At 71.2% G+C, this 54,084-nt stretch carries 59 protein-coding genes and 2 tRNA genes; 42 read left to right on the top strand and 19 right to left on the bottom strand.

Annotated features, from left to right (window positions below):
- Window positions 1-62 precede the first annotated feature (62 nt).
- Window positions 63-1,016, bottom strand: coding sequence for an HpcH/HpaI aldolase/citrate lyase family protein (locus HAV40_RS35020; protein WP_166388581.1), 954 nt, complete (start codon window positions 1,014-1,016; stop codon window positions 63-65).
- 101 nt (window positions 1,017-1,117) lie between these two features.
- Between HAV40_RS35020 and HAV40_RS35015 the strand changes: the two genes are divergently transcribed.
- Window positions 1,118-1,930 carry an SDR family NAD(P)-dependent oxidoreductase gene (locus HAV40_RS35015; RefSeq protein ID WP_166388580.1) on the top strand — a complete coding sequence of 271 codons (813 nt, stop codon included), beginning with the start codon at window positions 1,118-1,120 and terminating at the stop codon, window positions 1,928-1,930.
- A gap of 74 nt (window positions 1,931-2,004) precedes the next feature.
- Here the strand turns inward: HAV40_RS35015 and HAV40_RS35010 are convergent, their stop codons facing one another.
- The 3 genes from HAV40_RS35010 to HAV40_RS35000 are packed head-to-tail and all read right to left on the bottom strand — an operon-like array spanning window position 2,005 to window position 3,502.
- A complete protein-coding gene (locus HAV40_RS35010; RefSeq protein WP_166388579.1) occupies window positions 2,005-2,511 on the bottom strand; it encodes a DUF4190 domain-containing protein in 507 nt (168 codons plus the stop codon).
- Window positions 2,512-2,523: 12 nt separating this feature from the next.
- Complete coding sequence (locus tag HAV40_RS35005) at window positions 2,524-3,036, bottom strand: DUF4190 domain-containing protein (protein WP_166388578.1); 513 nt, start codon at window positions 3,034-3,036, stop codon at window positions 2,524-2,526.
- A gap of 25 nt (window positions 3,037-3,061) precedes the next feature.
- Complete coding sequence (locus HAV40_RS35000; RefSeq protein WP_166388577.1) at window positions 3,062-3,502, bottom strand: DUF4190 domain-containing protein; 441 nt, start codon at window positions 3,500-3,502, stop codon at window positions 3,062-3,064.
- Between the two features lie 155 nt (window positions 3,503-3,657).
- Here HAV40_RS35000 and HAV40_RS34995 point away from each other — a divergent pair, with 155 nt between their 5' ends.
- On the top strand, window positions 3,658-4,857 hold the full coding sequence (locus HAV40_RS34995; RefSeq protein WP_166388576.1) for an acyl-CoA dehydrogenase family protein: 1,200 nt from the start codon (window positions 3,658-3,660) through the stop codon (window positions 4,855-4,857).
- Between the two features lie 27 nt (window positions 4,858-4,884).
- Here the strand turns inward: HAV40_RS34995 and HAV40_RS34990 are convergent, their stop codons facing one another.
- A complete protein-coding gene (locus tag HAV40_RS34990) occupies window positions 4,885-5,568 on the bottom strand; it encodes a hypothetical protein (RefSeq protein WP_166388575.1) in 684 nt (227 codons plus the stop codon).
- Between the two features lie 79 nt (window positions 5,569-5,647).
- Here HAV40_RS34990 and HAV40_RS34985 point away from each other — a divergent pair, with 79 nt between their 5' ends.
- A complete protein-coding gene (locus HAV40_RS34985; protein ID WP_203672048.1) occupies window positions 5,648-6,055 on the top strand; it encodes a hypothetical protein in 408 nt (135 codons plus the stop codon).
- The gene (locus HAV40_RS34980; RefSeq protein ID WP_166388573.1) at window positions 6,052-6,375 is read left to right on the top strand and encodes a DUF3817 domain-containing protein; all 324 of its coding nucleotides are present in this window, start codon (window positions 6,052-6,054) and stop codon (window positions 6,373-6,375) included. Before HAV40_RS34985 ends, HAV40_RS34980 begins: the two co-directional genes overlap by 4 nt.
- Here the strand turns inward: HAV40_RS34980 and HAV40_RS34975 are convergent.
- Together HAV40_RS34975 and HAV40_RS34970 are read right to left on the bottom strand one after the other, a co-directional pair.
- On the bottom strand, window positions 6,362-8,410 hold the full coding sequence (locus HAV40_RS34975) for an intein-containing Rv2578c family radical SAM protein (protein ID WP_203672047.1): 2,049 nt from the start codon (window positions 8,408-8,410) through the stop codon (window positions 6,362-6,364). The two genes, HAV40_RS34980 and HAV40_RS34975, sit on opposite strands and share 14 nt — an antisense overlap.
- Before the next feature lie 35 nt (window positions 8,411-8,445).
- Complete coding sequence (locus tag HAV40_RS34970) at window positions 8,446-8,802, bottom strand: thioredoxin family protein (RefSeq protein WP_120317972.1); 357 nt, start codon at window positions 8,800-8,802, stop codon at window positions 8,446-8,448.
- A gap of 150 nt (window positions 8,803-8,952) precedes the next feature.
- On the opposite strand from HAV40_RS34970, the gene HAV40_RS34965 reads away from it, so the two are divergent.
- On the top strand, window positions 8,953-9,327 hold the full coding sequence (locus HAV40_RS34965) for a thiol-disulfide oxidoreductase DCC family protein (RefSeq protein ID WP_166388572.1): 375 nt from the start codon (window positions 8,953-8,955) through the stop codon (window positions 9,325-9,327).
- A gap of 129 nt (window positions 9,328-9,456) precedes the next feature.
- Here the strand turns inward: HAV40_RS34965 and HAV40_RS34960 are convergent, their stop codons facing one another.
- Entirely contained in the window at window positions 9,457-9,924 is a 468-nt protein-coding gene (locus HAV40_RS34960; RefSeq protein ID WP_166388571.1) for a MaoC family dehydratase, read from the bottom strand.
- A 217-nt stretch (window positions 9,925-10,141) separates the two neighbouring features.
- Between HAV40_RS34960 and HAV40_RS34955 the strand changes: the two genes are divergently transcribed.
- The 10 genes from HAV40_RS34955 (at window position 10,142) to HAV40_RS34910 (ending at window position 18,083) form a co-directional block, all read left to right on the top strand.
- Complete coding sequence (locus HAV40_RS34955; RefSeq protein WP_166388570.1) at window positions 10,142-10,675, top strand: hypothetical protein; 534 nt, start codon at window positions 10,142-10,144, stop codon at window positions 10,673-10,675.
- A gap of 194 nt (window positions 10,676-10,869) precedes the next feature.
- The gene (locus HAV40_RS34950) at window positions 10,870-11,478 is read left to right on the top strand and encodes a TrmH family RNA methyltransferase (protein ID WP_166388593.1); all 609 of its coding nucleotides are present in this window, start codon (window positions 10,870-10,872) and stop codon (window positions 11,476-11,478) included.
- 39 nt (window positions 11,479-11,517) lie between these two features.
- Window positions 11,518-12,198 carry a DUF6758 family protein gene (locus HAV40_RS34945; protein ID WP_322790473.1) on the top strand — a complete coding sequence of 227 codons (681 nt, stop codon included), beginning with the start codon at window positions 11,518-11,520 and terminating at the stop codon, window positions 12,196-12,198.
- Between the two features lie 157 nt (window positions 12,199-12,355).
- The gene (locus tag HAV40_RS34940; RefSeq protein ID WP_166388569.1) at window positions 12,356-12,514 is read left to right on the top strand and encodes a hypothetical protein; all 159 of its coding nucleotides are present in this window, start codon (window positions 12,356-12,358) and stop codon (window positions 12,512-12,514) included.
- A gap of 5 nt (window positions 12,515-12,519) precedes the next feature.
- A complete protein-coding gene (locus HAV40_RS34935; protein WP_166388568.1) occupies window positions 12,520-13,416 on the top strand; it encodes a PH domain-containing protein in 897 nt (298 codons plus the stop codon).
- Between the two features lie 254 nt (window positions 13,417-13,670).
- Window positions 13,671-14,357, top strand: coding sequence for a SigE family RNA polymerase sigma factor (locus HAV40_RS34930; RefSeq protein ID WP_166388567.1), 687 nt, complete (start codon window positions 13,671-13,673; stop codon window positions 14,355-14,357).
- Window positions 14,358-14,359: 2 nt separating this feature from the next.
- On the top strand, window positions 14,360-15,565 hold the full coding sequence (locus HAV40_RS34925; protein ID WP_166388566.1) for a hypothetical protein: 1,206 nt from the start codon (window positions 14,360-14,362) through the stop codon (window positions 15,563-15,565).
- The gene (locus tag HAV40_RS34920) at window positions 15,562-16,428 is read left to right on the top strand and encodes a PHP domain-containing protein (RefSeq protein ID WP_166388565.1); all 867 of its coding nucleotides are present in this window, start codon (window positions 15,562-15,564) and stop codon (window positions 16,426-16,428) included. The genes HAV40_RS34925 and HAV40_RS34920 overlap by 4 nt, the downstream gene beginning before the upstream one ends.
- Window positions 16,429-16,455: 27 nt before the next feature.
- A complete protein-coding gene (locus HAV40_RS34915; RefSeq protein ID WP_166388564.1) occupies window positions 16,456-17,073 on the top strand; it encodes a MarC family protein in 618 nt (205 codons plus the stop codon).
- Window positions 17,074-17,270: 197 nt separating this feature from the next.
- On the top strand, window positions 17,271-18,083 hold the full coding sequence (locus HAV40_RS34910) for a RecB family exonuclease (RefSeq protein WP_166388591.1): 813 nt from the start codon (window positions 17,271-17,273) through the stop codon (window positions 18,081-18,083).
- Window position 18,084: 1 nt separating this feature from the next.
- Here the strand turns inward: HAV40_RS34910 and HAV40_RS34905 are convergent, their stop codons facing one another.
- Window positions 18,085-18,540, bottom strand: a complete 456-nt coding sequence (locus HAV40_RS34905; protein WP_409365016.1) for a Fur family transcriptional regulator — start codon at window positions 18,538-18,540, stop codon at window positions 18,085-18,087.
- Window positions 18,541-18,688: 148 nt separating this feature from the next.
- Here HAV40_RS34905 and HAV40_RS34900 point away from each other — a divergent pair, with 148 nt between their 5' ends.
- Window positions 18,689-19,174, top strand: coding sequence for a DUF2231 domain-containing protein (locus HAV40_RS34900; protein WP_166388562.1), 486 nt, complete (start codon window positions 18,689-18,691; stop codon window positions 19,172-19,174).
- 3 nt (window positions 19,175-19,177) lie between these two features.
- On the opposite strand, the gene HAV40_RS34895 is transcribed toward HAV40_RS34900, so the two are convergent.
- On the bottom strand, window positions 19,178-19,468 hold the full coding sequence (locus tag HAV40_RS34895) for a hypothetical protein (RefSeq protein WP_166388561.1): 291 nt from the start codon (window positions 19,466-19,468) through the stop codon (window positions 19,178-19,180).
- 20 nt (window positions 19,469-19,488) lie between these two features.
- Here HAV40_RS34895 and HAV40_RS34890 point away from each other — a divergent pair, with 20 nt between their 5' ends.
- A complete protein-coding gene (locus HAV40_RS34890; RefSeq protein ID WP_166388560.1) occupies window positions 19,489-19,662 on the top strand; it encodes a hypothetical protein in 174 nt (57 codons plus the stop codon).
- A 73-nt stretch (window positions 19,663-19,735) separates the two neighbouring features.
- Here HAV40_RS34890 and HAV40_RS34885 read toward each other — a convergent pair whose 3' ends face one another.
- The gene (locus HAV40_RS34885; RefSeq protein WP_166388559.1) at window positions 19,736-20,065 is read right to left on the bottom strand and encodes an FmdB family zinc ribbon protein; all 330 of its coding nucleotides are present in this window, start codon (window positions 20,063-20,065) and stop codon (window positions 19,736-19,738) included.
- A 104-nt stretch (window positions 20,066-20,169) separates the two neighbouring features.
- Complete coding sequence (locus HAV40_RS34880; RefSeq protein ID WP_239086997.1) at window positions 20,170-20,757, bottom strand: 5-formyltetrahydrofolate cyclo-ligase; 588 nt, start codon at window positions 20,755-20,757, stop codon at window positions 20,170-20,172.
- A gap of 151 nt (window positions 20,758-20,908) precedes the next feature.
- On the opposite strand from HAV40_RS34880, the gene HAV40_RS34875 reads away from it, so the two are divergent.
- The 6 genes from HAV40_RS34875 (at window position 20,909) to HAV40_RS34850 (ending at window position 27,660) form a co-directional block, all read left to right on the top strand.
- Window positions 20,909-23,500 (top strand): GGDEF domain-containing protein, encoded by a 2,592-nt coding sequence (locus HAV40_RS34875; protein WP_239086996.1) that lies wholly within the window; start codon window positions 20,909-20,911, stop codon window positions 23,498-23,500.
- 9 nt (window positions 23,501-23,509) lie between these two features.
- Window positions 23,510-24,460: a UTP--glucose-1-phosphate uridylyltransferase gene (locus tag HAV40_RS34870; protein WP_166388558.1), complete on the top strand. Its 951-nt coding sequence runs from the start codon at window positions 23,510-23,512 to the stop codon at window positions 24,458-24,460.
- A 1-nt stretch (window position 24,461) separates the two neighbouring features.
- Entirely contained in the window at window positions 24,462-25,766 is a 1,305-nt protein-coding gene (locus HAV40_RS34865; protein WP_166388557.1) for a molybdopterin molybdotransferase MoeA, read from the top strand.
- A gap of 28 nt (window positions 25,767-25,794) precedes the next feature.
- Window positions 25,795-26,418, top strand: a complete 624-nt coding sequence (locus HAV40_RS34860) for a GNAT family N-acetyltransferase (protein ID WP_166388556.1) — start codon at window positions 25,795-25,797, stop codon at window positions 26,416-26,418.
- Window positions 26,419-26,615: 197 nt separating this feature from the next.
- Window positions 26,616-27,416: a divisome protein SepX/GlpR gene (sepX, locus tag HAV40_RS34855; RefSeq protein WP_166388588.1), complete on the top strand. Its 801-nt coding sequence runs from the start codon at window positions 26,616-26,618 to the stop codon at window positions 27,414-27,416.
- 167 nt (window positions 27,417-27,583) lie between these two features.
- Window positions 27,584-27,660, top strand: a tRNA-Ala gene (locus HAV40_RS34850).
- 108 nt (window positions 27,661-27,768) lie between these two features.
- Here HAV40_RS34850 and HAV40_RS34845 read toward each other — a convergent pair.
- Window positions 27,769-29,295 carry a dolichyl-phosphate-mannose--protein mannosyltransferase gene (locus tag HAV40_RS34845; protein WP_239086995.1) on the bottom strand — a complete coding sequence of 509 codons (1,527 nt, stop codon included), beginning with the start codon at window positions 29,293-29,295 and terminating at the stop codon, window positions 27,769-27,771.
- A gap of 84 nt (window positions 29,296-29,379) precedes the next feature.
- Between HAV40_RS34845 and rsmI the strand changes: the two genes are divergently transcribed.
- Complete coding sequence (rsmI, locus tag HAV40_RS34840) at window positions 29,380-30,210, top strand: 16S rRNA (cytidine(1402)-2'-O)-methyltransferase (protein WP_166388555.1); 831 nt, start codon at window positions 29,380-29,382, stop codon at window positions 30,208-30,210.
- Window positions 30,211-30,350: 140 nt separating this feature from the next.
- Here the strand turns inward: rsmI and HAV40_RS34835 are convergent, their stop codons facing one another.
- Window positions 30,351-31,853 (bottom strand): hypothetical protein, encoded by a 1,503-nt coding sequence (locus HAV40_RS34835; RefSeq protein ID WP_166388554.1) that lies wholly within the window; start codon window positions 31,851-31,853, stop codon window positions 30,351-30,353.
- Window positions 31,854-31,977: 124 nt separating this feature from the next.
- Between HAV40_RS34835 and metG the strand changes: the two genes are divergently transcribed.
- Window positions 31,978-33,753, top strand: a complete 1,776-nt coding sequence (metG, locus tag HAV40_RS34830; RefSeq protein WP_166388553.1) for a methionine--tRNA ligase — start codon at window positions 31,978-31,980, stop codon at window positions 33,751-33,753.
- Here the strand turns inward: metG and HAV40_RS34825 are convergent.
- Window positions 33,750-34,982, bottom strand: a complete 1,233-nt coding sequence (locus HAV40_RS34825) for a hypothetical protein (protein WP_239086994.1) — start codon at window positions 34,980-34,982, stop codon at window positions 33,750-33,752. The genes metG and HAV40_RS34825 overlap by 4 nt on opposite strands.
- Before the next feature lie 152 nt (window positions 34,983-35,134).
- Between HAV40_RS34825 and HAV40_RS34820 the strand changes: the two genes are divergently transcribed.
- Window positions 35,135-35,989, top strand: a complete 855-nt coding sequence (locus tag HAV40_RS34820; protein ID WP_166388552.1) for a TatD family hydrolase — start codon at window positions 35,135-35,137, stop codon at window positions 35,987-35,989.
- A 66-nt stretch (window positions 35,990-36,055) separates the two neighbouring features.
- Here the strand turns inward: HAV40_RS34820 and HAV40_RS34815 are convergent, their stop codons facing one another.
- On the bottom strand, window positions 36,056-36,409 hold the full coding sequence (locus HAV40_RS34815; protein WP_166388551.1) for a DUF805 domain-containing protein: 354 nt from the start codon (window positions 36,407-36,409) through the stop codon (window positions 36,056-36,058).
- Window positions 36,410-36,620: 211 nt separating this feature from the next.
- Between HAV40_RS34815 and HAV40_RS34810 the strand changes: the two genes are divergently transcribed.
- The 6 genes from HAV40_RS34810 to HAV40_RS34785 all read left to right on the top strand — a co-directional run bounded on the left by HAV40_RS34810 (window position 36,621) and on the right by HAV40_RS34785 (window position 42,911).
- Window positions 36,621-37,961 carry a cytochrome P450 gene (locus tag HAV40_RS34810; protein WP_166388550.1) on the top strand — a complete coding sequence of 447 codons (1,341 nt, stop codon included), beginning with the start codon at window positions 36,621-36,623 and terminating at the stop codon, window positions 37,959-37,961.
- Window positions 37,962-37,970: 9 nt separating this feature from the next.
- Complete coding sequence (rsmA, locus tag HAV40_RS34805) at window positions 37,971-38,828, top strand: 16S rRNA (adenine(1518)-N(6)/adenine(1519)-N(6))-dimethyltransferase RsmA (RefSeq protein WP_239086993.1); 858 nt, start codon at window positions 37,971-37,973, stop codon at window positions 38,826-38,828.
- Window positions 38,829-39,059: 231 nt separating this feature from the next.
- The gene (locus HAV40_RS34800) at window positions 39,060-40,016 is read left to right on the top strand and encodes a 4-(cytidine 5'-diphospho)-2-C-methyl-D-erythritol kinase (protein ID WP_166388549.1); all 957 of its coding nucleotides are present in this window, start codon (window positions 39,060-39,062) and stop codon (window positions 40,014-40,016) included.
- 7 nt (window positions 40,017-40,023) lie between these two features.
- Complete coding sequence (locus HAV40_RS34795; protein ID WP_166388548.1) at window positions 40,024-41,826, top strand: ABC-F family ATP-binding cassette domain-containing protein; 1,803 nt, start codon at window positions 40,024-40,026, stop codon at window positions 41,824-41,826.
- A gap of 75 nt (window positions 41,827-41,901) precedes the next feature.
- Window positions 41,902-42,366, top strand: a complete 465-nt coding sequence (locus HAV40_RS34790; RefSeq protein ID WP_166388547.1) for a DUF4383 domain-containing protein — start codon at window positions 41,902-41,904, stop codon at window positions 42,364-42,366.
- A 50-nt stretch (window positions 42,367-42,416) separates the two neighbouring features.
- Window positions 42,417-42,911, top strand: a complete 495-nt coding sequence (locus HAV40_RS34785) for a DUF4383 domain-containing protein (protein ID WP_166388546.1) — start codon at window positions 42,417-42,419, stop codon at window positions 42,909-42,911.
- Between the two features lie 3 nt (window positions 42,912-42,914).
- On the opposite strand, the gene HAV40_RS34780 is transcribed toward HAV40_RS34785, so the two are convergent.
- Together HAV40_RS34780 and HAV40_RS34775 are read right to left on the bottom strand one after the other, a co-directional pair.
- The gene (locus tag HAV40_RS34780) at window positions 42,915-43,520 is read right to left on the bottom strand and encodes a TetR/AcrR family transcriptional regulator (RefSeq protein ID WP_239087006.1); all 606 of its coding nucleotides are present in this window, start codon (window positions 43,518-43,520) and stop codon (window positions 42,915-42,917) included.
- Window positions 43,521-43,648: 128 nt separating this feature from the next.
- Window positions 43,649-44,635: an acyl-CoA desaturase gene (locus tag HAV40_RS34775; protein WP_166388544.1), complete on the bottom strand. Its 987-nt coding sequence runs from the start codon at window positions 44,633-44,635 to the stop codon at window positions 43,649-43,651.
- A gap of 133 nt (window positions 44,636-44,768) precedes the next feature.
- On the opposite strand from HAV40_RS34775, the gene HAV40_RS34770 reads away from it, so the two are divergent.
- The 3 genes from HAV40_RS34770 to glmU all read left to right on the top strand — a co-directional run bounded on the left by HAV40_RS34770 (window position 44,769) and on the right by glmU (window position 47,028).
- Window positions 44,769-45,479: a helix-turn-helix domain-containing protein gene (locus tag HAV40_RS34770; protein ID WP_166388543.1), complete on the top strand. Its 711-nt coding sequence runs from the start codon at window positions 44,769-44,771 to the stop codon at window positions 45,477-45,479.
- A 14-nt stretch (window positions 45,480-45,493) separates the two neighbouring features.
- Window positions 45,494-45,565 (top strand) — tRNA-Gln (locus HAV40_RS34765).
- A gap of 32 nt (window positions 45,566-45,597) precedes the next feature.
- A complete protein-coding gene (gene glmU, locus HAV40_RS34760; RefSeq protein WP_308441074.1) occupies window positions 45,598-47,028 on the top strand; it encodes a bifunctional UDP-N-acetylglucosamine diphosphorylase/glucosamine-1-phosphate N-acetyltransferase GlmU in 1,431 nt (476 codons plus the stop codon).
- Between the two features lie 59 nt (window positions 47,029-47,087).
- On the opposite strand, the gene HAV40_RS34755 is transcribed toward glmU, so the two are convergent.
- Window positions 47,088-47,327 (bottom strand): LuxR C-terminal-related transcriptional regulator, encoded by a 240-nt coding sequence (locus HAV40_RS34755; RefSeq protein ID WP_166388542.1) that lies wholly within the window; start codon window positions 47,325-47,327, stop codon window positions 47,088-47,090.
- Window positions 47,328-47,554: 227 nt separating this feature from the next.
- Between HAV40_RS34755 and HAV40_RS34750 the strand changes: the two genes are divergently transcribed.
- The 7 genes from HAV40_RS34750 to HAV40_RS34720 all read left to right on the top strand — a co-directional run.
- Complete coding sequence (locus tag HAV40_RS34750; RefSeq protein ID WP_166388541.1) at window positions 47,555-48,535, top strand: ribose-phosphate diphosphokinase; 981 nt, start codon at window positions 47,555-47,557, stop codon at window positions 48,533-48,535.
- A gap of 402 nt (window positions 48,536-48,937) precedes the next feature.
- Window positions 48,938-49,576, top strand: a complete 639-nt coding sequence (locus tag HAV40_RS34745) for a 50S ribosomal protein L25/general stress protein Ctc (RefSeq protein ID WP_166388540.1) — start codon at window positions 48,938-48,940, stop codon at window positions 49,574-49,576.
- Window positions 49,577-49,646: 70 nt separating this feature from the next.
- On the top strand, window positions 49,647-50,243 hold the full coding sequence (gene pth, locus HAV40_RS34740; protein WP_166388583.1) for an aminoacyl-tRNA hydrolase: 597 nt from the start codon (window positions 49,647-49,649) through the stop codon (window positions 50,241-50,243).
- A gap of 121 nt (window positions 50,244-50,364) precedes the next feature.
- A complete protein-coding gene (locus HAV40_RS34735; protein WP_166388539.1) occupies window positions 50,365-52,008 on the top strand; it encodes a sugar transferase in 1,644 nt (547 codons plus the stop codon).
- A gap of 8 nt (window positions 52,009-52,016) precedes the next feature.
- The gene (locus tag HAV40_RS34730; protein ID WP_166388582.1) at window positions 52,017-52,787 is read left to right on the top strand and encodes a 3'(2'),5'-bisphosphate nucleotidase CysQ; all 771 of its coding nucleotides are present in this window, start codon (window positions 52,017-52,019) and stop codon (window positions 52,785-52,787) included.
- A 61-nt stretch (window positions 52,788-52,848) separates the two neighbouring features.
- Window positions 52,849-53,775, top strand: a complete 927-nt coding sequence (gene cysD / locus HAV40_RS34725; protein ID WP_166388538.1) for a sulfate adenylyltransferase subunit CysD — start codon at window positions 52,849-52,851, stop codon at window positions 53,773-53,775.
- Window positions 53,775-54,084: GTP-binding protein (locus HAV40_RS34720; protein ID WP_240935375.1), on the top strand; the 310-nt coding region annotated here is incomplete at its 3' end. The genes cysD and HAV40_RS34720, both read left to right, overlap by 1 nt.

Below are 54,084 nucleotides of genomic sequence, written 5' to 3'. Positions count from 1 at the left end.
GCCCGGCCCGCCAGGGGCGGGGCGGGGGTGGCGGGGGCGGGGCGGGGGTGGGGAGTGGGTGGTCAGGCGGGAGGGGTGAAGGAGGTGGTGCGGGTCATTGCGGCGGCGCGGCCTTTGGCGGAGATGACGAGGGCCATCTTGCGGGAGGCTTCGTCGATCATCTCGTCGCCGAGCATGACGGCGCCGAGGCGGCCGCCCTGCTCGGAGGTGTAGTAGTCGTAGGCGTCGAGGATCAGTTCGGCGTGGTCGTAGTCGGACTGGGCCGGGGAGTAGACCTCGTTGGCGGCGTCTAACTGGCCGGGGTGCAGGACCCACTTGCCGTCGAAGCCGAGCGCGGCCGAGCGCCGGGCCACCTCGGTGAAGCCGTCCACGTCCTTGATCTGCAGGTACGGGCCGTCGATGGCCTGCTTGTCGTGCATGCGGGCGGCCATCAGGATGCGCATCAGGATGTAGTGGTACGGGTCGCCCGGGTAGCCGGGGATGAGCGAGCCGACGACCAGGGACTTCATGTTGATCGAGGCCATGAAGTCGGCGGGGCCGAAGATGATGGTCTCCACGCGCGGTGACGCGGCGGCGATGGCGTCCACGTTGACCAGTCCGGCGGCGTTCTCGATCTGGGCCTCGATGCCGATCGCGCCGACCGGCAGGCCGAGCGACTTCTCCAGCTGGGTCAGCGTCAGGTCCAGCCACTCCACGTGCGACGCGCTCTGCACCTTGGGCAGCATGATGGCGTCCAGGTTGGCGCCCGCGCCCTCGACGATCGCGATGACGTCGGTGTACGTCCACGGCGTGGTCAGGTCGTTGACCCGTACCACGCGGGTCTTGCCGGCCCAGTCGCCCTCGTTGAGCGCGGCCACGATGTTCTTGCGGGCCTCAGGCTTGGCCAGCGGTGCCACCGCGTCCTCCAGGTCCAGGAAGACCTGGTCGGCCGGCAGGCCCTGGGCCTTGCCGAGCATCTTGACGCTGGAACCCGGCACGGCCAGGCACGACCTGCGGGAACGCCCGAGAGCGGCCATCGATACTCCTTAGGCTTCGCTGCCTGCCCATGACTTCGTCACGGGGTGTTCAGTAGTTGACGCCACGGTAACCTCACTCCCGTCGAGAGGAGAACGGGACTGTGGAAGATCTCACGCGGCATGCGGTGATCACCGGTGCCACGTCCGGCATCGGGCAGGCGGGCGCTGTCGCGCTGGTACGCCAGGGCTGGCAGGTCACTCTGGTCGGGCGCGATCCGGGACGGCTGGACGCGGCGCTGGGCACGGTGCGCGCCGCGGCGGCGGGACCCGAGCCGATCGGCCTGCTGGCCGATTTCGCGCAGCTGTCGCAGGTGCGCGACCTGGCCGCCAAGCTCTCCGGGCAGCGCGTCGACGTACTGGCCAACAACGCGGGCCTGGTCGCCAACCGGCGCACCACCACCGTGGACGGTCACGAGCTGACCATCCAGACCAACCACCTGGCCCCGTTCCTGCTGTCGCACCTGCTGCGCGACCAGCTCGCACCGGGCGCCCGCATCGTCAACACGGCGTCGATGGCGCACTCGTTCGGCACCCTCGACCCGGACAACCTGGACCGGCGCGGCGGCATCTACAGCGCCTGGCTGGCGTACGGCGGCTCGAAGCGCGCCAACATCCTGTTCGCGGCAGAGGCCGCCCGGCGCTGGCCGGAGCTGCTCAGCTTCTCGTTCCACCCGGGCGTGGTGCGGACCCGTTTCGGCACGCCCGCCGCCCGGCTGTTCTACAAGATCGGGCCTGGCATCGCGACCCCGGAGCAGGGTGCCGACCAGCTCGTCTGGCTGTCCACCGCGGACCCGGCGGAGCTGCAGAACGGCGCGTACTACGTGCTGCGCAAGCCGACCCGCCCGCACCCCGGCGCGCGTGACCCGCAGTTCGCCGCGCGCCTGTGGGACGCGAGCGCCGCCGCGGTCGCCTGACCCGCACCCCGCCCCGAACGAGCCGAGGCTCCGTCCCGCTGATCGCGGGACGGAGCCTCGTCCGGGGTACGGCGTCAGTAGCTGCTCGAACCGCCCGCGCCCAGCACGGCCAGGAACGGCAGGCCGAAGGCGCAGAGGCAGCCGATCACACCGAGGCCGGTGATGATCCAGCCGACGATGATCGCCGCCTTCGCCAGCCCCTCGCCGTCCTCGCCGCTCTGGCGGATCTGCTTCATCGCGGAGTGCCCCAGGATCGCGCCGATCGGGGCGGTGATCCAGGTGAGCAGGCCGACCAGGGAAAGGATCAGCGCGACCAGGGCCATGCTGTTCTGCGGCCGGGCCGGCGGGTAACCGCCGTAGGGCTGCTGACCGTAGGGCGGCTGGCCGTACTGCAGCTGCGGTGCGGCGGCGTACGGGTCGGCGGCCTTGTACGGGTCGCTGTACGGCTGTGCCGACTGCGGCGCGACCGGCGGCACGCTCGTCGGCGGCGGCGCGTACGGGTTGGCCGCCGGCGGCGGCGCGTAGGGGTCGGGCTGGCCCTGGTAGGGGTCCTGGCCGGACGGCGGAGGCGGGTAGGTCATGGCTTCTCCCAGCTAGTCCCAGTCGCTGCTGCTGCTGCCGTTCTGGATCTCGTCCCAGAAGGTCGGGTCGTTGGCGATGATGATGACCACGATCACGATCCCGATGACGGTCAGCGCGACGGCGGACCATCCCGTGATGATGCCGGTGATGGCCAGACCCTTGCCCTCCTGCTGGCGCTCCCGGATCTGCTTCTGGCTGACGTGACCGAGGATCGCGCCGATCAGGCCGGGCAGCGCGCCGATGCCGTAGCACCAGCACATCAGCACGCCCACGATGCCGAGCACCATCGACGCGATCGCCATGCCGTTGGTGCCCTGGGTGGCGGGGCCCGCCGCGTACGGCATCGGGGGCACGACGTACGCCCCCGGCGGCGGCGCGGCGTACGGGGCCGCGCTGACCGGCGGTGCCGCATACGGGTCGGCGCTGACCGGCTGCGGGGCGTACGGGTTCGGGGTGGGTGGCGCGGCGTACGGATCGGGTTGCTGGTTGAACGGATCCGGGCTCGCGGGCGGCGGATATGTCATGAAGGGCTCCTGACTCGACGGTTCGCTAGAAGGAGCCGAAGCCGCCGTTGAGGTTCAGCGCCAGCCCGGCGATGCCGTTCAGGATGCCGAGACCCACGCCGACGTAGCCGCAGATGACGCCGGTCAGGGCCTGCGACCGGTTGGACTGACCCAGCTGGGCGATCTGCTTCATGCTGATGTGGCCCATGATCGCGGCAGCCGCGCCGACCGCGACGCCGAGCAGCGCGCAGCACGCGGACGGGATGGAGATGATGCCGACGATCATCGCGGCAAGGGCCAGGCCGTTGGTCTGCTTCACCGGTGCGCCGCCCCAGGGCTGGGCGTAGGGCTGCTGCAGGCCGGGCTGCTCGCCGTACGGCTGCGCGGGGGGCTGCGGCTGGCCGTACGGGTTCGGCTGCTGCGGCTGCTGGGCGTAGGGGTCCGGCTGCTGGCCGTAGGGGTCCTGGCCGGGCGGGGTGTAGCTCATGGGGTGCCTTGTCTCTCGGTTGAGGGTTCAGCGCACGTTAGCGAACCCGGTGAACCTTTTCACAGTGACGGTGCTGTCAAGCGCCTTGGATGGGACTGGGGCCCGGCTCATACTCAGCTCACCTGAAGGTTCGTTCAGTCCCGGGAGGCTGACAGATGGCTCGTCTCGCCCGCACTCCAGGCTTGTCCGACGTGCAGACCGCGATCCTCGAGACGGTGCGCGAGTTCGCCGACAAGGAGATCATCCCCCGTGCGCAGCGGCTGGAGCACGCCGACGAGTACCCCGAGGAGATCCTCGCGGGGATGAAGGAGATGGGCCTGTTCGGCCTGACCATCGGCGAGGAGTACGGCGGGCTCGGCGAGTCCCTGCTGACCTACGCCCTGGTCGTGGAGGAGCTGTCGCGCGGCTGGATGTCGGTGTCCGGCATCGTCAACACCCACTTCATCGTGGCCTACCTGATCGGCCAGCACGGCTCCGAGGAGCAGAAGCAGCGCCTGCTGCCCCGGATGGCCACCGGCGAGGTGCGCGGCGCGTTCAGCATGTCCGAGCCGAACACCGGTTCCGACGTCGCCGCGATCACCTCGAAGGCGGTCCGTGACGGTGACGCGTACGTGCTGAACGGCCAGAAGATGTGGCTGACCAACGGCGCGTACTCGTCCGTCGTGGCGACCCTGGTGAAGACCGACCAGGGCGCGGACAGCGTCTACGGCAACATGACCACGTTCCTGCTGGAGAAGGAGCCGGGCTTCGGCGAGACCGCGCCCGGCCTGACCATCCCCGGCAAGATCGAGAAGATGGGCTACAAGGGCGTCGAGACCACCGAGATGGTGCTCAACGGCCACCGGGTGCCCGCGTCGGCGATCCTCGGCGGCGCGGACAAGGCCGGTCGCGGCTTCTACCAGATGATGGACGGCATCGAGGTCGGCCGGGTCAACGTGGCCGCCCGCGCCTGCGGCATCTCGATCCGCGCGTTCGAGCTGGCCGTGGCGTACGCCCAGCAGCGCGCCACGTTCGGCAAGCCGATCGCCCAGCACCAGGCCATCGCGTTCAAGCTGGCCGAGATGGGCACCAAGATCGAGGCCTCGCACGCGCTGATGGTCAACGCCGCCCGGCTCAAGGACTCCGGCGAGCGCAACGACGTCGAGGCGGGTATGGCCAAGCTGCTGGCCAGCGAGTACTGCCACGAGATCGTCACCGAGTCGTTCCGCATCCACGGCGGCTACGGCTTCTCCAAGGAGTACGAGATCGAGCGCCTGATGCGTGAGGCGCCGTTCCTGCTCATCGGCGAGGGCACCAGCGAGATCCAGAAGACGATCATCTCGCGCGGCCTGCTCAAGGAGTACCGCGCCCGCTGAGGTGCGGGGTCGCGGCACCGGCCTGGCTCAGCTCGACCGCAGCTCCGGCGGGGCCTCGTCGAGGTGGGCCAGGTCGCCGCGGCGCTCCGGGTGGTCGTAGTAGTACTGCAGGACGGCGGCCACGTCGCCGTCGCGCATCCGGTAGTCCGCGCCGCGCAACCGCACGGTGCCGTCGGCGGTCTCCAGGCGTACGCCCGCCCCGCTGTTCAGCCGCGCCGAGCGCACCTGCGACCAGGGCACGTGCCGCCGGTGTACGCGCACGCCGCTCGCGTTGAGCACGACCTGCCGGGAGTGGCCGTGCGCCGGGCGCACCACCACCCAGAGCAGCCCGAGCGCGAGCAGTGTCCAGCCGATCGCCAGCCAGAGTTCGCGCGTGCTGTCCAGCCGCGCCCAGCGGGCGATGATCGGCAGCTGCACGGCGAACCACAGCGCGGTCAGCACGCGGTCCGACACCGGAGTGAGCACCAGACCCGGTTCACCGTCGGCGGCACCCTGCCGCCAGCGCCCGTTCGGGTGACGCATCAGGTGGAAGGAGCGCGCGATGGCGGCCCCGGCGCCCAGCACGATCAGCCAGACGGTGTCGGCCTCGTCGGCGGACATCGGGTGGATGGGCGTGGTGCGCCCGTACCACCACGCGCCCGCGATGAGCAGCAGCCCGGCCACGGTGAGCACGATGGCGCGGGCACGCGGGGTCGTCGGCACGGCGTTCACCCGCAAAGGCTACGAGACCGCTTCACCTCCACCAACGGCGCGGCCGGTGTCGATTCGGGGTGCAGGTAGTCTGGCTGCCGTGCGACGACTGCTCACCCCCGGCTGGCTGGCCGGTCATGCGCTGGCCCTGCTGGCCGTCGTCACATGTCTGGCCCTCGGCTGGTGGCAGGCGGGCCGTGCCGCCGAGGGAAACACTTTGAGCTGGGCGTACACCTTCGAGTGGCCGATCTTCGCGATCTTCGTGGTGGTGATCTGGGTCCGCGAGATGCGGCTCACCCTCCGCAAGGGCCGTGCCGAGTCCCCGGCTCCGGCCGTTGACCCGGTGGACCGGCCCCGGCCGGTCATCACGCGGCGGGTGAGTCAGCCCACTGCCGCGGACGAGGATTCCGGCGATCCGCAGCTGGCCGAGTACAACCGATACCTGGCCTGGCTGAACGAGAACCCCGATGCACGCCCCAGCGACTATCCCGCTAAGGAGTATCGATGAACGGCGCACTCACCCGGTACCGCATCATCGCCTGGATCGTGGGCGTGCTGCTGCTCGCGCTGACCCTAGTCGCCATGCCGATGAAGTACTTCGGCGACAACAACCTCGGCGTGATGATCATCGCCCCGGTGCACGGCTGGCTGTACGTGGTCTACCTGGCCGCCGTCGCCGACCTGGCCCGCCGGGTGCAGTGGCCGGTCACCCGCATCCTGCTGGTGGCGCTGGCCGGGACCATCCCGTTCCTGTCGTTCATCATGGAGCGGCGCGTGGTCGGCTGGCTCAGCGGCGCCGACCGGCAGCCCTCGTTCACAGAAGCGTGAGCTGGACGCCCGCCGCCTCCGAGGCGGCGGGCGGTTCCGTCTCCTCCCCGGTCAGCACCAGGTCCCGAGGCGTGTCCCGGGCCGACAGCCCGTGCCGTCGGCAGGCCCGGCGCACCTTCGCGGTCACCAGGCGCTGGTAGTCGGCGCTCACGTAGGCCCGCTTGCCGGGGTAGAGCCGCTCGTAGAACGGCACCAGCTCGGGACGGTTCGCGGCGAGCCAGCCCAGATACCACTCCCGCGCGCCGGGCCGCAGGTGCAGCACCAGCGGCGTGATGCTGGCGGCACCCGCCGCGACCAGCGCCCCGACCGTCGCGTCGAGCTGCTCCTCACTGTCGGACAGTCCGGGCAGGATCGGTGCCATCAGCACCCCGACCCGCACCCCCGCGTCGGTCATCCGGCGCACCGCGTCCAGCCGCCGCGACGGGCTCGGCGTGCCCGACTCGACCGAGCGCCACAGCGCCTCGTCGAGAAAACCGATGGAGAACGCCACCGACACCCGGGCCCGCTGCGCCGCCCGCTGCAGCAACGGCAGGTCGCGCAGGATCAGGGTGCCCTTGGTGAGGATGGAGAACGGGTTCGACCAGTCCGACAGCGCCCCGATGATGCCCGGCATGAGCTGGTAGCGGCCCTCGGCGCGCTGGTAGCAGTCGACGTTGGTGCCCATCGCGATCGGCTTGCCGTCCCAGCGGGGCGAGGCCAGCTCGCGGCGCAGCAGCTCGGGGGCGTTCACCTTCACCACGATCTTCGAGTCGAAGTCGTGTCCGGTGTCCAGGTCCAGGTAGCTGTGCGTGTTGCGGGCGAAGCAGTTGTGGCTGACCACGCCGTTGGCGATGAAGTCGCCGGTGCCGGTGGTGATGTCCCACAGCGGCAGCTCCAGGCCCAGCGGCTCGATCGAGGTCACGTGCAGCGGCACGGCGCCCTTGATGGCGACCCCCTGCACCGTGCGTCGCTTCGTCACCGCCGGGTCGGTCAGGTGGAAGAAGCGCAGCTTCTCCGGCAGCCCGCCGAGCAGGCGCAGGCTGAGCAGCCCGATCGGGTCGCGCCGGTCCTCGACCACGAAGTCGAACCCGAATCCGCGCAGCGCCGCCCTGGTCGGCTCGACCAGCTCCGGGTCGGTGTGCACGACGCGCCACAGCCCCTGGGTGTGGCTGCCCTCGGCATCGAAGACCCCGGCCAGGAAGCCCTTGTCCCACTCCGCGTCGCGTTCCTCCGGCCGCTGCAGCAGCACGCCGATCAGATCGAGATCACGCCGGGCGTACGTGCGCAGCCCCGTGCGCTGGCCCAGCGGCGTGTACTCGGCGGTGTGCACGCCCGACTCGCGCAGGTAGCCGATCGTGCGGCTGAGCAGCTGCGGCTCGGCCGACGCCAGCCGGAACCGGGGCACGGTGCCGTACGGGTCGCGGTAGCCGGTGTCCGGCTCCGGGCGCAGCACGGCGTGCAGGTAACCGCGCCGGTACTCCGGGGACTCCTTGGGCTGCTCGGCGAAGCGGCCGGTGCCCATCAGCTTGTTGCCGGTCGTCAGATGCGGCCGCTGCTCCGGTCCCGACCGGGTCCCGGTGACGTGCTTCCAGCCCCGGTCGGTCAGGAACCGGTGGTCGCCGCTGGCCACCAGCTCGGTGCCGTCGCGCAGGGTCACCCGGTAGGCGGGCTTCACCGTGGACCACTTGTCGCGCACGTGCGTCACCGCGTAGCGCCGGTACGAGCCCTCGCGGACGGTGCCGATGATCGCGTCGCCGACGCGCAGTTGGGAGATCGGGGTGGTGCGCCCGTCGGCCATCAGCACGGGAGTGTCTCCGGCCAGGCAGTACGAGCAGGCGTGGGTGCAGCCGCGATAAGGGTTGATCGTGTACTCGAACGGCACGCCGCGCGGCTCGCCCGCCACCTTGTTGATCAGTGACTTGGCGCGTACCTCGTAGAACGTCATCCCGGCGAAGCCGGGGGTGTCGAACGTACGCACGACCGCGCCGGGCAGCTGCTGCTGCACCGGCGCGGTCGCGTCCGGCGGGGTGCTGTCGGTCAGATGGGTCCAGCGCACCCCGCTATTGAAACATATGTTCGAACGATCGAACGTCAGGCGGCGGTCGCGTCCGCCTTCACCTGCTCCATGTCGAGCTCGCGCACCTTCTGGAGCAGGTCCAGGAAGGCGGCCTCGGGCAGCGCGCCCGGCTGCGAGTACACGATCACGCCGTCGCGGATGGCCATGATCGTGGGGATCGACTGGATGTTGAAGTGCATGGCGAGTTCCTGCTGCGCCTCGGTGTCGACCTTGCCGAAGGTGACGTCCGGGTTCGCCTCGGCGGCCCGCTCGTAGACCGGCGCGAAACGGACACACGGGCCACACCAGCTCGCCCAGAAGTCGACGAACGTGATGCCGTCGCCGCTCGTCTTCTCGCCGAAGTTTTCGGTGGTGAACTCCACGGTGCCCATCGTCGTGCTCCTCATTTCATAGAGTGACCAGCGTCCATCTAAACCACTGCGCCATCCTGTGCATTCCCGTCCTGTCCACGGTACCGACGGTGAGGTGACACACAGGGCATCCCGCCGAACAGCGGGCGAGTTGCGCGCGACGATGTAGAGGTGACCGCCACCTTCGTCTACGACGGCGACTGCGCCTTCTGTACGCGGTGCGTCGAGTTCATCCGCCGCCGGATCCCGACCGACGCCGCCATCGTGCCCTGGCACCGCGCCGACCTGCCCGCCCTCGGCCTGACCCGGGAGCAGTGCCTGGCGGCGGTGCAGTACGTGGAGCCCGGCCGTCCCGCGCTGGCCGGCCCGGACGCGATCGCCGCGCTCCTGCGCGCGAGCCGCTCAGCCTGGCGTCCGCTGGGCGCCGCCCTCGACCTGCCTGGCGTCGGCCTCGCCTCCTGGCCGGTGTACCGCTGGGTCGCCCGCCACCGCCACCAGCTCCCCGGCGGCACCGCCGCCTGCGCCGTACCCCCACCTCGTCCTTGACCCGCGACGCTGGCCGGCGCTCCGCACCCGCCTTTGAATAGACGCTGGCCTATTACATCGAATTTGATCTACAAATACTCGATGTAATAGGCCAGCGTCTATGAAAATGGGTCTCCGGGGACCGCGGGGTCACTCGGGGGCGGTTTCGGGGCGTTTGGGGACCATGACCTTGCGCTTGAAGATGCAGACCATGGTGCCGTCCTGGTTGTAGCCCCGGGTCTCGACGCTGACCACGCCGCGGTCGGGCTTGGAGCCGGACTCGCGCTTGTCGAGGACCGTGGTCTCGCCGTAGATGGTGTCGCCGTGGAAGGTCGGCGCGACGTGGCGCAGGCTCTCGACCTCCAGGTTGGCGATGGCCTTGCCGCTGACGTCGGGCACCGACATGCCCAGCAGCAGTGAGTAGATGTAGTTGCCGACCACCACGTTGCGCTTGAACTCGGTCTGCGTCGCCGCGTAGTGGGCGTCCAGGTGCAGCGGGTGGTGGTTCATCGTCAGCAGGCAGAAGAGGTGGTCGTCGTACTCGGTGACCGTCTTGCCGGGCCAGTGCTTGTAGATCGCCCCGACCTCGAACTCCTCGAAGTAGCGCCCGAACTGCATGGTCCGTCTCCCGCCCCTGGATGCGGCGAACGGCGGGGCCTGCCCGGCACCCGCCGCCCGCCCTGGTGAAAAGGATTCTGCACGGCCGTTACCGGTGAGTACATAGACCGTGCCGAGAACTACATCACAGACAACGGGTCCCCGGTCCGGGGGTGATTGACACGCTTGGCGGCAAGCGTCCGCGCTTGCGGCATATGCTGACCTCAGGAGGGTCGCCATGCCGAGTAATTCCGCAGCGGATCACCTGATCTCGCGCCAGCTGTACCGGCGGGAGATCGCCCCACTGACCTTCGAGCCGCACGAGTGGGAGCTGCTGACCCGGCTGCCCGCCCGTGTCATGATCGCCGCCACCTCCGCCGAACCCGACAGCGACCGCCGTACGGTCGACGAGGGCCTGGCCGGCATCAACGCCATCGCCGCCGGAGCCGACGTCGACTCCGAGCTGGTGAAAGCCATCGTCGGCGCGATCTACGCCGAGGCCGAGCCCGATCCGCCCGCCGCCGAGCAGTTCCGCGACCCGCACGCCGCCATCACCGAGGTGCTGGTGAGCTGCCGCGCCGCGGCCATCGTGCTCGATTCGCGGGCCACGCCCGCCGACGGGCAGGCCTACCGCCGCTGGCTGAAGGCGATCGCGGACCAGGTCTGCGGCGCGTCCCGGTCCGGCGGCCTGCTGGGCATCGGCGGGGTCACCCGCAGCCCGGCCGAGCAGCGCTTCCTGGCCGACCTGCTGGACGCGCTGCGCAACGTGTGACCAGCTAAAGTCCTTCACTTGTGACCATCGAACGCGACGCTGACGCCGCCGCACCGCCGCACGACCGGCGACCCGGCGGCGTCCGTGTGCCCGCCGAGCGCACCGGCCGCGATGCCCCGCCGTCGGACCGGGCCGTCGCCGACGGGGCGGTCTCCGACGGCTTCGGCACGGGCGGCCCGGCCGCCGACGACGAGCTGACGGTCGGCGTGGGGCCGTGGGCGGGGCCGTGGCCGTCCGGCGACCACTACGACCCGGAACTGCTGGCCGCCGGGGACCGGCGCAACGTGGTGGACCGGTACCGCTACTGGCGGCACGCGGCGATCGTCGCCGACCTGGACACCCGGCGGCACGACTTCCACGTCGCGATCGAGAACTGGCAGCACGACTTCAACATCGGCACGGTGGTACGCACCGCGAACGCCTTCCTGGCCGCCGAGGTGCACATCGTGGGCCGCCGTCGCTGGAACCGCCGCGGGGCCATGGTCACCGACCGCTACCAGCACGTACGCCACCACGACGCGATCGAGCCCTTCGCCGCCTGGGCGCACGGGGCGGGGCTGGCCGTCATCGGCATCGACAACCTGCCCGGCAGCCTCCCCCTGGAGACGACCACCCTGCCGCGGCACTGCGTGCTCCTGTTCGGCCAGGAGGGCCCGGGGCTGTCCGAGGCGGCGCGGGCGGCCTGCGACCGGATGTACTCGATCGCCCAGTACGGCTCGACCCGGTCGGTCAACGCCGGGGTGGCCTCGGCGGTCGCCATGCACGCCTGGATTCGCGCGTACGCCGGGCCGCCCCCCGCCTGAGCCACAGGCTGATCTTGGTGAGTGGCTTGACGTGCTCCGATGGCGGGGCGGACAGTTGTCCTCATGGGGCTCGCGGTGTCATGTCCGCGGTGCGGTGGCGATCTGCGGCCGCCCGGTCTTGCACACTCCGGCTGGGTCTGCGAGCGCGACGGACCGGTGCCGCCGCTGCACACCGCCCGCCATGTCAACCATGACGTCCTGGCCTGCGCGACCAAGCGCGCGGCCGAGTCCGGGGTGCCGCTGTGGTGCCTCTGGCCGCTGCCGACCGGCTGGACCGTCACGGGCGTGGCGTGGGCGGGCGACGACCGCTTCGGCGTGTCGGCCACCGCGCTGGCGTGCAGCGGCCCGACGCCGTTCAGCGACGGCCCGGCCGACGTCGTGCTGGTCGCCGAGGAGCCGGGGACGGGGCTCGGCGCGCACTACGCCGGGCTGTCCGGCCCGGACCCCGGCCCGGCGCTGCTGGACCGCGAGGGCGGGCACGGCGCGCACGCGAAGGTGAAGGCCGACGGGCATCCGACTCCACTGTGGGCGGTGGCCACGCCCGACGACCGCAGCGCGTACGCGGGGGAGGCTCGGGGCCGCTGGCTGTACGCCGTGACCTGGCCCGCACAGGCCGGCTACCTGCTGTCCGAGGACGTCGTGCTGCAGGACCTGAGCGACTGGCTGCCGCCGGAACTGGTGTTCGGCGCGCTGTCGCCGCGGCTGCGTCCCACGCGTTGAGTCGACTTCCTTACTTTCCTCATCGGACGCTGCTCAGGGACCATGGCACGGATATGCGCTAATGATTCTCGGCAGGCACCGTTACTGATACGCTGAGTCTCGCCACGGCCACCTAATGTCGAGTGGACACAGGCCAGGCGGAGGGGGATAGCCCGACATGATCAAGAAGATCCTCACGTGGGGCGGCATCGCCTTTTTGATCTTCTTTGTGGCGTTCCGGCCCGATTCTGCGGCGAACGTCGTGAAGACACTGGGTGGCACCGTCATGGACATCGCCCAGGGTTTCGGTGACTTCTTCGGCAGCCTGGTCGCTTAGCTCACATGATCGGCGGTCTGGGGCCGGACGAGCCAAGCGAAGAGCGCACTCCGGGCCCTGACGGCCCGGAGTGGTCCGGTCGCCGTGAGCGCGACACGGAGCCGATCCCGCGAACGCGTGCGGAGGCCCAGCCACCGGCTGAGGACGAGCACATCGATCCGGGCGACCACGCACACTTCATCGGCATGGCCACCGTGGGGGCCAACGCCGGTGCCGCCTCGGGCGGCGCCGGAGGCAGACCCCCCGGTGACGCCTCGACGGCGCCGCTGGGTGACGAGCTTCCGAACTTCAGCGAAGAGGAACTCGCCGGACTGCGCTTCGACGCGTCCGGGGTGCCGCTGGGCCCGCGCCGGGTGCTCCCGCTCGAGGACGAGCCGAGCTCCATGGTCGCGCGCTACCTGTTCCCCACCGAGCGTTACCGCGGGGAGTGGAAGCGGCACTGGGTCCACCTGACCAACCCGCTGCTGATCGGCGTCTTCGCCACCTTCGCGCTGGGCTACCTGTCCGGCTTCCTGGCGAAGCAGGACGTCGCGGGCATGTGGGTGGTGGCGGTGGTGATCTGGGCGCTGGTGATGAGCTGGGTCGCCTGGGTGGTCGCCGACTGGTACTTCGACCGCTTCATCCTGACCAACAAGCGACTGATGCTCGTCAACGGGCTCATCACTCGCAAGGTGGCGATGATGCCACTGCTGAAGGTCACCGACATGAAGTACGAGCAGTCCCCGCTGGGCCGCATGCTCAACTACGGCACGTTCGTGCTGGAATCCGCGGGCCAGGACCAGGCGCTCAGCAAGGTCGACCACATGCCCAACCCGAACGAGCTCTACCTGCGCATCGTCGAGGAGATGTACGAGCCCGCGGCCGTCGAGGCGCGGCTCGGGCGCGAAGCGGAAGAGGATTAGCGGGCACTATTCGGTCTGGGCCGAAAGGGCCGATCGGTGGACAGGAAAGTTCACTGCCAGATCTAGATCCGCTAGCGCGAGCATGGCAGTGTGTCCGTTGAGGCTACGCATACGGGGTATCCCACCGATACCGGGAACCGAACGGCGTGCGGAAGCCTCATACACGGGGTGATGGGCGCGTTCGGCGCGCCTCGGTCAGGCGTCCGCGACGTACGCCTGCGATGGGAGGTGCGTCTGTGAGCCACCGGTCGGCCATGGAGGACGAGTTCCGCGAGTTCGTGACCGCACGTTCGGCTGCCTTGCTGCGCACGGCATACCTGCTGGCCGGTGACTGGTCCACCGCGGAGGACCTGCTGCAGACGGCGCTCACGAAGACGTACCTGGCGTGGAAGCGCCTGGGACAGATCGAGGCGGTGGAGCCGTACGCCCGCCGGGTGCTCGTGAACACCGCGACCAGTTGGTGGCGGCGACGCTGGCACGGCGAGCGACCCACCGAATTCCTCCCGGAACGGGCAGCCCCGGACAACCTCGAAGAGCAGCTAGAGCGCGATGTGATGTGGAAACATGTCAAAGCTCTGCCGGCACGACAACGCGCCGTGCTGGTCCTGCGTTTCTACGAGGACATGTCTGAGGCGCAGACAGCCGCGATGCTGCAGATCTCGCCCGGGACCGTGAAGAGCCAGACGTCACGCGCCCTGGGCACGCTGCGGCAGCGGCTGGCCGCTGAGGGAATCACCGGCAGGTTGCCGTCCGCGCAGGCGGCGGAGCCGGCGGTCCCGAAGCAGCGGGCGGGCAGGGTCGTCAAGGAGTTGCTCGACCTGCCTGTGGGCGAGGTCATCCTGACGGCCGAGCCCACCCCGGTCACCGCACCCGCGGTGCCGTCGCCTCGGAGGGAAGCTGTTCGACCGGCCCGTGTGCCGGTCGGCCAACCTGGGCGGTGACCATGCTTGAGGACGAGCTGCGTGAGATGTTCGCGGCTCGCGCGCAGACCCTGCCTGCCGCCGCCGACCCGGCCGGCCGCGCCATCCGCAAGGCGCGCCGGACGACGCGGCGACGGCGGACGGCGACGGGCACGATGACGGTGTTCGCCTTCGCGACCGTGCTCGGCGGCGCCGTCGCCGCGCAGGGGCTCGGCCCCGCGACGATGACCGCCACCGACCCCAACCGGGTCACCTCCCAGAACCTGTGGGGAGCCGACCAGCCCGCCACCAGCCGCCAGACCCAGCTGCCGACCATGGAGCTGCCGGTCGACCTGCTGGTCGGCCAGCAGTTGTGGACCAGCGACGGGCAGCGGGTGGACCTCGACCACGTCGGCGACGTCTCCATGATCGCCAAGGTGCCCGAGGGCTGGGTGTACTCCGACGCCAACACCGTGCGCCTGCTGCCCAACAGCGCAGGCACGCCGGTCACGCTGTCCGGGCAGGCGGAGTGGACCGTGAGCCACGACGGCACCCGGGTCGCCACCAACGACCAGGGCACGCTGGCGGTCACCAAGGTCACCGGCCAGGACCGGGGCACCACCATCGCCTCGTCGCCGGTGCCCGCCACGGCCGCCCCGGTGGCCTTCTTCGGCGAGCGCGTGGTCGTCGCCAGCGACAAGGGCTTCGACTACTGGAGCGCCGAGGCGCCCTCGCGGTACACCGAGACCTGGAACGCGGAGCTGCTCGCGGTGTTCGGCAGCGCCGGGGCCAACGCCGCCGTCGGCATCGTGCGGGGCCGGGACGAGCTGCTGTGCCTGGTCGACGTCACCGCGGTCAAGAAGGGCCTGAAGATCGGCGCGCGGCTGGGCTGCGGCGAACTGCTGGCCCGAGCACTGGTCAAGCTGCACGCAGCGCTCTCCCCCGACGGCCGGTTGCTGGCCGTGGCGGCGCCGAGCGGGCTGCAGATCCTCGACCTGGACAAGTCGCGGATCAACGCCGCGTCGGCAGGCAAGAAACAGACGCAGGTGGAAGCACTCGTGTTGCAGGCCGACTGCCCGATCACCGCGGTGGACGCGGTGGTCTGGTCCGACGCCCGGACCGCGCTGGCGCAGACCGACGCCCACGGCATCTTCGCCTGCCGGACCGACGGCACGAAGCTCCAGGTCACGCTGCCGCCCGACGTCCAGCCCGGGTGGACCATGATCCCTTCGTACGGCGCCGGCAAGTGACGATCGACCTGCACCTGCACTCCACCGCGAGTGACGGCACCACCCCTCCCGACGAGCTGATGCGCCAGGCCGGTGCGGCGGGCATGGCGGTCGTCGCGCTCACCGACCACGACACCACCGCCGGCTGGGCGGCTGCCGCCGCCGCGCTGCCGCCCGGCCTCACCCTGATCCGTGGCGCGGAGCTGAGCTGCCGCTGGCACGGCGCGGGCGAGTCCATCCCGCTGCACCTGCTGGCGTACCTGTTCGACCCCGCCGACGAGCAGCTGACCGCGGCACTGGCCCGGGTCCGCGAGTCGCGGCTCGGGCGCGCCGAGCGCATGGTCGCGCTGATGCGGGCCGACGGCATCGACATCGACTGGGACGACATCCTGGCCCACGCCGACGGCGGCACCGTCGGGCGGCCGCACCTGGCCGCCGCGCTGATCCGGGCCGGGCTCGTCGCCGACACCCAGGAGGCGTTCGGCCCGCGCTGGATCGGCAACGGCAGCCCGTACCGGCTGCCCAAGGAGGACCTCGACGTGTTCGAGGCGCTGCGCCTGGTGCAGGGCGCGGGCGGGGTGACCGTGTTCGCCCACCCGCGTGCCCGGGTGCGCGGGCGGGTCGTGCCGGAGGAGGTCTTCGGGCAGCTCGCGGCCGCCGGGCTGGACGGCCTGGAGGCCGACCACCACGACCACAGCCCGGCCGAACGCGACGAGGTCCGCCGCGTCGCCGCCGCGCTGGGGCTGTTCGTCACCGGCAGCTCGGACTTCCACGGCACGCACAAGAAGGTGCGGATCGGGGAGTACACCACGGCCCCCGGAGCCCTCGCGCGGATCGTCGCGGGTGCGACCGGCGCCACCCCGGTCACGGGAGTCGTCGGCTAACCCTTGCCGGGCGTGCAAAGATCCGGTGTGGATTGGAAGTTCTTCGGCGAGGTCTTCGTCACCCTGCTCGTCATCACCGACCCGCCGGGAATGGTGCCCATCTTTCTCGCGCTGACCGGGGCACTGCCCGCCCGGGAGCGCCACAAGGCCGCCACGCACGCGGTCGCGCTGGCGCTGGGCGTCATCGCGGTCTTCGCGGTGGCGGGCCAGACCATCCTCGACTACCTGCACATCCAGCTGCCCGCGCTGCAGGGCGCGGGTGGCCTGCTGCTGGTCCTGGTCGCGCTGGAACTGCTCACCGGCAAGGCCGACGACCCCGACCAGCAGTCGACGTCCAACATCGCCCTGGTGCCGCTCGGCACGCCGCTGCTGGCCGGGCCGGGCGCGATCGTGGCGACGATGCTGTTCGTGCAGCGCGCCGACAGCGGCGGTGACTACTTCGCGATCGGGCTCGGCATCGTGGCGGTCATGGTCGCGGTGTGGCTGGTGCTGCGCTACTCCGGGTTCATCGTGAAGGTGCTGCGACCCGGCGGTATCGAGGTGCTGACCCGGATCGCGGGCCTGCTGCTGGCCGCCATCGCCGTCCAGCTGATGGCCGACTCCGTCGGCGCCTTCGTCGAGATGTTCACCACCGCCCACCCGTGACACACCCTGGCTTCTCATAGACGCTGGCCTATCACATCGACTCCGATCGCCGGATTTTCGATGAGATAGGCCAGCGTCTACAAAAGGCGGCGGGTCGGGTGGCCGGTGTCCCACCGGGCTGGCAGGATCTGGCGGTGAGCCGAACCCCCCAACCCCGCCGTGGCAAGGACGTTCCGGAGCAGCTCGGCTTCGATCTGATGCCTGAGCGCCTGTTCGTGTGCACCCCGAGCAAGCTCTCGTCGTACGCCGACTGCCCCCGCCGCTACCGGCACACCTACCTCGACCGGCCCGCCCCGCAGAAGGGGCCCGCCTGGGCGCACAACTCGCTCGGCGCGAGCGTGCACACCGCGCTGCGCAACTGGTGGGACGTGCCCGTGGAGCGGCGGAACAGCGCCGCCCTGCCGCGCCTGCTCAAGGCGACCTGGGTACGCGAGGGCTACCGCGACGACGAGCAGGAGCGGGCGGTGTACGAACGCGCGCTGGGCTGGCTGGAGGCGTACACCGCGGAGCTGGATCCGGAACTCGACCTGCTGGGTGTGGAGCGCACCGTGGCGGCGAAGACGGCCGTGCTGGCGCTGAGCGGCCGGGCCGACCGCATCGACGCGCGCAACGGCGAAGCCGTGATCGTCGACTACAAGACCGGCCGCACCGGCCTGGACGCCGACGACGCCCGCGGCTCGCTGGCCATGGCGCTGTACGCGTTCGCCGCCGAGCGGGTGTTCCGCCGTCCCTGCCGCACCGTCGAGCTGCATCATCTGCCGACCGGCACGGTCGCCGCGCACCAGCACACCCCGGAGTCGATCGCCCGGCACGTCAAGCGTGCCGAGGACACCGCCGGTGACATCGTGGCGGCGGAGAAGGCCCTGGCCGACGGCACGCCGCCCGACGAGGCCTTCCCGGTCCGGCCGAGCAGCCTGTGCAGCTGGTGCGACTTCCGGCGGGTGTGCCCGGCGGGCGCGGACGCGCCGGTGAAGGAGACCTGGGCCGCGGTGGAGACGGCGACCGTCTGAGTCAGGCGGGGGTGCGGTCCTCGGCGGCGAGCCGCTGGCAGGACGGGCACAGGCCCCAGTAGGTGACCTCGGCCTCGTCGAGGGCGAAGCCGTGGGTCTGGCTCGGGTCGAGGCACGGGGCCTGCCCGGTGGCGCAGTCGACGTCGGCGATCGCGCCGCAGCCACGGCAGACGATGTGGTGATGGTTGTCGCCGCTGCGGGCCTCGTAGCGGGCCGGGGAGCCAGCCGGTTCGATGCGCCGGGCCAGGCCCGCGCGGGCGAGCGCGCCGAGCACGTCGTAGACGGCCTGGATGGAGACGGAGTCGAGGCGCTGGCGCGCCTGCCGGGTGATCTCCTCGACTTCGAGGTGGCCGCCCTGGCCGAGGATGTCGAGCACGGCGAGGCGCGGCCGGGTCACCCGCAGGCCCCGCGCGCGAAGGAGAGCCTGAGGCTCGATGTCGCCGGTCATGACCACCATTTCAGCAGCTAACTTGGATCCTCTCAAGAAAAGGTCCGATTTACGTGGTCTGCGACACGGGCCATTCCCCCTCTGTCCCATCGACGTGGGCGGGTCTAGGCTCACCATGACCTTGGGTACGCACCCCCGGAATCCACGTGGAGGCACAGTGTTCGAGGAACTGCTCGGCCTGCCGGCTCACCCCCTGCTCGTGCACGCCGCAGTCGTCTTCGCCCCGCTGCTGATCGCCGCAGTGGTGGTCTACGCGTTCGCGCCGTCGGTCCGCCGCTTCATCGGCTGGGCGGTGCTGCTGCTCGCGGTGGGCGCGCCCATCGCGCTGTGGTTCGCGCGCCAGAGCGGCGAGGCGCTGTTCACGACGCTGGTCGAGAAGGGCTACCCGCCGCAGATCCTGGCCCAGGTCGACCTGCACAAGGACTACGGCGACGCCGCGGCCTGGGCGGGCACCCTGCTGGGTGTGCTGGCCATCGCGCTGGTGCTGTTCACCCACTCCGCCGCGAAGAAGCCCGCGACCAGCGGTTCGCGCGCCATCGGCTGGGCGCTGATCGCGCTGAACCTGTTCGCCGCCGCGGCCACCGCGTACTACGTGTTCAAGACCGGCGACACCGGTGCCCAGGCGGTGTGGAGCAACATCTGACCGTCAGGTCCGCCACTGCACGCAGGCGACAAGGATCAGCACGATGCCCGCGGCGATGCCGAGCGCGTTGGTGAACCGGTCCGCGCGCTCCTCGGCCAGATCGATCGCGTCGTGGTCCAGGGCGGGCAGCGGACGCGGGGCGACCGTGCGCGGCGCCACCGCCGGATGCCAGCCTGGCGGGGGCTGCACCGCCGGAGGCGGCCCGGGGTACGCGGCTTCGGCTCGATCAGCGTCGGCCCCGCTGTCGGACGGGTTGGGCCGTCGCCACTGGTCGTCGGCGGGCCGGGTCACCACGGCTGCCCTATGCTGCGAGGGTGAGCACTGAGGCTGGGTTCGGCGGTCGCGACGACGACCGGGTGGTGGAACTCGACGACGACACGCCCGTGCTGCCCGACCAGACCCGTGAGGACACCGACCGGGGTTGGGGCGAGCGGTCGTGGAGCAACGACGACCGGCTGCGTGACGAGCGCCCGCCGCACTGGGACTGACCGCAGGCTACGGCGGGAGCGGAGCTGACGCACCGCCGCACTATAGCGCGCAAACGGACATTGCGGGCGAACCTCAGGAGCTGCCGCTGCTCGCGCTCGACGATGCCGAGGTGGTGGACGACGACGTGCTGCTGCTCGACGAGGAACCGCTGCTCGAGGAACCGCTGCTCGACGAGCTGCTGCCCGACGAGCTGCCGGCCGCTGCCGGGGTGGTGCCGGAGCCGCTGCCGCGCGAGTCGGTGCGGTAGAAGCCGGAGCCCTTGAAGACCACGCCGACCGAGGAGAACAGCTTGCGCAGGGTGCCCTCGCACGTCGGGCACTCGGTCAGCGGCTCGTCCGCGAAGGACTGCACGGCCTCCAGCTGGTGACCGCAAGCGGTGCAGGCGTACTGGTAGGTGGGCACGTTCCCCTCCATGATCATTTCTGGCACTCGGGTATACCGAGTGCTAATAGTGCCTGACCGCCCCGCGACGTGCCAAGTGGCTGTCGCCGATCACACTGTCGGCGTCAGCCGGGAATGCGCCGCAGGCCGCTGGGCAGCAGTACGCCGCCGACCCGCTGGTCGTGTGCCTGCGCGGGGACCTCGTCGACCAGTTCGCCGTCGTACAGCAGCGCGATGACCGGCGTGTCCCCGGCGACCCTGGCCAGGGCCCGGTCGTAGCTGCCCCCGCCGCGGCCCAGCCGCACCCCGCGCCGGTCCACGGCGACGGCCGGGACCAGCACGAGATCAGCGAAGGTGATCCCGGTCACTCCGGTGCGCCGGCCGGTCGGCTCGCGCAGTCCCCGCGCGGCGGGCACCAGCGAGTCCGGCCCCTCGTATCGGGCCCAGTCGAGGTCACGGTCGGGCAGCAGCACCGGCAGCAGCACGCGGGCCACGCCGGGCGTGGCGGCCAGCCGTCCGGGCAGCTCGGGGCCGCCGGGTTCGCCGGTCATCGGCACGTACGCGCACACCGTCACCGCCGCGTCCGGGGAGATCAGTTCGGGCAGCCGCTCGGCGAGCGCCGCGTCGAAGCCGGTGCTCGCGTCACCGAGTGCGCGCCGGGCGGCGAGTACGGCAATGCGCAGGTCGCGCTTGATGGCGGACGGTGTGGTCACCGGGCGCTCGCGGCGCGGCGGGGGTCTGCCGGGTCGGTTACTGACAAAACGGAATATTCACTCATAACGTCCTCAGGTTGCACAAGCGTCGCATCCTAGTCCCGCGTTCGCCGTTGAAGCCGATGACTTCACCGCCGCCGAGGGGGAAAGTGTGACACTGCGCGCACGGCTCACCACCGCCTTCCTGGCGGTGGTCCTCAGCCCCGTCCTGCTGGGCGCCTTCTTCGTCGGCACTATGGTCAGCAAGGTGTCCCACGAGCGGGCCACTGAACGGCTGGCCGTGGCCGCCGGCTCGGTGCGCACCTCGGTCGGCGCGCTCTGCGGCCAGCTGCGCGCCGTCGCCGAGGGCGTCGCCGCCGCACCCGCCGACCAGCGCCTGGCCACCGCCGAGCGCATGGTCGCCGCGGGCCTCGCGGGCGGCGTCCACATCGACACCGGCGTCGACGGCGTCACCACCGCCCAGGCCCCGGCCCCGCCGTGGGCCGACTGCTCCGGTCCGGACCCGCAGGTGCGGCCCGACGCGGTGGCCGGTTTCGAGGCGCTGTCGGCCCGCGTGCCGCTGGCCGGCCCGAACGGCGAGCCGACCGGCACCGTCTCGGCCGCCCTCACCGTCGACGGCGACCTCATCCGCCGCCTCGCCCAGGCCAGCGGCGCACAGCTGACCCTGCTGCCCGGAGCCGGTGTCCCCGCGACAGCCGACCCCGACCAGCCCACCGGCGACGACCCCGGCGCGGCCGACCCGGACGGCACGGCTGGCACGGACGGCACGACCGGCGGCGCGCCCGGCGACGACCTGACCGGCGAGGACACGACAGATGACATCGAGGGCGCGGGTGCCATCGGCGGGATGCCCGGCGCGGTGCCCGGCGGCATCGGCGCGGCCCCGGCCGGGGCGACGGCGGCGCAGCCCGGTGACCTGACCGGCGGGGCGCTGCCCCTCGACCCGACCGCGGACGGCCCCGGCACCGCCGTCACCGGTGCGGGCGCGGCCCTGGGCGGCACCGCACCGGGCGGCACCGGCGCGGACACGGCGCTGGGCGGACCCGGCACCGGGGTCGGCGCTGTCCCGGACGGCGCGGGCGCCGGGACGGACGACGTAGCCGACGACACGGGTGATGCGGTCGGGGGCGAGTTCGGCCGCGAGGTCGACCTGGCTCCGGCTCCCGAGGAGACGGGTTCCGGCGGGCCGGTGCACACCACGATGCTCGGCGCGGACGCGGCGACCATCAGCGGGTACGCGGGCAAGCTCCGCGACGGAGCGACCGGCTCGGCCGACAACGGCCACCTGGTGGCGCGGGTCGGTCCGGTGGCGGGGGAGCCGCTGCCGCTGGCGGTGTCGCTGCCCGCGCGGCCGCCGACCGGCCTCTACCTGCTGCTCACCCTGGTCGTCCTGATCACCGCCGGGGTCGCCGTGTCGGTCGCCTGGTGGCTGGCGAAGACCGCCACCGAGCCGGTGGTCGAGCTGGCCGCGGCCGCCGACCGGGTCGCCGGGGGCGACCTGGACGCCCGGGTGCCGGTACGCGGCAACGACGAGATCGCGCGGATGGCCACCGCGTTCAACCACATGACCCGCGAGCTGCACACCTACGTGGCGGCCCTGACAGCCAGCCGGGACCAGCTGCGCGGGCACCTGGGCGTGCTCGGCGACACCCTGTCCAGCACCCATGACCTGGACCGCATCCTGCGGGTCATCCTGCAGACCGCCCGGCACGCGACCGGCGCGTCGGCCGGCATGGTGCTGCTGGCCGACCCGGCCACCGGGGCGCTGGTCGGCCAGTGCACCGAGGGCCTGCCCGAGCAGTGGACCACCGGCGAGCGGGGCACCCTGCGCGTGCCGTACGGGCTGGGCCTGACCGGCCTGGTCGCGGCCACCGGCGTGCCGAGGCTGGGCCGCATCGAGCGGGACGGCCCGCGGCTCGATCCGGGCGAACCGGACTGCCGCACGTACATGGTGGTGCCGTTCTCGGCCCCGGGGCTGGGCGAGGCGAGCGCGTTCCCGCAGCCGGGGGCGCTGCCCGCGGCGCGCGGCGTGCTGGCCCTCTACGACCGGCTGGGGCGCGACGAGTTCGACGACTCCGACCTGGTCACCCTGCGCACGTTCGCCGGTCAGGCCGCGGTCGCGGTCGACAACGTGCGCGTACACGAGGAGGCGCAGCGGCTGTCGGTGACCGACCCGCTGACCGGGCTGTTCAACTACCGCTCGCTGCGTGACTCGCTGCGCCGGGAGTCCGAGCGGGCCGTGCGCTTCGGCCGCAGGCTGTGCGTGCTCGCCCTGGACCTGGACCGGTTCAAGGAGATCAACGACACCTACGGCCATGCCGCCGGGGACGCCGTGCTCGCCGAGTTCGCCCAGCGCATCCGGTACGAGATCCGCGAGGTCGACGTGGCCTTCCGGCACGGCGGCGAGGAGTTCGTGGTGCTGCTGCCGGAGACCGACGAGGTCGGCGGCGTCGCCGTGGCCGAGCGGCTGTGCGAGTCGGTGCGCCGCGAGCCGATCGTCGTGCCCGCCCGCGACGGCGGACCAGACCTGTACGTCAACATCACGGTCTCGATCGGACTGGCCGTGCTGCCCGACCACGGCCAGCAGGGCGCGGGAGTGCTCCAGGCGGCCGACGAGGCCCTGTACGCGGCCAAGGCCGCCGGGCGTGACACGTTCCAGGTTGCGCTGCCAGGTGGGGTTCTGTGCCCATCCGGCGGTGTGTCGAGCAGCCCACAAGCCCCTCGACAGGCTCGCGGCCGTTAGTCTCGCGACATGTCGGAGCACACCCCCCACGCACAAGCGCACGGTCAGCGGGCCACCAAAGCGGTCATTCCCGCGGCTGGTCTGGCGACGCGGTTCCTCCCGGCCACCAAGGCGGTGCCCAAGGAGCTGCTGCCCGTCGTCGACCGGCCCGTTCTGCAGTACATCGTGGAGGAGGCGTCGCGGGCAGGCATCAACGACGTCCTGCTCATCACCGGTCGTGGCAAGACCAGCATGGTCGACCACTTCGACCGCCAGCCCTACCTGGAGGCGCGGCTGGAGGCCAAGGGCGACATGGAGCGCCTGGCGGCGGTCCGCGGCACGTCCGAACTGGCCGAGATCTACACCTGCCGCCAGGGCGAGCCGCTGGGCCTGGGCCACGCGGTCTCCTACGCCGAGTCGCACGTCGGCGACGCGCCGTTCGTGGTGCTGCTCGGTGACGAGTTCACCGAGGAGTCGCAGCCGCTACTGCCGCAGATGATCGAGCTGCAGTCGCGCACCGGCGGCATCGTGCTGGCCTTCATCGAGATCCCCGACGACCAGGTCAACCGGTACGGCATCGCCTCGGTGTCGGACGCCGGTCCCGACTACGCCGACGTGGAGAACGTCGTGCGGGTCACCGGGCTGGTCGAGAAGCCCGCCATCGGGGAGTCCCCGAGCAACCTGGCCGTCGTCGGGCGGTACGTGCTGCCGGGCGCGATCTTCGACGCGATCCGGCGCACCAAGCCGGGCAGCGGCGGCGAGATCCAGCTCACCGACGCGATGGCGCTGCTGCTGGCCGAGGGCACCCCGGTGCACGGCATCGTGTACCGCGGCCACCGCTACGACACCGGGATGCCGCTGGGCTACCTGCAGGCCGTCGTACAGCTGGCCAGCGAGCGCGACGACCTCGGCCCGGCGTTCACGCAGTGGCTGAAGTCGTTCGTCGCTGGTCTCGACGGCAATGCGGGGAAGGCCGCCTGACATGACCGCCACGGTCAGGTCCACTCCGGACCCCGTCCAGCTCGACGCGGCCGCGGCCGCGGGCGAGCTGACGCCACTCGCCGACTACCTGGGCAGCGTGCTGCGCAGGTTGCGGGCGTTGCCGGCGTTGGATCTGGACCTGACCCAGGCGCATGGCAACGTGCTGGCCGACAACGTGCTGGCCGCCCACCCGTACCCGGCCTTCGACCAGGCCGCGATCGACGGTTACGCGGCCCGCTCGGAGGACATCGCGGTGGCGGCTCCGGGCCGTCCGGCCAGGCTGAACGTGGTCGGCGACCTCGCCGCGTCCAGCTGGCGCCCGGCCCGGCTCACGCCCGGCACCTGCTTCTCCGTCGCCGCCGGGGCGGCCCTGCCGCAGGCCGCCGACGTGGTGGTGCCGATCCGCTGGACCGACCAGGGCATGGCCTCGGTCGAGGTGCACCACCCCGCCAAACGCGGCTACGGCGTACGCCGCACCGGCGAGATCGTCACCGAGGGCATGGTGCTGGCCCGCGCCGGAACCACGGTCACCCCGGCACTGGTCGGGGCACTGGCCGCCAGCGGGATCGGGCACGTGATCGTGCGGCCCAGCCCGCGCGTCGTGATCGTGTCCACCGGCGACGAACTCGTCGAGGCCGGTCGCGTGTCGCAGGCCGGGCAGGTCGTCGACGTCAACTCGCACGCGCTCACCGCGGCCACCGCGGAGGCGGGCGCGCACGCGTACCGCGTGGGCATCTGCGACGACGACCCGGAGGCGCTGCGCGCGCTGCTGGAGGACCAGACGCTGCGCGCCGATCTGATCATCACCACCGGCGGCTCCGGCACCGGGCCGGGCGACATGGTGCGGCGCATCCTGTCGCGCCGCGACGGCAGCCGCGCGGGCATGGTCACCTTCACCGACGTGTCGCTGTACCCGTGCGGCACGCTCGGCTTCGGCACCGTCGGCAGCGCCGAGGAGGTGCCGATCGTGTGCCTGCCCGGCGAGCCCGGCGCGGCGCTGATCGGATTCGAGGTGCTGGCCCGCCCCGTGATCCAGGTGCTGGCCGGGGCCGAGCCGGTGTTCCGGCCGTCGGTGCGCGGCCACCTGCTGGAGACCGTCGCGTCGCCCGGCGGGCTGCGCGAGTTCCGCCCGGCGCTGGTCGCCGAGCGCCGCGGCGGCGGCTACACGGTGCAGCCGCTGCCGGGCGGTGCCCGTACCCTGGCCGGTATGGCCGAGGCTAACGGACTACTGGTGCTGGGTGAGCGGGTTACCAGCGCGGCTGCGGGCTCCACCGTGGACGTGCTGCTGCTGGACCGCCGGCGATGACGGGGCGAGAGCGCAACGGGGAGCAGGCATGAGCGCGGTGGGCTATCCCGCGGTGCTCACCGACGGGGACATCGTGCTGCGGCCGTACCAGCGCGGCGACGCCGGGTCGTGGGTCGAGGTGCGGACCTACAACGAGGCCTGGCTGCGGCAGTGGGAGGCGACGCCGCCCGCGGCCTGGGCCGAGCTGAACTCGACCGCCGCGTTCCACATGATCCGGCGGGCGATGCGGCGCGGCGCGCGGCAGGGCGAGTCGATGCCGTTCGCGATCTGCCTGCGCGAAGGCGGCCGCGAGCGCCTGGTCGGGCACATCAACCTGGGCAGCATCGTGCGCCGCGCCTTCTCGTCGGCGTACTGCGGCTACTGGATCGACTCGCGGGTCGCCGGGCGCGGCATCATGCCCACGGCGCTGGCGCTCGTCGTCGACCACGCGTTCGGGCCGGGCAGGCTGCACCGCGTGGAGGTCAACATCCGGCCGGAGAACAAGCCCAGCCGCCGTGTGGTGGAGAAGCTCGGCTTCCGCGAGGAGGGCTACCACCCGCACTACATGTTCATCGACGGCGCTTGGCGTGATCACATCGGATATGCGCTGACCTGGGAGGACGTTGCCTCCGACGGCGGCCTGCTGGCACGCTGGCGGCGCCGGCGCGGCTGAACCGGACTTCACCTTCTTACGGTGTGGCGTTACGCGATCACGTGATCACGAACGTAGGCTCCCCTCACTGGAAGTCTTACGGTGACCGATCGATCAGGCCGGCCGCCGTACCAAGGGTGACGCCGGTGGCCAGTCCACGGCGGTCCGCCGACCCGGCGGGCTGCCCGGAGCAGTCGCCGGCGCAGGGAGGGGAGAGGGTGCCGACCTCGGTGCTCCTCGCCGTCCTCGCTGCTGCGGGCCTGCTCGCTCTCGCTCCGGCGCTGGTGCGCCGGTACGACGCCACCGAGCGGCTGGTGGCCGAGCGGGCGATCTCAACCGCGCGGGTGCTGTCACGACAGCGCCGCCGCCGCACCGTGCCCGGCCGCCGCCCGATCCGGCCGCCGCGAGCGCTGTGCGCGATGCCCGTGTCCGCGCCCCCGGCCCTGCAGACGGCGCGACCCGGCGGACGGCGGTCCGCCGACGAACCCGGCAACGGCCCGTCGCGTACCCCTTTGCGGCTGGTCGGCCAGCGCGAGCGGGAGAACGCCAAGCCCCTCCGGCGGCACCGTCCGGCCGTGTACCGCCGCCGGCGGCTGCTCGCCGGGCTCGTGCTGCTGAACCTGGTGCAGCTCGCCGGGGTGCTGCTGGTCAGCCCCGGCTTCCTGATCAGCGTCTCGGTGACCGGCTCGGTGCTGCTGCTGTACGTCGCCCACCTGCGCGGGCAGGCGCTGCGGCTGGCCCGCCGCCGCCGCGCCGAGGAGCGGCAGGCCCAGTGGCTCGCCGAGCAGCAGGCCCAGGTCCGGCTCGCCCAGCGCCGCCGCGCCCTGGCCCGCCGCGAGGCCGCCCGCCTGCTCCAGGAGGAGCTGCTGCGCGCCCAGGAGGAGCTGGCCGCCCTGCAGGCCCAGGCCGACACCCTGGCCGCCGCCGCGCCCCCGCCACCCCGCGTGGCCACCATCTCCTACCGGGGCCGCCAGTCCGGCGTACGCGGCAAGCCGTACCACGCGGGCCCCGCCGCCTGACGCGTCTCCGCTCAAGATCGCCGTTTCGGGTCAGAACGTGGGGCCGGACCGCAGGTTCGGACCGGAAACAGCGATCTTCGAAGGTGACCCGCGACGCACCGGGGTATGGGTTCGCGTCCGTTCCGCGGACCTGCTAACCTTGGCCGGTCCGTTAGGCGGACCAACCGGGGGACGTGGCGCAGCCCGGTAGCGCACCTCGTTCGCATCGAGGGGGTCAGGGGTTCGAATCCCCTCGTCTCCACCAAAGAAAGCCCAGCTCGCAAGAGCTGGGCTTTCGCCGTTTCAAGGGCCATGTCCCGCCGACGCCGAAGGCCCGTGGCGGCGTGCCCACGGGCCTTCGGTGAGGACGTGCTCAGATCCAGTTGTTGCCGAGGATCATGCGTTTCTGCCAGTCCACGTACGGGATGGGTTCACCGGTGTAGATCGGGTAGAAGAAGGCGAACATGATCACGACGAGCAGCACGAACGCGCCCAGCGCCACCGAGCCGACCAGCTGTCTGTTCTCGTTCTGCGGCAGGCCCGGCGGTGAGGTCATGATCGCGCCGAAGACGAAGATGACGGCCAGGATCAGGAACGGCTCGGCCGGCATGGCGTAGAAGTAGAACATCGTGCGGTTCGGGAAGAAGAACCACGGGATCAGCGCGGCGCCGGTCATCGCCAGGATCGCCCCGGCCCGCCAGTCGCGGCGCGCGATGCCGAACCACAGCGTCGCGCCCAGCGCGGGCAGGAAACTCCACCACAGCAGCGGCGTGCCCAGCAGCAGCACCTCCGCCGCGCACTGGTCCACCCCGCAGCCGGGATCCCCGGACCAGTAGAAGGCCACCGGCCGCCCCAGCAGCAGCCACTGGATCGGCGCCCACGGGCCCGCCGACTGGTACGTGTGTTCCGAGCTGAGCCCGTTGTGGAACTTCTGCGCCTCGTCGTGGTAGTGCCACAGGCTCTCCAGCCAGTTGCCGGAGTAGTCGCGGTAGTAGCCGCCCTCGGTGAAGATCCAGCCGCTCCAGCTCGCCAGGTACACGCCCAGCACGATCGGGATGCAGGCGAGCACCCACAGGCCCTCGTCGAGGATCGTGTCGCGGATCGGGTGGCGCACCCCAGCACTGCGCCGCGCGCCGACCTCCCACCAGATGACCAGCAGCACGAACACGGGCAGGAAGGCCAGCGCCGACCACTTCACGGCCAGCGCGCAGCCCAGCAGTACCGCCGCGGCCAGCCGCCACCACGGCACCGCGAACGCCGGGCGGCTCGCGCGGCCCTTGGCGTGCGGGTCGCCGCCGCCCTCCACGAAGCGCAGCCAGCGCAGCCGCCGCTGATCCCGGTCGAGCACCAGCGCGCCGAACGCGGCCAGCAGGAAGAACATCAGGAACAGGTCCAGCAGGGCGGTGCGCGACAGCACGAAGTGCATGCCGTCGAACGCCATCAGCAGGCCCGCCGCCCCGCCCAGCACCACCGAGCCGAACATGCGCATCGCGATACGGGTGAACATCAGCACCGAGATGGTGCCGAACACCGCCGCCGACAGCCGCCAGCCCGCCTCGTTGTACCCGAGGACCTGCTCACCCAGCCCGATGATCCACTTACCGAGTGGGGGGTGTACGACATAGCCGGCAGTGCCGTTCTTCTCGTCCCACTCGAACCCCTTCTCCCACAGCCAGTGGGCGTCGGTGGCGTAGTAGGTCTCATCGAAGATCTTGCCGGGCGGCTTCGCCAGGTTGTACAGGCGCAGCACCCCCGCGAGGAAGGTGACCGCCAGCGCGGCCAGCCACGCGTGCGGGTTCAGCCGCTGCTCCAGGGGCAGCAGCCGGCGCCGAACGACACTGAGCACGTGCGGCTCGGAAGAGATGGGCGCCTGCGGGGGCACCGTCGCCGTCTGGGTCACGCCAAGGATCGTAGGCTGAAAAACTCCGAAACCGTCGCCTGAGTTCACGGTGATCGGCAAAAACGTATCGAAGGCAGGGGACAGATGGCGCAAGTCACCGGGCTGGTGCTGTGCGGCGCACCGCTGGGCAACCCCGCGGACGCCTCGGCGCGGCTGCGCCAGGTGCTCACCGCGGTCGACCTGGTCGCCGCCGAGGACACCCGGCGGCTGCTCCGGCTGGCCCGCGACCTCGACGTGGTCATACCCGGCAGGATCGTCTCGTACTTCGAGGGCAACGAGGAGCGGCGTACCCCCGAACTGGTCGAGGCGATGCAGGCCGGGCAGTCGGTGGCGCTGGTGACCGACGGCGGCATGCCCAGCGTCAGCGACCCCGGCTACCGGCTCGTCGCCGCCGCCCTGACCGCCGGGCTGCCCGTCACCTGCGCCCCCGGCCCGAGTGCCGTCACCACGGCGCTGGCGCTGTCCGGGCTGCCCTGTGACCGGTTCTGCTTCGAGGGCTTCCTGCCCCGCAAGGGCGGCGAGCGCCGCGCCCGGCTGGCCGCGCTCGCCGCCGAGGAGCGCACCCTGGTCTTCTTCGAGTCCACCCACCGGGTCAGGGACACCCTCGCCGACCTGGTGGCGGCGTTCGGCGGCGACCGCGCCGCCGCGCTGTGCCGCGAGCTGACCAAGACCTACGAGGAGGTACGCCGCGCGCCGCTGGCCGAGCTCGCCGAGCTGGAGGAGGTCCGGGGCGAGATCACCCTGGTCGTGGCCGGGGCCGTTCCGGACACCACCCGGCCCGCCGACGAGCAGCTCATCGCCGAGGTCACCGCGCTCGTGGCCGCGGGCTCGTCGCGCCGGGACGCCGCCGCCGCCGTGGCCGCCGCCCACCACCTGCCCAAGCGCGACGTCTACGACCTCTCCACCCGCCGCTGACGGCCCCTTCACGCGGCGCGTGCTGCTACGCCGGGGTTCGCGCCCCGTTTTTCCATAGACGCTGGCCTATTACATCGAGTTTGATCTACAAATACTCGATGTAATAGGCCAGCGTCTATGGAGATGGGGTGGGGGTGTGGTCAGAAGGTGGCGGCTAGGAAGCCGATGGTGATGAGGAGGGGGCCGGCGAAGGCAAGGCCGATGGCGGCGAGGCGTTCGCGGCGTTCCGGCAGGCGCAGGGCTCCGGTGGCGAAGACGATGCAGATCGAGCAGAACATCACGATCGACAGGCCGATCATCCAGCGCAGGTGCAGGCCGCCGGTGCCGTTGGTGACGTACGCCCGGTGGCTGCCCGCCCCGACCATGCGCGCCGGTGCGCTCAGCCCTTCGGCCTGACCGGGCGGGCCGAGCACGCTGACCGACTCGGCGGTGAAGTCGCGTGCCGGGGTGGCGAACTCGCCCACGCAGCGCTGCAGCAGCCCGCTGCCCGTACAGCTGGTGACGGTCAGCGTGCCGGTCTTGCCGTGCCCCACCGCCAGCCACAGCGGCTCCGCGCTGACCCAGCTGAAGAACGCGGCCACCAGCCCGAACAGGATCAGCAGCGGCATCGCTATCCCGGCCCGGCGCGGCGACCGGGGACGCCTGGCCCGCTTGCGCGCCGGGGCGGCCTCCAGCCGTCGTCTGCCGCCGTGCAGCCGCGGGTCGATCCAGCTCTCCCGTGGGACCTCCTGCACCGGCATGGTGAACGCCTCAGTGGGCGTGGAGAGCCCGGGGTGCGCGTGCGGCGGCCCCGCGACCGTGGGCCGCTGCGCCCCGGGCTGACCGAGCGCGGCGTACGCGGAGGCGGCCGCCGCCCGTGGCATGACGGCGGTGCGTTGCGGATCGGGCAGGTCGCCGTCCTCACCGTCGTGCTCGGCCAGGTCCACCGTCACGGCGTCGCGCGCGCCACGCAGCTGGCCGGGTGCGGTGGCGGGCCGCTCCACGGCACCGGCCGCCGGTGGTTCGTCGAGTAGCGCGTACTGGTCGAACGGCTCGTCCGGGTCGGCGGCGCGGGTGGGCTCGCCGAGCCAGGACGGGTTGCGGCCGCCGGGCTCGGGCAGATCGAGGTCGAAGTGCCCGGTCGGCTCGCCGAGCCACGCGGGATTCTCCCGCTCCGACGGGTACGCGGGCTCCGGTTCGCCGGTCTGGTCCGCGTCCACGACGCCGTCCGCGCGCGGTGGTGCCACCTCCTCGCCCGCCCGCTCCGGCTCGGCAGCCGGGCCGGGCACGGCGACGGGTGCCGGGGCTTCGACCACGAGGTCCTGCGGCACCGCCGCATCCGGTTCAGCGGCGTCCGGGTCGGCCGGCGACGTCGTGCCGTCCGGGCCCGCAGCTCGGCCGACTGCGCCGTCGTGGCTGTCGTGGGTAGCCGGTGGTGGGGTGGTCGCGGCGTCGGGTGCGGTGCGGCGCGGCGGGGGCGGGTCGTCGGGGCGGCGCCACGGGGCATCGGTGTCGCCGGACGACGGCAGGGCCACCAGGCCGGGCGGCGGCGGCGCGACGAGCGTGCCAGGCCGGCTCGGCCGGGAGGGAAGCGGTTCGTCGCGGGCGGGGGGCGCGCCGGGCTCTGCCCGCTGGGTGGGCTCATCGTGCGCGAGGCTGTCCACGTTATCCCTCATACTTGGTCATTTCACTCCAGTCGGACACCCGACAAGGGGATTTGCCGGGCGTGTCGTACGAGGTGACAACCGGTTCGCGCGGCAGCGGTAGCCTTCACTACGCTGGTTAGTCATGAGTCACGTTCTCGCCGCGGTCGCCTGGCCTTACGCCAACGGCCCGCGCCACATCGGTCATGTCTCCGGTTTCGGAGTGCCCTCCGACGTCTTCAGCCGGTACATGCGCATGGCGGGCCACGACGTGCTCATGGTGTCGGGCACCGACGAGCACGGCACGCCGATCCAGGTGCAGGCCGACGCCGAGGGCATCACGCCCCGCGAAGCGGTCGACAAGTACAACCGGATGATCGTCGAGGACCTGCACGGGCTGGGCCTGGCCTACGACCTGTTCACCCGGACCACCACCCGCAACCACTACGCCGTGGTGCAGGAGCTGTTCACCGCGCTGTACGACAACGGGTACGTGATCGCCAAGACCACCCAGGCCGCGATCTCCCCGTCGACCGGCCGGGGCCTGCCCGACCGGTACATCGAGGGCACCTGCCCGATCTGCGGCTACACCAGCGCCCGCGGCGACCAGTGCGACAACTGCGGCAACCAGCTCGACCCGATCGACCTGATCGACCCGAAGTCGAAGATCAACGGCGAGACGCCGGAGTTCGTCGACTCGGAGCACTACTTCCTGGACCTGTCCGCGTTCGCCGACGCGCTGGGCTCGTGGCTCGACACCCGCGAGGGCTGGCGGCCCAACGTGCTGCGCTTCTCCAAGAACCTGGTGGCCGACCTGCGGCCCCGCGCGATCACCCGGGACCTGGACTGGGGTGTGCCCATCCCGAAGGAGGGCTGGGACACCAAGCGCTTCTACGTCTGGTTCGACGCGGTCATCGGCTACCTGTCGGCCTCGATCGAGTGGGCCCGCCGCTCCGGCGACGCGGAGGCGTGGCGAAAGTGGTGGCAGTCCGAGGACGGGCTGTCGTACTACTTCATGGGCAAGGACAACATCGTCTTCCACTCGCTGATCTGGCCGGCGATCCTGCTCGGCTACGACGGCAAGGGCAACAAGGGCGGCAAGCCGGGCGAGCTCGGCGAGCTGGGCCTGCCCACCGAGGTCGTGTCCAGCGAGTACCTGACCATGGAGGGCCGTAAGTTCTCCTCGTCGCGCCGGGTCGTCATCTACGTGCGCGACTTCCTGGAGCGCTACGACGCCGACGCGCTGCGCTACTACATCGCGGTGGCCGGGCCGGAGACCACCGACACCGACTTCACCTGGGCGGAGTTCCTGCGCCGCAACAACGACGAGCTGGTCGCGGGCTGGGGCAACCTGGTCAACCGGACCGTGTCGATGGCGGTGAAGAACTTCGGCGCGGTGCCGATGGCCAGCGACCTCACGCCGGAGGACACCGCGCTGCTGGAGACGGTGCGCGGCGGCTTCGCCACCGTCGGCGGGCTGCTGGGCAACCACAAGCAGAAGGCCGCGATCAACGAGGCGATGCGCATCGTCGGCGAGGCCAACAAGTACCTGTCCGACCAGTCGCCGTGGAAGATCAAGGCGGAGGAGGACCGGCCCCGGCTGGCCACCATCCTGCACACCGCGCTGCAGGCGATCACCGACTGCAACACGCTGCTGACGCCGTTCCTGCCGCACGCCGCGCAGAAGATCCACGAGCTGCTCGGCGGCGAGGGCGTGCACGCGCCGATGCCGCAGATCGTCGAGGTGTCCGATCTCGACGGCGGCCCCGGCTACCCGATCCTCACCGGCGACTACACCGTCGGAGCGAAGTGGGAGCCGCGTGAGCTGCGCCCCGGTACGCAGCTGAGCGCGCCGACGCCGGTCTTCAAGAAGCTGGACCCGTCCATCGTGGACGAGGAGCTGGCCAGGCTGGAGAGCTAGAGCGGGTAGGCGATGTCGACGTCCTGGGCGTCGGTGACCTCGGTCGCCGGCGCCCAGGCCTCGTACACGCCCCGTTCGTAGCACTGCGCGCCGAGCGCGGCCACGTTCGTCGGGTCGGGGCGGCACAGGCGCAGCCGGACCCAGTTGCTGTCGGCCGCGAGCACGGTGCAGGGCGCGCCGCGCCAGTGCGCGTAGCGGGTACGCCGGAGCAGGGTCTCCACCGGGTAGCGGGCCGCCCGGCTCATCGCCAGCACCCGGAACTCCTCCGGCGGGTCGGCGACGGCCTCGTACTCCTCGCCGCGGAACGCGCCCACCAGGCGGCTGAACACCGTCTCGGTGCGCGGGATCGGCAGGTACTCCTGGTCCGCGCTGATCTCGCGCAGCGGGTGCAGCAGCCGCCGCCACTGCGGGCCGACCAGGCGCAGCCAGCCCCGCTGCTCGGGCTGGAAGGTGTAGAGCACGATCTCGGTGCCGTCGGGCACGTACGCGACGATGGCGGCGTGCGCGGGCAGCGGCAGGTCGGCGAAGTCCGCGGTGATCCACTCGGGGATGAGCTCGCTGCTGCTGGGCGCGAACCCGGTGCCCAGCACCGCCGCGCCGACCCGGTCGTGCGGCGGCATGGCGACCAGCCCGGCGACCGCGTCGCCGATCGACGGCATGTAGTCGCGGGCGTCGACGGCCCGCCAGCGCAGCACGTAGGCGATCTCGTCGGCGGGGTCCTGCGCGCCGGTGCCGCCCGCGCCGAGCACGGCCAGCTCCGCGGGGGTGCGCAGGTGCGCGATGTCCCACTCGCGGTAGCAGAAGCCGTGCGGCAGGCGGCCGCGCAGCAGCGCCGTGACGGTGGTCGGGTTCAGCGGCATGATCATCCGGGTGCCCCGGCGCACGGTCGCGCTGGCCCGTACGGTGCCGACCAGTTCGGCGGCCTGCCGGTCGCGGGGCGGGCGCTGGCTGAGCCGGTGCACGTGCTCCCAGCTCAACGCCCGCGACAGCGGCGCGCACAGCGGCGACTCCGGGTGCGTCGCGGCGAGTTCCTGCGCGCCCGCGGCGACCTCGGTCGCCGGCACGAACCGGTGGTACGGCCACCGGGCGGGACTGTCCAGGCGCAGGAACCCCGGCGCGGGCACCTCGCTGAACAGCTCGTACGCGGCGCCACCGGCGACCGCGTCCGCGGCGTAGGCACGGCCGTCCACGAGGACCGTGCCGCGCTCGGTGTCATTGACGGTCGTCACGAACTCTGACGCTAATCTCCGCGCGTGCCTCCCAGGTGAACACGGTCTGAACAGACGGCCGCGCGGAGGGTGACCGACCTCGCAGGAGCGGTGTCCGCGACCGGTTCCGGCGGCCCCGCCGGGCGAGATCGGCCGGATGGGATCATGGGCTGGTGACCAACGATCGCGCCGCGCGGGCCGCCGAACGCCGCTGGGAGTCCTTCCCGCCCGCCCCGGAGGCGCTGCCGCACCCCGTGCTGGACAGCCACACCCACCTCGACATCGTCGCGCGCGACGGCGGCGACCCGGCCACCCAACTCGACGCTGCGGCCAAGGTCGGCGTGGACCGCCTGGTGCAGGTGGGCGTCGACGTGGCCTCCTCGCGCTGGGGTGTGGCCTGCGCGAACGAGTATCCCGCCGTCGTCGCGACCGTGGCGCTGCACCCCAACGAAGCCCCCCGGCTGTCCGACCTGGACGCGGCCCTGGCCGAGATCGCGGCGCTGGCCGAGGACCCGCGGGTGCGCGGCATCGGCGAGACGGGCCTGGACTTCTTCCGTACGGCCGAAGAAGGGCTGGAGCCGCAGGAGCGCAGCTTCCGCGCGCACATCGCCCTGGCCAAGCGGGTCGGCAAGCCGCTGGTCATCCACGACCGCGACGCCCACGCCGACATCCTGCGGGTGCTCGACGACGAGGGCGCGCCCGAGACGGTGGTGATGCACTGCTTCTCCGGCGACGAGGCGTTCGCCGCCGAGTGCGTGCGGCGCGGCTTCGTGCTGTCCTTCGCCGGGACGGTGACCTTCAAGAACGCCCCGCAACTGCGCGCGGCCGCCGCGCTGACCCCGCCGGAGCAGATCCTGGTCGAGACGGACGCGCCCTACCTGACGCCGATGCCGTTTCGCGGGAGGCCCAACGCGTCCTATCTGATCCCGCTGACCGTACGGGCGCTCGCCGAGGCCAAGGGCATGCCGCTGGCCGAGATGTGCCACGCGATCTCCGCCAACGGCGAGCGCGTCTTCGGCCCCTGGTGAGCCTTCCCTGACATGGAGAACGCCCTGCTCCCCGGTGATCCGGGAAGCAGGGCGCCGCTGGTGCGATCAGACGGCCTTGGGGTTCGGGCCGTAGGAGTTGTCCTGCGGCTGGCCCGCGCCGACCAGCAGGGCGAGCAGCCAGAACCCGCCGATGATCGGCACGAACGAGATGAAGTACCAGCCGCCGGAGCGGCCGGTGTCGTGCAGCCGCCGCCACGTCACCGCGAGCGTCGGGATGATGGTGCCGATGAAGTACGCGATGTACAGGTAGTAGAACGCGCTGACCTCGGTGGCGCTGTACAGGCCCACGAGCGCGAACAGGATGATGACGTGGATGAGCGTGAACATCCAGAACTCCTTGCGGCGGGCGCGGCCGCCGAAGGAGGCGTACTTCTTCAGCACGTCCAGGTAGTAGCTCACTTGCGATTTCCTCCCGTGAAGGTCAAGTTCGCTGAACGTAGGCAGCTGAAGATCAACCGTCAACGGGCTGAAGGTCGACAGAGAACGGGCCGACCGGTGATCAGGTTCACCGCGTGGGCCGACCCGCTACGTCACAGGCGAGGACACGTGGGCCGGGCCGATGATCGCCGCCGCTGGCCGGGTGTCGCCGGGCACGTCTAACCTCGTCGATGTGACGACGCAGACGATCCCTTCGCCGCCAGGGCTGCCGCTGCTGGGCAACCTGCGCGAGATGAACCGGGACATGCCCGGTTTCCTGCAGCGCACGGCCCGCACCACGGGTCCGGTGAGCCGGGTGCGGATGGGCCCGCTGTCCATGCTGCTGATCGCCGATCCGCTGCTCGTACACGAGATGCTGGTCAAGCGGCCGCAGGAGTTCGCCAAGTCCTGGCGCACCACCCGCCTGCTGCAGGGCCACGTCGGCGACGGTCTGCTCACCCGCGAGGGCGCCGAGAACCGCCGCCACCGCCGCCTGGTGCTGCCGACCCTGCACACCCAGCGCATCGCGCGATACGGCGAGATCATGGTCGGCGAGTCGCAGCGGCTGCTCGGCTCCTGGGCCGACGGGCAGCGGGTCGAGGTCGTCGAGGAGATGACGCAGCTGACACTGCGGATCGTCGGGCAGTCACTGTTCACCGTGGACGACGACGGCGACGAGGTCTTCGCCGCGGTGCACGACTTCGTCAACTCGCTCAACGCGTACCTGCTGTCCTTCGGGTTGCTGCCCGGCTGGCTGCCGACGAGGACCCACCGGTGGCGCAAGGCCAGCGTGGCTCGCATGGACCGGATCTCGTACGAGCTGATCAGGCTGCGCCGCGAGCGCGGCGGCGACGGCGGCGACCTGCTCTCCATGCTGATCGGCGCGACGGACCCGGAAGGCGGTCCCGCGCTGACCGACACCGAGATCCGCGACGAGCTGCTGACCATGTTCTTCGCCGGACACGAAACCAGTGCGACAGCGCTGACCTGGGCGTTCTACGAGCTGGGTCGCCACCCGGAGATCGTGGCGAAGCTGCGCGCCGAGCTCGCCGCGGTGCTCGGCGAGCGCCCCGCCACCATGGCCGACCTGCCGCACCTGCCCTACCTCGGCCAGGTCGTCAAGGAGACGCTGCGCCGCTGGCCGCCCGGCTGGATCTTCGACCGCACCCCGCTCGTCGAGACGCAACTCGGCGGCCACACCGTCACGCCGGGACAGATCCTGTTCTTCAGCCCGTACGTCATCCACACCGACCCGGCGTACTGGCCCGAGCCCGAACAGTTCCGCCCCGAGCGGTTCGCGCCGGGCACGGAGATCGCCCGCGAGGCGTACCTGCCGTTCGGGGACGGCCCGCGCATCTGCGTCGGCAACCGCTTCGCCGAGGCCGAGATCGCCCTCGTGCTCGCCACGCTGGTGCCCCGGGTGACCCTCGAACCGGTCTCCGACCAGCCCGCGCAGCTGTCCGGCCAGGCCACCATCCGGCCCAAGGGCGGCCTGCGCATGACGGTGCGCCGCGTCGCCGACACCGCCCGATAGCCTGATGGCGTGACCGTTGAACAGGCAAGACTGCTCGGCCCGGCGGAGATCCGGGAGCTGGCCGCGCGGCTCGGCGTCGCGCCGACCAAGAAGCTCGGGCAGAACTTCCTGCACGACCCCAACACCATCCGGCGCATCGTCGCCGCCGCCGAACTCGACCCGGCCGACGTCGCGCTCGAGGTCGGCCCTGGGCTGGGCTCGCTGACGCTGGGGCTGCTGCCGTACGCGGCGCACGTGCACGCGGTCGAGATCGACCCGCCGCTGGCCGCGGCGCTCGGCGCGACCGCCGCCGAACGTGCCCCCGGGCTCGTCGACCGGCTCACCATCCACCACGGCGACGCCATGCGGGTCACCGCCGCGGAGTTCGACCCGCCCCCCACGGCGCTGGTGGCGAACCTGCCGTACAACGTCGCCGTACCGGTGGTGCTGCACCTGCTGGCCGAGCTGCCCGGCATCCGGCACGGCCTGGTCATGGTGCAGAAGGAGGTCGCCGACCGGCTCACCGCCGCGCCCGGCAGCAAGATCTACGGCATCCCGTCGGTGAAACTCGCCTGGTACGCCTCGTCCCGCCAGGCGGGCAAGGTGCCGCCCCCGGTGTTCTGGCCGGTGCCCAACGTGGACTCCGGCCTGGTCTCGTTCACCCGCCGCGAACCGCCCCGCGACGACGTGCCCCGCGACGCGGTGTTCGCCGTCGTCGACGCGGCGTTCGCCCAGCGCCGCAAGACCCTGCGCGCCGCACTGGCGGGCTGGGCAGGCAGCGCCCCGGCCGCCGAGACCCTGCTCCGCAAGGCGGGCATCGACCCGTCCGCCCGCGGCGAGATGCTCGACGTCCACGCCTTCGCGGCCCTGGCCGCCGCGAAGCTCTGACCCACCCCCGCCCCGCCCCGCCACTGCCCCGCCCCGCCGCCGCATCCCGACGCGCGCTGCATAGACGCTGGCCTATCTGGATGAGTTCGATCACGAAATCGTCATCCAGATAGGCCAACGTCTACATAAGGCGGGGGGCGGGGGAGTGTGTGGGCGGGCCGTGGGCAGGGGTGGGGGGAGCGGGGTGCTGCGGCGGCGGGTGATCCGGGTGGGGCCAGTACGCTGGTCGGCGTGACAGAGGCGTGGACGCTCGGCGGCGACGACGATGACCTGGCGGGAGCCTTGTCAGGACCGGTCCGGGTGAGAGTGCCCGCGAAGATCAACCTGCACCTCGGGGTCGGCCCGCTGCGGTCCGACGGCTACCACGAGCTGCACACCGTCTACCACGCCATCTCCGTGTACGACGAGGTCACCGCCCGGTCCGGGGACACCCTCAGCCTCACCATGCAAGGCGAGGGCGTCGGCGAGCTGGAACTCGACGACAGCAACCTGATCATCCGCGCCGCGCACGCGCTGGCCGCCACCGCCAAGGTTCCCGCCCACGCGCGGCTGCACCTGCGCAAGACGATCCCGCTCGCTGGCGGCCTGGCCGGCGGATCCGCCGACGCCGCCGCGACCCTGGTCGCGCTGGACGCGCTGTGGAACACCGGCCTCGGCCGCGACGACCTGGCCCGCATCGCCGCCACCCTCGGCTCCGACGTGCCGTTCCTGCTGTACGGCGGCACCGCCCTGGGCACCGGCCACGGCGAGGCGGTCAGCCCGGTGCTGGCCCGCGCCAACCGCTGGCACTGGGTCGTCGCGTTCGCCGACGGCGGCCTGTCCACCCCCCAGGTCTACGGCGAACTGGACCGCATGCGCGCCGCGGGCACGGCCCCCGCCCCGCTGAACAGCAGCGACGACCTGCTCAGCGCGCTGCGCCAGCGCGACCCGGCGGTGCTCGGCGCCGCACTCGGCAACGACCTGCAGGCCGCCGCGCTGTCCCTGCGGCCCGCGCTCGCCGACACCCTCGACGTCGGCGACAAGGCGGGCGCGCTCGCCAGCCTCGTCTCCGGCAGTGGCCCGACCTGCGTCTTCCTGGCCCGTGACGAAGCCCACGGGGCGGACCTCGCCCAGGCGCTGCGGGAGTCCGGGCTGTGCCGCGGGGTGCAGCAGGCGTACGGAGCCGTGCACGGCGCCCGGATAGGCTGACCTCACCATGGCCAATATCATCAATCTGGACCGGGTCGGCAAGGGCTACGGCCCGACCGGTCCCCTGCTCACCGACGTCTCCCTAGGGCTCGACGACGCCGACCGGATCGGCGTGGTCGGCCTCAACGGCGCGGGCAAGTCGACCCTGCTGCGGATGCTGACCAAGGCCGAGGACCCCGACTCCGGGCGCGTCACCCACCGCCGCGACCTGCGCGTGTCCGCGCTGCCGCAGGCCCTGGACCTGGCCCCCGAGCTGACCGTACGCGACGTCGTGCTGGGCGACGCCTGGCTGCCCGCCGCGTTCGAGGCCGAGCACGAGTGGGCCGGCGACTCCGGCGTCCGCAACATCCTCGACGGCCTCGGCATGCCCGGCCTGGGACTCGACCAGCCCGTCGGGCCGATGTCCGGCGGCGAGCGGCGGCGCATCGCGCTCGCCGCGCTGCTGGTGCGCCCGACCGACCTGCTGATCCTCGACGAGCCCACCAACCACCTCGACATCGCGGGCGTCAACTGGCTGGCCCGCTACCTCAACGAGAGCCTGCGCGGCGCGCTGGTCGTGGTCACCCACGACCGGTGGTTCCTCGACGCGGTCTGCAACCACATCTGGGAAGTCGCCGACCAGCAGGTACGGGCGTACGACGGCGGCTTCGCCGCGTGGATCCTGGCCCGCGCCGAACGGGAACGCGTCGCCGCGGTGACCGAGTCTCGCCGCCAGAACCTGCTCCGCAAGGAGATCGCCTGGCTGCGCCGCGGCCCGCCGGCCCGCACCTCCAAGCCCAAGTTCCGCATCGACGCCGCCAACGCGCTCATCGCCGACGTGCCCGAGGCCCGCGACCAGGTCACCCTGGCCAAACTCGCCACCGCCCGGCTCGGCCGCCAGGTCTACGACCTGGAGAACGTCACCCTGTACGCCGGACCCAAGCTGATCCTCGACGACGTCACCTGGCACGTCGGCCCCGGCGACCGGATCGCGCTGCTCGGCGCGAACGGCGCGGGCAAGTCGACCCTGCTGCGGCTGCTGGCCCGGGTCACCGACGCCCCTGGCTTCCGGGCCGGTCAGACCGTGCGCCCCGCGTTCCTGTCGCAGGAGCTGGCGGAGCTGCCCGGCGAGCTGCGCCTGCTGGAGGCCGTCGAGCAGGTGGCCCGCCGGGTCAAGCTCGGCGATCGGGAACTGTCGGCGTCGCAGCTGGCCGAGGTGTTCGGCTTCACCGACCGGCGGGTGTGGACCCCGGTCGCCGACCTGTCCGGTGGCGAGCGCCGCCGCCTGCAGATGCTGCGGCTGCTCGCCGGCGAGCCGAACGTGCTCATCCTCGACGAGCCCACCAACGACCTGGACACCGACACCCTGGCCTCGCTGGAGGACCTGCTCGACACCTGGCCCGGCACGATGATCGTGGCCAGCCACGACCGCTACCTGGTCGAGCGCGTCTGCGACAAGGTGTACGGCCTGTTCGGCGACGCCAAGATCCGCCACCTGCCCGGCGGCGTCGACGAGTACCTCCAGCGCGTCGACCACGACGCCGCGCGGGTCGGCGGCGCGTCGGCCGGGTCGGTCAAGGAGCTGAAGGCCGAGCGCACCGGCGGGCCCAGCGCGGCCGAGGTGCGCGCCGCGAAGAAGGAGGTCTCGCGGGTCGAGCGGCAGATCGACAAACTCGACCAGCGGGTGGCCAAGGTGCACGCCCAGATGGCCGAGCACGCCACCGACTTCGCGAAGATCGCCGAACTCGACGCGAGCCTCAAAGCACTGCAGGACGAGCGCGGGCTGCTGGAAGACGAGTGGCTCAACCTCGCGGAGCTGATCTCCGAGTAGCTGGCGGGAAACGGGTCAGGGGAGGCCTGATAGCCTCACGCATCCCCTGACCCCTCGTACCGTCGGAGCTGCGACATGGCTTCCCACATGCCCGTCAACCACTCGCTGCGCCCGCTCTACCGTGCGCTGGCCCTGTTCGCCGGGCTGTTCGTGCTGGCGTTCGGCGTGCTCGGCTTCCTCGACAGCCAGGGCGAGCCGCTGTTCCACCAGGGCGAGTCCAGCGCGCTGGGCCTCAAGACCAACCCCGCCTTCTCGTACGCGAGCATCGCCGCCGGTGTCGCGGTGCTGCTGGCCACGCTCGTCGGCCGCAACGTGGACCGCTTCGTCGACATGTGGGTCGGCGTCGGCTTCATGCTGGCGGGCACCGCGATGCTGGCGCTGATGCACACCGACTCGAACGTGCTCAACTTCACGATGGCGACCTGCATCGTCTCGTACCTCATCGGCTCGGTCCTGTTCACCGCCGGGATGTATGTCAAGGTCGGCCCCGCCGCGAAGGCCGCCGCCGAGGAGAAGCACCGCGCCGGCGTACCGGCCTGATTTGCCGCGAATCGGTCCCGCCGGGACACTCCCGGCGGGACACTGGGCCTATGCATCTACCGGTCAATCACCGACTAAGGCCCCAGTGGCGCTTCCTGGCCGGACTGTCGGGTGCGTACCTGCTGACGTTCGGCATCGTCGGTGCGATCCGCACCGCCGGTGAACCGTTCTTCGCCCGCACCGACATCGAAGCCCTCGGCCTGAAGACCAACCCCGCGTTCGCCTGGCTGTCCGTCATCGTCGGCGCGATCGTGCTCGGCGGCGCCATCGTCGGCCGCAACATCGACCACTTCATCAACATCTTCGGCGGCGCCGTCTTCATGCTGGCCGGGCTCATCATGCTCACGGTCATGCAGACCCCGGCGAACCTGCTCAACTTCGAGATCTCCACCTGCGTGGTCTCGTTCATCCTCGGCACGATCATGCTGATCGCCGGGATGTACGGCAAGACGGGCACCCCGGCCGACTCCATCGCCGAAGAGGTGCTGCGCCACAGCACCCGCCCCGGCGACAAGTTCGCCGTCAAGCCCCACGCCAACAAGTAGGAGTTACTTGACGCCCTTGCGGGTCAGCAGGACCGGCTTGGCCTCCAGTTGCGCCAGGCCGTTCCAGCACAGGTTGACCAGGTGCGCGGCCACCGTCTCCTTGCGCGGCTTGCGCACCTCCAGCCACCAGCGGCCGGTCAGCGCGACCATGCCCACCAGCGCCTGCGAGTACAGCTCCGCCAGCTTCGGGTCGTAGCCCCGCGTCTTGAACTCCGCGCCGAGGATGTGCTCGACCTGATGCGCGACGTCGTTGAGCACCGAGGAGAAGTTGCCCGAGGAGGACATCACCGGCGACTCGCGCACCAGCACGCGGAAGCCGTTGGTCTCCTCCTCGATGTAGTCCAGCAGCGCCAGCGCCGCCTGCTCCAGCAGTTCACGCGGATGCCCCGCGGTCAGCGCCGAGGTGACCCGGGTCAGCAGCGAGGTGACCTCGCGGTCCACCACGACGGCGTACAGGCCTTCCTTGCCGCCGAAGTGCTCGTACACCACCGGCTTGGAGACCTTGGCGCGGGAGGCGATCTCCTCGATCGAGGTCGCGTCGAAACCGCGCTCCGCGAACAGTTGCCGACCCACGGCGATCAGCTGCTCGCGGCGCTGGGAGAAACTCATCCGCACACGTGAGCCGGTCTTCGGGGCGGCAGTCTGCCGGGCCGGCCGGACGTCACGGGGTTCGTCTGCCACGCCCCCATCCTGCCAGGAGGATGAGGGCGGAGTCGGGGTGCCGGTCGTGTCGACGGTCAACGGGCCAGCTTCAGCTCGGCGTCGCGGTCGAGCATCTTCGCCTGCAGCCGGTCGGCCTTGGGCCACTTCACGTTCGTCGCCCAGCCGAACTTCTCGAAGAACCAGATAACCCGGGCCGAGATGTCGATCTGACCGCGCATCACGCCGTGGCGGGCGCAGGTCGGGTCCGAGTGGTGCAGGTTGTGCCAGCTCTCGCCGAAGGACAGGATCGCCAGCGGCCAGAAGTTCGACGCCTTGTCACCCTCGCGCATCTCGAACGGGCGCTCGCCGTACACGTGGCACACCGAGTTGATCGCCCAGGTGACGTGGTGCAGCAGGCCGATCCGGACCAGGCCCGCCCAGAAGAACGCGGTCAGCGCGCCCTGCCACGACCAGGTCACCAGACCGCCGACGACGGCCGGGGCGAACGCGGTGGTCAGCGACAGCAGCCCGAACAGCTTGTCGACCTTGGCGATGTCCTTGTCGGCCAGCAGGTCCGGCGCGAACCGGGCGCGGTTGGACAGCTCGCGGGCGAACAGCCAGCCCACGTGGGCGTGGAACATGCCCTTGGTCAGGCCCTTGAAGGAGTTGCCGAAACGCCACGGCGAGTGCGGGTCGTCCTCCAGGTCGGAGTACTGGTGGTGGCGGCGGTGGTCGGCGACCCACTGGGTCGGCGAGCCCTGCACGGCCATCGCGCCCGAGACCGCCAGCGTCACCCGCAGCCAGCGCGTGGCCTTGAACGAGCTGTGCGTCAGGTAGCGGTGGTAGCCGACGGTGATGCCCAGCCCGGTCACCACGTACATCACCGCGAAGATGATCACGTCGGTGACGTTCAGCCAGCCGCCCCAGGCGATGGGCACGACCGCGAACAGCGCCAGGAACGGCAGGACCACGAAGGCCCAGAGCCCGATCAAGGTGCCCTTGGACTGGGCTCCCTCGGTCAGCGGCTTCTGTCCGCGCGCAGGCGCGGTGCCGGTAGGCGTGTCGATGGCTGTCGTGGTCATGGCACCTCGCTGGAGCTGGGTGGAAGGCATGTTTTGTGCTACCTACGACACCGTAACCTACGGGACCGTAGTTTGACAGTGCCGATGTTGGGAATTTGCCGGCGACGTCGTACGCGCGTTCTAAGTTCATCGGGTGGCTAAGACGGAATTGCGCGAACAAGCAGTGGTGCTGCGTGAGTCGGGATGCTCGGTGCCCGACATCGCAGCGAGGTTGGGCGTCGCCCGCTCCACGGCCTTCCGATGGGTGCGCCATCTGCCGCTCGATGCGGATGCCGCGGCGGCCGAGCGTCGCCGGGCGCATTCGCGCGCCATGACTGACGCGCGCTGGGGCGCACACCGGGTGCACACAGCGGAGCGCAGGCAGGTGGCGCAGGGTATCGGGCAGGCGGTCGTAGGCGAGTTGACCGAGCGGGATCTGGCCCTGGCCGGTGCCGTGATCTTCTGGTGCGAGGGGACCAAGGAGAAGCCGTGGCGGGCGAACGACGGGCGGGTGACGATCACCAACACGGATCCGCGCCTGCTGCGGATCTTCATCGCGTTCCTGGAGTCCGTCGGCGTCGAGCGCAACGAGCTGACCTATCGGGTCAGCATTCACGAAACCGCCGACTCGGATGAGGCGGCGCGCTGGTGGGCGGCCGAACTCGACGTGCCGTTGGAGCGCTTCCGCAGAGCGACGATCAAGCGGCATCACCCCACCAGCTCACGGCACAATCAGGGTGACGGCTACCACGGATGCCTAGTGGTGACCGCGCGGCGTAGGCGGGAACTCTACTGGCGGATCGAGGGCATCATCGACGAACTCGACCGTCGCACCGGTGCGGCATCCACGGCCGAACCACGATAAGCTTTGGCGCCGGATGGGGCGTGGAGTAATGGCAGCTCACCAGACTTTGAATCTGGACGGTCCTGGTTCGAGTCCAGGCGCCCCAGCTAGTAAGGCCACGTAAGGAGATGGGCAGCTCGTGACTCGTACGGTGATCGTTCTCGCGGCGGGCGAGGGTAAGCGGATGAAGTCGGACCTGCCGAAGATGCTGCATCCGCTGCTCGGCCGCTCCCTGGTCGGCCACGTGCTGACCGCAGCCGCCCCGCTCGGCGCGCAGCGCACCCTGGCCGTCGTCGGCAACCGGGCAGACCAGGTCACCGCGCACCTGTCCGAGATCGCGCCGGACGTGAGCACCGCGCTGCAGGCGCAGCAGAACGGCACCGGTCATGCGGTGCGCATCGCGATCGAGGCGCTCGGCGAGCTGGACGGCACCGTCGTGGTGCTCAACGGCGACGTGCCGCTGCTGCGGGCGCAGACCCTGCAGGACCTGGTCGAGGCGCACGAGTCGGCGGGCGCGGCGGCGACCGTGCTGGGCGCGTCGGTGCCTGACCCGACCGGCCTGGGCCGCCTGGTCCGCGACGCCGACGGCGGGCTGTCCCGCATCGTCGAGGAGCGCGACGCGACCCCGGAGCAGCGCGCGATCCGCGAGATCAACGCGGGCATCTACGCGTTCGACGCGGCCGCGCTGCGGACCGCGCTGGCGAAGCTGACCACCGACAACGACCAGGGCGAGGAGTACCTGACCGACGTCTTCGAGCTGTTCGTGACACAGGGCTCGCCGGTGCGCGTGCACCTGGCCGGCGACGCGGCCGAGACGCTGGGCTGCAACGACCGGGCCGAGCTGGCGTCGCTGCGGGCGCTGCTGCGCGACCGGATCAACCTGGACCTGATGCGCTCCGGCGTGACCATCGTCGACCCGGCCACGACCTGGGTCGACGCCACCGTGACGGTCGAGCGCGACGCGCTGCTGGAGCCCAACGTGCAGCTTCGCGGGGCGACGAGCGTGGCCACCGGCGCCGTGATCGGCCCGGACGTGACGCTGATCGACACCGTGGTGGGCGAGCAGGCCCAGGTCGTACGCGCGCACGCGGTGCAGGCCGAGATCGGCCCGAACGTGTCCGTGGGCCCGTACGCGTACCTGCGTCCGGGGGCGCGGATCGGGCGCAAGGGCAAGGTCGGCACGTTCGTCGAGATCAAGAACGCGTCGCTGGGCGAGGGCACGAAGGTGCCGCACCTGACGTACGTGGGTGACGCGACGATCGGCGAGCAGACCAACATCGGCGCGGGCAACCTGTTCGCGAACTACAGCGGCAGCACCAAGAGCCACACCGTGATCGGCTCGCACGTGAAGACGAGCTGTGACACCACGTTCGTGGCGCCGGTGCGCATCGGCGACGGGGCGTACACGGCGGCCGGTTCGGTGATCGACAAGGACGTCCCGGCGGGGGCGCTCGCGGTGGCGCGGGCGCACCAGCGCAACATCGAGGGCTGGGTGCGCCGGTCGCGTCCGGGCAGCGCGGCGGCCGAGGCTGCCGAGCGCGCCGAGCAGGCGACCTCCGAAGAGGGCTGAACATCAAAGAAGGCGCGGCCCCTCGCGGGGTCGCGCCTTCTTTCGTATGCGGGCCAGGGTCAGCGGCGCTCGGGCTGCTCGTCCTCGCCCTCGAGCCAGCCGCGCTTGGCGGCCTCGGCCCCGAGGGAGAACTGGTTCTTCGCGCCGGTGGCCTGCTTGAGGTTGGCGATGTGGTCGTGCACGGCGCGCTCGCTGAGGAAGACCAGCTTCGTGATCGTCTGCACGGTGAAACCTGCGGCGAGCAGCAGGAGGATCCGGCGCTGTACGAGCGTCGGTTCTCCGGACCGGTCCCGGGCCATCGGGTGCAGCCTCTCTGTGCGGACACCTGTGCCTAACGAAGGTAGCGCCCGCCCGTGGGACCGGGCAAGGCACCCTCATGTCAGCTGCGTGAACTCGAAGGCAAGCGATCTGTCCGTGATCTGTCGCACCCGGGAACGGCCTTGCTGGCTGGTTGGCGAACCGCCGGGAGAGGATGAACCGAAAAGGTGATACTGACCGCAGACCATCGTGAAGGGGCGGCAAGCCGATGGGCAGCATCGTCACTGAGAACCGCAAGAATCTGATGCTTTTCTCGGGCCGGGCCTACCCCGAGCTCGCGAAGGAGATCGGCGAGGTGCTGGGTGTGGGGGTGACCCCCACGACGGCGTATGACTTCGCCAGCGGTGAGACGTTTGTCCGTTACAAGGAGTCCGTCCGCGGTTCGGACGCCTTCATCGTCCAGTCCATGACCCAGCCGGTGAACAACTGGATCATGGAGACCCTGCTGATGATCGACGCGGCGAAGCGCGGCTCGGCCAAGCGCATCACCGTGGTGCTGCCGTTCTACCCGTACGCCCGCCAGGACAAGAAGCACCGCGGCCGTGAGCCGATCTCCGCGCGGCTCATCGCGGACCTGCTCAAGACCGCGGGCGCGAACCGCATCCTGACCGTCGACCTGCACACCGCGCAGATCCAGGGCTTCTTCGACGGCCCGGTGGACCACCTGTTCGCGATGGACATCCTCGCCGACTACGTACAGGCCAACTACGGCCACCGCGAGCTGACCGTGGTGTCGCCGGACTCGGGCCGGGTGCGGGTCGGTGAGCGCTGGACCGACCGTCTTGGCGGCTGCCCGCTGGCGTTCATCCACAAGACCCGTGACCCGCTCAAGCCGAACCAGGTGGTCGCGAACCGGGTCATCGGCGAGGTCGCGGGGCGCACCTGCATCCTGGTCGACGACATGATCGACACCGCGGGCACGATCTGCAAGGCCGCGGACATCCTGTTCGACAACGGCGCGGCCGACGTCATCGTGACGACCACGCACGCCGTGCACTCCGACCCCGCCACCGAGCGCCTGAAGAACAGCCGCATCAGCGAGGTCATCGTCACCAACACGCTGCCGCTCGGCCCCGACAAGGCGTTCGACAAGCTGACCGTGCTCTCCATCGCCCCGCTGCTGGCCCGCGCGATCCGCGAGGTCTTCGACGACGGCTCCGTCACCACCCTCTTCGGCGGCCTCAGCTGACGAGCCCCCTTCACTCGGCTCCCCTCGCAGGTGGGTTGCCCGAGCCCTGTTCCTGATCGACGCTGGCCTATCACATCGAATTTCACCGCGAATTCTTCGATGTGATAGGCCAGCGTCTATGTGAGGCGAGGCTTGCCCGCGCGCGCCGGGGCCGGGTCGCCGGGACCGGGCAGGTGGGGGTGGGGCTGGCGTTTCAAACGCGGGAGAGGGGTGACATGCGTTGCCCCGGCGGGGATCACCGAAAGTGATCGGGTACAGTAATCGGGTTGCCACGGCGAGGGTGCCCTGCGGGTCGAAAAGCCTGTTGATGGCGCCGTGATCGACGCGGTGCTCCGGGTCATGTCACCCCGCGCGCCCTCGTTCGCTCGGCCTGACAGAGACCCGTTGAGCAGGAGATGAATCGTGTCTGAAGTTAAGATCAGCGCCGAGCCGCGTACCGAGTTCGGCAAGGGTGGCGCGCGTCGCACCCGTCGGGCGGGCCTCGTGCCCGCCGTCATCTACGGCCACGGTGAGGCCCCGCGCCACATCGCCGTGCCGGCCCGTGAGTTCGCCGCCGCGATCCGCCACGGTGGCATCAACACCGTGTTCGAGCTCGTCGGCCCCGACGGCACCAAGACCCTGGCGCTGCCGAAGGCCATCCAGCGCGACCCGCTGAAGGACACCTTCGAGCACATCGACATGCTCATCGTCAAGCGCGGCGAGCAGGTCACCGTCGACGTGCCGGTGCACCTGGTCGGCGAGGCCGCCAAGGGCACGCTGGTCATGCACGAGCACGACAAGATCTCGCTGATCGCCGAGGCGCTGCACCTGCCGGAGTTCGTCGAGGCCTCGATCGAGGGCCTGGAGGCCGGTTCGCACGTCACCGCCGGTGACATCAAGCTGCCGAAGGGCTCGCAGCTGGCCGTCGACGCCGACACCATGGTCGCCATCGTGTCCGCGGCGCCGACCGCCGAGCAGCTCGAGGGCGAGACCGCCGAGGCTCCGGAGGCCGCCGAGGCCGAGGCCGACGAAGCTGCCGAGACCGTGGCCGCGGAGGCCTGATCCACGTTCGACCGTGGCGTCCTTCATGCTGTGAGAGCGTGAAGGACGCCACGAGTGTATTCAGGGAGTGTTGATGGAGCAGGCCGCACCGTGGCTGATCGTCGGCCTGGGCAATCCGGGCACGCAGTACGCGGGTAACCGGCACAATGTCGGGTTCTTCATCGCCGACCTGCTGGCCGAGCGCACGAGGGTGAAGTTCGGCCGGCACCGCAAGGCCGTCGCCGACGTCGCCGAGGCCCGGCTGGGCGTCGGGGTGGACGCGCCCCGGCTGATCCTGGTGAAGCCGCTGACCTTCATGAACCTGTCGGGGGGTCCGGCCGCGGCGCTGAGCCAGTTCTACAAGGTTCCGGCGGAGCAGATCATCGCGGTGCACGACGAGCTGGACATTCCGTACGGGCAGCTGCGGCTGAAGGTGGGCGGCGGCGAGGGCGGCCACAACGGGCTGCGCTCGATGACGAAGTCGCTGGCCACCAAGGAGTACGTGCGGGTGCGTTTCGGCGTGGGCCGCCCGCCCGGCCGCCAGGACCCGGCGGACTTCGTGCTGTCCGACTTCTCCACCGCCGAACGCAAGGAGCTGGAGTTCCTCGTGGACCGGGCGGCGGACGCGGTGGAGGCGGTCGTCAAGGGCGGCCTGGCCGCGGCGCAGCAGACGTACCACACCGCCTGATCCCCGACAGCTCGCCGCCGTCACATTTGCCCCATTATCGCGTTGTAACCGTCAGGCGCACCTGCCCTGCCCGATTTCCGTAGGCCGCAGGTGTCGCCGGGTCGTGACGGGGGGCATTTCCATGGAGCAGCGCCGAGACGACGACCGGCGCGGCCCGCGGCCCTATCCGCAGCGCCACCGGCACATCGACGCGTCCGGGGCGCTGTCGTACACCGCGACACCCACGCCCGCCGGTCCCGCGCCGTTCAGCCCCGCACCGGTGGGCCTGGTCGCGGTACGCCCGCAGACGCCGACGAACCGCCCCGCGGCGAGCCGCCGCCCACTGCACCGGGGCAGCACCCACATCGGCACCCCGATGCGCGTGCTGGACCGCCGCAAGGGCTGGGAGCAGCGTTACCTGCGTACCCTGCTCGGCTCGGACCTGCTGGTCGGCGCGGCGGCGGGCGTGCTCGTCTACATGCTGCGCTTCGGCACCTCGATCACGCCGTACACCAGCACCTACGTGCTGCTGTCGCTGGCGTTCCCGTTCGCGCTGCTCGCGTCGCTGGCGCTGACCAGGGCCTACGACAAGCGTTACCTGTACGTCGGCACGCAGGAGTACGACCGGGTCATGCGCGGCGGGCTGTGGCTGATCGCGACCGCGGCCGTCGGCTCGTACGCCCTCGAACTGCCCACCGCCCGCTCGTACGTGCTCATCGCGCTGCCCGCCGCGACCGGCACGCTGGTGGTGACCCGGTTCGCGATCCGCAAGCGGCTGCACCGGCGGCGCGAGCGCGGCTCCTGCCTGCGCCGGACCATCGTGGTCGGGCACGAGCTGGCCATCATCGGCCTGACCCGGCAGCTGTGCCGCGAACGGTTCCACGGCCTGGAGGTCGTCGGCGCGTGCGTGCCGCGCGGCAGCGACGGCCGGGTAGGGCTGCCGGTGTACGGCACCTTCGACGACGTCGCGCCCGCCGTACGCGCCGCGGGCGCCGACACCGTGATCGTGCTCAGCTGCCCCGAGCTGGACGGGCACGCGCTGCGCCGGATGGCCTGGCAGCTGGAGCGCGACGAGATCGACCTGATCGTGGCCAGTTCGCTGATCGACGTCGCCGGTGGCCGCACCACCATCCGCCCGGTCGACGGGCTGCCGATGTTGCACGTGGAACATCCGCGGCTGTCCGGCGGCAGCCGGGTCATGAAGGAGCTGATGGACCGGGCCGGGGCGGCGCTGCTGCTGGTGCTGTCCGCGCCGCTGCTGCTGGTGATCGCGATGGCGCTGCGCATCGACTCGGCCGGACCGGCGCTGTTCAAGCAGGTCAGGGTAGGTAGGGACGGCCGCGAGTTCGTCATCTACAAGTTCCGTACCATGTACACCGACGCCGAGGCGCGGCTTGCCGAGCTGAAGCATCTCAACGAGCACGACGGAGTGCTGTTCAAGATCCGGGATGACCCGCGGGTGACCGCGATGGGCAAATGGATGCGCCGCTACTCGCTGGACGAGCTGCCGCAGTTGCTGAATGTGCTGCTGGGGCAGATGTCGCTGGTGGGGCCACGGCCGCCGCTGCCCCGCGAGGTCGCCGCGTACGCCGACGACGTGCGGCGCAGGCTGGCGGTGAAGCCCGGGATGACAGGACTCTGGCAGGTCTCCGGGCGATCCGACCTGCCGTGGGAGGAGGCGGTCCGGTTGGACCTCCGCTATGTCGAGAACTGGTCAATGTCCATGGACCTGCTCATACTCCTGCGTACGCTGACCGCCGTTGCCCGTAGCTCTGGAGCGTACTGATGCCCCCGGTGGAAGACGGCGCCTTCGCCGTATGGCTGGCCCGACAGGCCGGCGACCTGCTGCTCGCCCTTCGTGACGAGCTCGGTTTCGACGACCCGGCGGGCCTGCGCGCCGCCGGTGACAAGCGCTCGCACGACCTGCTCATGACGGAGCTGGCCCGCTGGCGGCCCGCCGACGCGGTGCTGAGCGAGGAGGGCGTCGACGACCCGGCCCGGCTCACCGCCAACCGGCTGTGGATCATCGACCCGCTCGACGGCACCCGCGAGTTCGGCGAGCAGGGCCGCGCCGACTGGGCCGTGCACGTCGCCCTGTGGCGGCGTACCGGCGAGTCCACGGGTGTGCTCGCGGCCGGGGCCGTCGGCCTGCCCGCGCAGCAGCGCGTGCTGGGCAGCGAGCCCGCCGCGCCGTACCCGCCGCTGTCCCCGCAGGTCGCCGCAGGCGGCCCGATCCGCATCGCGACCAGCCGCACCCGCCCGCCGTACTTCCTCGCCGCGGTCGCCGAGCAGGTCGGCGCGGAACTCGTGCCGATGGGCTCCGCCGGTGCCAAGATCGCCGCAGTGGTGACCGGTGAGGTCGACGCGTACATCCACGGTGGCGGGCAGTACGAGTGGGACTCGGCCGCGCCGGTCGCCGTCGCCGCTGCCGCCGGCCTGTTCACGTCGCGCATCGACGGTTCGCCGCTGATATACAACCAGTCCGACGCGAGCCTGCCCGATCTGATCGTCTGCCGCCGCGACCTGGCCGCTGACCTGCTGTCGGCCGTGTCACAGCATTCTTGATCGGCACGCGCGACCGCGTGTAGGTTAGATTCCCGAGTAATTCACTAGGAAAGGTCTGGATATGATCCAGCCTGCGTCTGAGCAGCCGGCTGCGTACCGGGTCTCCCACCTCGACGCTCTCGAAGCCGAGAGTGTCTTCGTGATGCGGGAGGTGGTGGCGGAGTTCGAGCGGCCGGTGCTGCTGTTCTCGGGTGGCAAGGATTCGATCGTGATGCTGCGTTTGGCGCAGAAGGCGTTCGCTCCGGGCCGGATCCCTTTCCCGGTGATGCACGTCGACACGGGTCACAACTTTCCCGAGGTGCTCGAATACCGGGACCGCCGGGTGGACGAACTCGGTTTGCAGCTGATCGTGGCGTCGGTCCCGGAGGCGATCGCGCGTGGTCTGGTGACGGAGCCCGCTGGTGGTTCGCGGAACCGGATTCAGACGCCGGTGTTGTTGGACGCGGTGGACAAGTACCGGTTCGATGCGTTGTTCGGTGGTGCGCGTCGGGATGAGGAGAAGGCTCGGGCCAAGGAGCGGGTGTTCTCGTTCCGGGACGAGTTCGGGCAGTGGGATCCGAAGAACCAGCGCCCTGAGCTGTGGAGCCTTTACAACGGTAGGCATCACCCTGGTGAGAGCATTCGGGTGTTCCCGTTGTCGAACTGGACCGAGCTGGACATCTGGCACTACATCGCGCGGGAGGAGATCCCGCTGCCGTCGATCTACTACGCGCATGAGCGTGAGGTCGTCAACCGTGACGGGATGCTGTTCGCGGTCAACGAGTTCATCACCGCCAAGCCCGGCGAGAACGTGTTCAAGGCCCGGGTGCGCTACCGCACCGTCGGCGACGCGACCCTGACCGCGGCGGTCGCGTCGGAGGCCGACACGGTCGAGAAGGTCATCGCCGAGGTCGCCGCCACACGGGTCACCGAACGCGGCGCGACCCGTGGTGATGACAAGGTCAGTGAAGCGGCGATGGAAGACCGCAAGCGTGAGGGGTACTTCTGATGACCGCTGTTGCTGAGCCCACGTCCGAGGCCCGTGCGGAGGCCAGGGTCGACCTGCTGCGCTTCGCGACGGCCGGTTCGGTCGACGACGGTAAGTCGACGTTGATCGGCCGGCTGCTGTACGACACGAAGTCGCTGTTCGAGGACCAGCTCGAAGCCGTCGAAGCCGTCAGTGCGGCGCGTGGTGACGAGTACACGAACCTGGCGCTGCTCACCGACGGCCTGCGCGCCGAGCGGGAACAGGGCATCACCATCGACGTCGCCTACCGCTACTTCGCGACCCCTCGGCGCAAGTTCATCATCGCCGACA

The organism is Catellatospora methionotrophica (genome assembly GCF_011297335.1).
GTDB lineage: Bacteria > Actinomycetota > Actinomycetes > Mycobacteriales > Micromonosporaceae > Catellatospora > Catellatospora methionotrophica.
The sequence above is the reverse complement of the archived record's forward strand: the minus strand, read 5'-3'. Positions and strand labels throughout refer to the sequence as shown.

Excerpts from the sequence above, each read along its gene's own strand:
- HAV40_RS35020 (WP_166388581.1), bottom strand. The coding sequence starts at position 1,016 with ATGGCCGCTCTCGGGCGTTCCCGCAGGTCGTGCCTGGCCGTGCCGGGT.
- HAV40_RS35010 (WP_166388579.1), bottom strand. The coding sequence starts at position 2,511 with ATGACCTACCCGCCTCCGCCGTCCGGCCAGGACCCCTACCAGGGCCAG.
- HAV40_RS35005 (WP_166388578.1), bottom strand. The coding sequence starts at position 3,036 with ATGACATATCCGCCGCCCGCGAGCCCGGATCCGTTCAACCAGCAACCC.
- HAV40_RS35000 (WP_166388577.1), bottom strand. The coding sequence starts at position 3,502 with ATGAGCTACACCCCGCCCGGCCAGGACCCCTACGGCCAGCAGCCGGAC.
- HAV40_RS34995 (WP_166388576.1), top strand. The coding sequence starts at position 3,658 with ATGGCTCGTCTCGCCCGCACTCCAGGCTTGTCCGACGTGCAGACCGCG.
- HAV40_RS34980 (WP_166388573.1), top strand. The coding sequence starts at position 6,052 with ATGAACGGCGCACTCACCCGGTACCGCATCATCGCCTGGATCGTGGGC.
- HAV40_RS34970 (WP_120317972.1), bottom strand. The coding sequence starts at position 8,802 with ATGGGCACCGTGGAGTTCACCACCGAAAACTTCGGCGAGAAGACGAGC.
- HAV40_RS34960 (WP_166388571.1), bottom strand. The coding sequence starts at position 9,924 with ATGCAGTTCGGGCGCTACTTCGAGGAGTTCGAGGTCGGGGCGATCTAC.
- HAV40_RS34955 (WP_166388570.1), top strand. The coding sequence starts at position 10,142 with ATGCCGAGTAATTCCGCAGCGGATCACCTGATCTCGCGCCAGCTGTAC.
- HAV40_RS34945 (WP_322790473.1), top strand. The coding sequence starts at position 11,518 with ATGGCGGGGCGGACAGTTGTCCTCATGGGGCTCGCGGTGTCATGTCCG.
- HAV40_RS34940 (WP_166388569.1), top strand. The coding sequence starts at position 12,356 with ATGATCAAGAAGATCCTCACGTGGGGCGGCATCGCCTTTTTGATCTTC.
- HAV40_RS34935 (WP_166388568.1), top strand. The coding sequence starts at position 12,520 with ATGATCGGCGGTCTGGGGCCGGACGAGCCAAGCGAAGAGCGCACTCCG.
- HAV40_RS34930 (WP_166388567.1), top strand. The coding sequence starts at position 13,671 with ATGGAGGACGAGTTCCGCGAGTTCGTGACCGCACGTTCGGCTGCCTTG.
- HAV40_RS34925 (WP_166388566.1), top strand. The coding sequence starts at position 14,360 with ATGCTTGAGGACGAGCTGCGTGAGATGTTCGCGGCTCGCGCGCAGACC.
- HAV40_RS34910 (WP_166388591.1), top strand. The coding sequence starts at position 17,271 with ATGCCTGAGCGCCTGTTCGTGTGCACCCCGAGCAAGCTCTCGTCGTAC.
- HAV40_RS34905 (WP_409365016.1), bottom strand. The coding sequence starts at position 18,540 with ATGGTGGTCATGACCGGCGACATCGAGCCTCAGGCTCTCCTTCGCGCG.
- HAV40_RS34870 (WP_166388558.1), top strand. The coding sequence starts at position 23,510 with ATGTCGGAGCACACCCCCCACGCACAAGCGCACGGTCAGCGGGCCACC.
- HAV40_RS34865 (WP_166388557.1), top strand. The coding sequence starts at position 24,462 with ATGACCGCCACGGTCAGGTCCACTCCGGACCCCGTCCAGCTCGACGCG.
- HAV40_RS34860 (WP_166388556.1), top strand. The coding sequence starts at position 25,795 with ATGAGCGCGGTGGGCTATCCCGCGGTGCTCACCGACGGGGACATCGTG.
- rsmI (WP_166388555.1), top strand. The coding sequence starts at position 29,380 with ATGGCGCAAGTCACCGGGCTGGTGCTGTGCGGCGCACCGCTGGGCAAC.
- metG (WP_166388553.1), top strand. The coding sequence starts at position 31,978 with ATGAGTCACGTTCTCGCCGCGGTCGCCTGGCCTTACGCCAACGGCCCG.
- HAV40_RS34795 (WP_166388548.1), top strand. The coding sequence starts at position 40,024 with ATGGCCAATATCATCAATCTGGACCGGGTCGGCAAGGGCTACGGCCCG.
- HAV40_RS34790 (WP_166388547.1), top strand. The coding sequence starts at position 41,902 with ATGGCTTCCCACATGCCCGTCAACCACTCGCTGCGCCCGCTCTACCGT.
- HAV40_RS34785 (WP_166388546.1), top strand. The coding sequence starts at position 42,417 with ATGCATCTACCGGTCAATCACCGACTAAGGCCCCAGTGGCGCTTCCTG.
- HAV40_RS34780 (WP_239087006.1), bottom strand. The coding sequence starts at position 43,520 with ATGAGTTTCTCCCAGCGCCGCGAGCAGCTGATCGCCGTGGGTCGGCAA.
- HAV40_RS34775 (WP_166388544.1), bottom strand. The coding sequence starts at position 44,635 with ATGACCACGACAGCCATCGACACGCCTACCGGCACCGCGCCTGCGCGC.
- HAV40_RS34755 (WP_166388542.1), bottom strand. The coding sequence starts at position 47,327 with ATGGCCCGGGACCGGTCCGGAGAACCGACGCTCGTACAGCGCCGGATC.
- HAV40_RS34750 (WP_166388541.1), top strand. The coding sequence starts at position 47,555 with ATGGGCAGCATCGTCACTGAGAACCGCAAGAATCTGATGCTTTTCTCG.
- HAV40_RS34735 (WP_166388539.1), top strand. The coding sequence starts at position 50,365 with ATGGAGCAGCGCCGAGACGACGACCGGCGCGGCCCGCGGCCCTATCCG.
- cysD (WP_166388538.1), top strand. The coding sequence starts at position 52,849 with ATGATCCAGCCTGCGTCTGAGCAGCCGGCTGCGTACCGGGTCTCCCAC.